The organism is Eisenbergiella massiliensis, assembly GCF_003435485.1.
The window spans coordinates 212-57,882 of the sequence record NZ_QVLV01000024.1 but is presented as its reverse complement, the minus strand read 5'-3'; the positions used below and the strand labels follow the sequence as shown (position 1 = coordinate 57,882).

The following is a 57,671-nucleotide window of genomic DNA, read 5'->3' as shown; positions in this document are numbered from 1 at the left end:
TGATGTTAGGGCTTGTATACGCTATATAAAAGCTCATAACAAAGAGTTGCATCTAAACAGCCGGCGTTTTGGCGTAATCGGCGGCTCCATGGGAGGATATCTGACGGCAATGCTCGCCGCATGTAATGGTAGTCCGGATATGGAAGGCGTTGTGGGAGGCTGCCTTGAGGAAAATTGCCGAATTAATGCGGCAGTTGTATATTTTGGGTTTACAGATTATTTTCATTTTGCAGAAGACTCCGCTGAAATATGGCCGAACCAGCCCGAAAAAATTCTTCAGTCAGACGGTCCTTTTGCACCTTTGGGATGTATGATTGGACACTCTGGAGAAGGAAAAGGACTCGGAGATGTAAAACTTCATTGGAATGATTCTTCTTACCGCGAACTAGTAAAACGGACAAATGATGCCAGCCCGATTTCCAAGGTAACCAGAAACAGTGCTCCAACATGTTTTGTTCATGGAATATATGAGTGCGGCATTCAGGTTCCTATGGGACAGAGCGTTCGTATGTTTAAGGCAATGAGTGAACAGGGTGTGAAATCATTTTTGCTTTGCAATAATAATAGTATGTATGGCGAAGATGATGAAATAAAAAAGGCGGTAATAGATTTTGTCTGCAGGAGAATATAATTGTTCGTCATGGATTTCAGGTAAATATCTGGAGAATACTTTTAATAAGTGTTTTTAGCAGGTACTGTAATAACTGATTTCACAACTTCCTTTAATTGGATTTGTTTTAAAATCAGCTCCTAATAGATACAAAAAAGTTTTTTATAATATTTGAAATAAGATAAGGGGCTGTCAGGAATTGATAGCCCCTTATAAATGCATAAAACAGATGTTTATTCTATACACCCATAAACAACATCCCGGACCTTCACATGAAACAGCTCATTATGTTCTCCCTGCGTATTGTGCATATAAACAATAGAAAGATGATCTTCAGGAGAGGCCTCCGCCCAGGAGCCGTAACCGCCGGACCAGCCGAAGGCGCCAAGCGAGCCGTTGGATGCGCCGGGGGCTTTGTCCATCAGAGTCCGTACTCCCATTCCATAGCCATAACCGAGAATATCCACGCCGTTATAATGCCAGAAATCCCTGAGCTGATCCGGCCCAAGCTGATTCGTTCTCATCAGGTCAATGGTCTTCCTTCCCAGAAGACTTTCACCCTTGTAGCGGCCGCCGTTTGCCAGCATGCTCATAAATACGGCAAAATCCCTGCAGCTGCAGTTTAAGTTGGCTCTGGAGTATTCCGGAGCACCGCCGATCTTTATGATATCGTCCAGTTCCCGGGGCATAGGCTCTTTCTTTTTATCAGGAGTGATTTGGTAACAGGTGACCAGGCGGCCCATCATTTCCTCATCCAGGAAAGTGGCGGTATCCTTCAGGCCAAGGGGATCAATCAGCCTTTCTTTCATGTTCTGACGCACAGATTTTCCTGTGATTACTTCCACAATAGCTCCCACAATTTCACTTCCCAGCCCGTAAAGCCAATGGGTGCCGGGTTCAAACATAATCGGAACGGAGCCCATGGCGCGGACCTCGTCGCGCAGCGTGGGGATTTTCCCATCTTTGCAATAGGGCCTGACCGCTTCGGACATGGCATTGACGGTAGGATTATCGGTCACATGATCAAGCGGTCTCATACAGTAGGGAAGGCCGCAGGACATGGTAAAGGCATCCTTTACAGTAATGGGATGCTCCACAGGAACCACCTGGGCTGCGCGCCCCGGAATCTGCACATATTTGGTAGTATTTTTCCATTCCGGCAGGAAATCATATATCGGATCCGTGAAACGGAACGCCCCTTCCTCAAACAGCATCATGCCGATGGCATAAGTAAACAGTTTTGTTGTGGACGCCTGGCGGAAAATGGAACGTTCGTTGATTTTTGTCCCCTTTTCGATATCGGCGAAGCCGGAATAGCTTTCGTAGAGAATATCATGATTCTGCATGACGACACAGGCACAGCCGGGAATCGAACCCTGTGTAAACGAATCAAGCAGCCTGTCAAGATTTTTAAAAGTACCCATAGAATCCTCCTTTTGATATGTAGAAAATAATTCTGATATAAAAATATCATAAATGAACAAAAGGATTATAGCTAAAATTCTGTTCATTATATGAGATTTTCTGAGTAATAAGAAAATTGCTGTTGATTATAGCTATAGAGACGAATTAGGTATATTAAAATTATTTTAGCACAAATTTATTAATTTAGCAAAATAATATATTGATTATAGAATAAATATTGAAGGAATAAATAAATCATATAATCCAATCAATTAAAACGAAAACGACAGGGTTATTTATATTTTAAAATTTAGTAAGGAGAAAATATGATTATTTGTCTGCAACGGGCTCATACCTATGCTGAATGGAAAGGAGAAAAAGAAAACTATACCCTTGGTTATAATATGGATTTCCCAACTTTTTTTCATAATTTAAGATTGTGTGAAAGCAATTTTTCTATAAAAATAAGCAAAAATAAGAATGAAAACAGGATAAGTTAATGCTATATTATCTATATAAATCATTGCTAAGATTTAGCAAAAATTAGTGAAAAAAATAAAGGGGGACACAGTTTATGAAAAAAAGGTTATCGTGTTTACTTGTTGCTGTACTTGCACTTTCACTGCTGGCAGCATGTGGAGGAACGAGTAAACAAACAGGAGGGGCAACAGGAGGAGCACAGGAAAGTACAGAAGCAGTAGATGCAGCAGAACCTGCGGCTGATGTATTAGCGGAACTTCCGGCTTCATTGACAGACGGAGTGGTTAAAGCAACACCGGAAATGTATACAAATGTTGACTTAAGCAAGCCCTATACTGTTTATTTATATTTAATTGGTGATACGCCTCAGGACTGGGATAAGGTTATGGCAGCTGTTAACGAATACCTGGAGCCTTTTAATACCAAGCTTGAAACAGTGATTATGAGTTGGGCTGATTACGGTACAAAATATTCACTGGTTCTGGCAGGCGGTGAAGAGGTAGATGCAATTTATACGGCTCCATGGTGTTATATGTATACTGAAGCGGCAAAAGGCTCTTTTTATACGTTTGACAGGGATTTTGTAGCAAAGAATATGCCTTTGACCAATAAGTATCAGGCTGAGACAAGTTATGCAGAATCCACAATTGATGGTAAAATTGTAGCGCTTCCCTGTAATGCTGAAAAAGCTGACACTAAAATTGTGGCGATTCGTCAGGATTTAGCTGAAAAATACGGCATAGAGAAGTTGGACAACTGGTCAGACTATATGAATTTTATGCTTACAATTGCTGAAAAAGAAACGCCGGAATCAGGTATTCTTGCACAGGCTTCTTCAGGGAATAATGCGGAACTTTGGGAAGTGTATCGTCAGCAATATAATGTCTTCTATATTCTTAAGGATAATTATTTGCATTATCAATATGAATATAAAGAAGGAGAACTGCCTTCTGCCGATGATATTGAACTTTGCTGGAATTCAGAATCATTTGTTAAATTTGCTAAGGATATGAAAACTTTGGCTGACGCAGGCTGCTGGTCCCGCGGTGCACTTTCCAACACAATTTCAGATGATGATGCATTTGGTGCACTGCAGGGAGCTTCTATAGCCTGGAACGGCACGGTATTTAATTATATGAGGATGGCCGAAAAGAATGAGGGTGTTAAGTGTGCGGCCTATGATTTGACGAAAGATAATATTGTGGCCTGCGAGGAGTACAATAATTCGGATATTGCTATTGCAGCAGCTTCAAAAAATCCTGAACGTACGGCTATGGTACTCGATATTCTGAAAATGGATACATATGTAAACAGACTTATTACTCTGGGCTTTGAAAATGAACATTATACAATTGATGGCTTTAATTATGCTAAGGCTGCGAATGTGGAAGCATATCCGCCTAACAGTGTTTCTTTATCTTGGGGGATAAATAATGGAATTTATAAGGAAACCGGAGTAGAACCGCGTGAACAGGAAATGGTTGATTCCTGGGAGCCGAGGATAACTTCCAATCCAACGATAACTTTCGTATTTAATGATACAGAAGTGTCTGATTATGCATCTGCATGTAAAGCAATCCTTGGTGATTATATTCCGTCGCTTCAGTTAGGCCTGGTAGATGATGTAGATGCATACCTTGCAGAAATGAATGCCAAACTGGACGGAGCTGGAATTAAGATTGTTGAGGAAGAGTTGTTTAAACAATATAATGAATGGCTTGCAGCTCGTTAAATGAGAGTAAGAAAAATGGCGGATACCCCGCCATTTTTCATTAAATATGCATTGACGGAGGAAAAACAATGGATGGGATTAATAAAGTGAAACCAGTGAAAACACCGTTTTTAAAAACAGTGAAAAGACATTGGATACTGCTTCTGATGCTTCTTCCTGCAGTTTTGTATGTGGTGATTTTTTCCTATATTCCTATGACGGGTGTTGTACTGGCATTCAAAAAATATAACTATAATGGCGGAATTTATTTTTCACCCTGGAATGGTCTCAATAACTTTAAGGCACTGATGATTTCCGGTAAACTTGGAATGGTAACAAGAAACACGATTCTATATAATATTATATTCATATCTCTTGGTGTGGTCCTGGAAATGGGAAGTGCAATTTTATTGAATGAACTGCGTTGCAAAATTTTTAAGAAAACGGCACAATCATTTATGTTCCTTCCTTATTTTATCAGCTGGGTAGTTGCAGGAGCAATAGTTTATAATATTTTTAGTTTCGAACGCGGTGTTGCAAATAATATTCTTACAAGTCTTGGAGCAAAACCTTTTGATTTATACAACTCTCCCGGCGCATGGCCGTTTTTGCTGACTTTTTTGAAAATGTGGAAACAGACGGGTTATGGCTCGGTAGTATATCTTGCGGCCATTACGTCTATGGATCAGGAAATGTTTGAAGCAGCTTCGCTGGATGGGGCCAATGCCTGGCAGAAAATCAGATATCTGACCATACCATCTTTGATACCAACGATGATGACCCTGGTACTTTTGGCAATCGGAAATATTTTCAGAGGAGATTTTGGATTGTTTTATCAGACAGTAAAATCAAGTGCTTTACTTGAGTCTGTAACTGATGTTATTGACACCTATGTTTTCAGATTATTGATTTCTTCCGGTGATGTAGGAGTATCGGCAGCTGCAGGCCTGTTTCAGTCAGTACTTTGTTTTGTTACGATTATGTGTGCAAATGGATTAGTAAAGAAAACAAATCCTGATTATGCATTGTATTAAAGGAGGGCAGTATGAAAAATAATCGCAAAGCAAATGCAGCAAAAAATCGTATACACATTGGTGCGGATGTAATTTCCATTAATATAGTTGCTTATTTATTTATCGGCATTTTTGCTATAATCTGCTTACTTCCATTTTATTTAATTATATTGGCATCCTTTACACCGGAAACATCCTTAATAAAAAACGGATATCCAATTATTCCTACAGGGGTATTCAGCCTGGAAAGCTATGGCCTGTGTCTGAAGAATCCGGAACAGATTATTCGTGCGTATGGAACTACTGTATGTGTTACCATAGTAGGAACCTTTTTGGCGGTATTTCTTTCAACTATGACGGGATATGTACTTTCCAGAAAAGATTTTCCATGGAGGAACAAGTTTGCGTTTTTCTTCTTTTTTACAACCCTGTTCAGCGGTGGGCTTGTGCCGACATACATGCTTTGTATGCGATATCTTCATTTTAAAAATAATTATATGGCTTTAATTCTTCCGATGGTTTTTTCAGTATGGAATATGATTATTGCTAAATCATTTATGGCGGGAATACCAGCATCTATAACAGAATCGGCTAAAATTGATGGCGCGAACGACTTTACAATTTATATCAAATTGATTATACCTTTGTCTAAGCCTTTAATTGCTACGTTATGTCTTTTTGCGGCATTAGCATATTGGAATGACTGGTATAACTGTATGCTGTATATAACGGATGAAGATAAATTTATGCTTCAGTATTATTTGCAGAGAATGCTGGGCAGTGCGGAGGCAATGCGTTTAGTCGCAGAAAAATCCGGCATTCCGATTACTACAGTTCCTTTGGAAAGTATGAAAATGGCTATGACGGTGATTGCAACCGGTCCTATTGTACTATTGTATCCTTTTGTCCAGCGTTATTTCGTTAAAGGAATGACAATAGGAGCTGTGAAGGGGTGAAGCAATAGTGAAAAAAAAGGACGCATCTAATCAATGCGTCCTTTTTTTCGATAAGCTGTTGGGGACAGGCCTACACTTTTTTTAAATGCGGCACAAAATATACTGGCAGAGGAAAAGCCGGATTCATAACAGATATCATTGACTGACATGTTGCTCTCCAAAAGTAAAATTTTTGAAATGCGGAGTCTGTAATTGATAATATATTCATGAGGCGTCATATCCGTTTCTTTTTTAAAAACACGTATAAAATGATAGGTGCTCATCAGCGCTTTTTTTGCAAGTTCTTCAACTCTAAGTTCTTCTTGTATATGTTCCTGAATATATATTTTCGCGTTTTCAATTGCAGAGGCACGTTGAACTTCTTTTATTTGGAGAGGTGTGTAAATAATAAGTTCCGTCAGGATATCGTTGAGGTATTTCGAAAGCAATACTTCTCTTACAGGTTCCTTTTTTGTAAAAGGCTGGTAAATTTTTGCCATGCGATTCATAATTGGCAATGGATCATCAAGAGAAAATATATTACTGAGTTTACTTACGATCATATTATACATTTTGCGTGCCGAAAATCCGTCATAATGAATCCATATCGCTTCCCAGCCGGTATCTGAATAGTAACTGTGCTCCTGATAACAGTCAATAAGAATAAAATTGTTTTTTTCAGCTGGCCATTTTTTAGCTTCGAATTCTACAGTAAGTGAACCTTCCAGTACATACATAAGCAAAAAACTGTCAAAATGCATACGATGCTGCCTGTAACCTGGCTGATAAAAAAAATGCCCTAAATGGGTAGGATATAAAAAATATTCAGTTATGGCATCTGTCGGGGAATTAATAAAATAATCCGACTTTTTGTCGATTTTGTCTTCAACCGATTTCATATTTTCCTCTGAACGCAATTTTTGATTATTAACAGGCAAAAAATTATGTAATTTGGATTTAATTGAATTATATTATAAGCAAGAATTCTAAAACTGACAAGTACAAAGACTTCAAAAATTTAATTAAAAATACTAAGAAATGGAGATTAATTTGTAATGGAAAAATTAATATTTCAAATTCCGGCAGTTAAGAATACGCCAGAATTATTAAATATGGGAGGCAGAGATTTGGCCGGTAATTTATATCAGGCGGATCAAAAAAGTCTGCTTGTTAATGGAAAACGTATTATACCGGTTATGGGAGAAATCCATTTTTCACGTTTGAAACAGGAAGAATGGAAAGAGGCTATTTTGAAAATGAGAGCCGGAGGCGTGAATATCGCTGCTACCTATGTTTTTTGGAATCATCATGAAGAACGGCAAGGAGAATGGGATTTTTCAGGATGCAGGGATTTAAGGAAATTCCTGGATGTGTGCAGGGCGCTTGATATGAAGGTATGGCTTAGAATAGGACCCTGGGCGCATGGCGAGTGCCGTCATGGCGGTTTCCCTGATTATGTACAGTATGCAGACGATTTTGAAAAAAGGACAGATGATCCAAAGTATTTGGCGCTTGTAGAAACACTCTATACAAAGATTGGTGAACAATCACGGGGGATGATGTGTAAAGAGGGTGGTCCTGTAATTGGAATTCAGCTGGAAAATGAATATGGACATTGTGGAGGCCCGAACGATAAAGCAGAACAGGCCAGGCATATGAAGACATTGTTGCATCTTGCAAAAAAAGCAGGATTGGATACACCCTATTATACAGCGACTGCCTGGGGCGGAGCGTGTACGATAGATGAGACACTGCAGGTGTTATCCGGATATGTGGATGCTCCCTGGGATAATTCTACAAAAGAATTACCCGCGATGGAAAATTTCCTTTTTATTCCTTATCGTGATGATGCCAATACAGGTTCTGATTTCCATAAGGCTGATGAAAAAAACGGAACGATCCGGAGGGATTATCCATATTTGACCGCCGAACTTGGCGGAGGGCTGCAGGTGACAAGCCACAGGAGACCTGTTTCAAAAGCTATTGATAACGCGGGGCATATTATATGCGTGCTCGGTGCTGGCGCTAATTTAATCGGGTACTATATGTACCATGGGGGCATTAATCCTGATGGTAAATATTCGGATTTGAATGAAGCACAAAGTATTGGAGGAAATACTACAGTTCCGAGAAAGAGTTATGATTTCGATGCCTGTATTAATGAGGCGGGAAAAATAAATGAGAGTTTCGGGGTATTAAAAAAGTATCATCTTTTGCTTTCATCCTTTGAAAGCGAGATTGCAGAGGCTGAAACAGTTCTTCCAGCGTCTGTTCCTGAATCTGCGGAAGATATGAAAACAATACGTGCTGCATTACGTTGGAACTATACCTCCAAAACAGGATTCCTTTTTGTAAATAATCATGTCAGGAACCGCCTTATGGAGGAACATCCGGACGTGAATATATATATCCATTTGCCTGATGGAACACAATTTTCTGTGGAACATTTGCATTTTGCTGCAGACAGATGTTATGTTATTCCAATTGAACTGAAGATGAGCGATACTATAATTAAAAAAACAAATTGCAGCCTTCTGTGCAGGCTCGGCAAAAGAGTTTTTCTGTATTCAGATGAAAAACCGCATATAGAAGCAATGCCTTGTATTGATTGGGTAACAGTACTTACAGAGTCAGAAGCCGACAGAGGCTTCCTGTTCAGTGATGGTTTATATGTAGTGGAAAGAGAAGACAGCTGTATTATTGAGGAAGATGGCACAAAGAAGCTGATTACGCAGGAAAAGCAGGAAATTAAAATTTATCATGAAGATGGAACTGTGAAAAAGTTTATGGCAGGGCCTTCTGAAAGCGCATTGCTGTCGGTGTGCAGGATGCGGGCAGAATTCGAGCTGACAGGAGAAGAAAGGGATAAAAACGGGAATATTAAGTATCGTTCCTATCAGATTAATTTAGAACATTTGTCATCGGAGTTGGTAAACCAAATTTACCTGAATGTACACTTCCTGGGAGATCGCGCTGAGGTATATGATGGAGAAAGGCTAATCGACGATTGGTTTAATACGGGTAAGCCCTGGAATATTCCTCTCCGCCGTTTTCACTACCCTGCAATGTTAGAAATACGAATATATGATAGCGCCCATACAATTCCCTGTTGTTTTGGTCAGGATGTATACTATGACTTATCTGTAGAGGCAGGATGCGAGATTACGGGCGTTGAGCTGATACCTGAATATTCCGTTATTATTGGAAATTAAAGTTTATTCCCGCCCAAAACACTTTTTAGGTTCTTGGGCGGGAATTATTTATGGATGCGGAAGGTATGTTTTTATTTTGTAATGATTTCTAATGTCCGGGGTTTAAAGCCGTTTCCTTCAACTTCTACATATATTGTTCCGGCTTCGTCCCGGTTAGACTGTATTACAGCGAGGAGCAGGCCATAATGTACTTTTCTGGTTTCGCATTTTCCCATGGTATGATCCGTACTGTTTCCATTTTCGAGAACCAAAAGGTGCCCGGAACCGGTTACTTTGACAACGAGTTCGTTTTCCGCGGTCATTACCAAATTCCCATCTTCATCTGTCAGAGATATTTCAAGCTGAGCTATATCACGCCCGTCAGCTTTAATACAGGCAGAATCACATTTCAGATTTATTTCTTTTGCTTCCTTGAAAGTGCGCACCTCATGGCGGGCTATTTCATGACCTTCCCGGTCGTAGCCTATGGCAATTAATTCTCCCTCTTCGAAAGGAACATCCCAGGAAAGGAAAAGATCATCGGTATTGGCATGTGGTTTTGTTAAATCAAAGTTTGGCCATTCGTCAATTCCAACGGCAGGATACAAATAAGCTTTTTCTCCATAACTTTTTCCGTTTAAAAACAACTCTACAGAAGGACAGGAGGTATAACAGATAACAGGAATGATTTTTCCCTTTTCAACATCCATATTCCAATGAGGAAGCAGGTGTACTGTAGGTTCATTGCGCATCCATAAGGAACGGTAAAAATACCAGTTATCCCTTATAAAACCTGCCAGATCCACAGGACTGATTTCACCTGATCTGAATGGATAAGGAGATTCGCCCATATAATCCACACCAGTCCAGTAAAATACACCTGAAATATAATCTCTGGTCTCAATAAAACGCATATGTTTGCTGGCTTCTACCGGCCATGCATAGTACGGTGAACTTCTGAAAGGACCGGTCGGACCGGTTCTTCTTTGAGGTAGAGGATAATTTCCCCGGCTTCCCGGAATGCCGCCTGTTTCTGTTATGACCATAGGGGCGGCGGGATGACGGATTTTATCCGGTTCATAGAATAGTTCCGCCCTGTCATTCCAGATATTAACCCAGTTAAATCCTCGGACATCCTGATATTCCATAAATTTTTCGTAGGTATATTTGCTGTTATGAGCCAACATATTAGTACCTTCGGTAACTGGTCTGGTGGGATCCATTCTGTGACAGATATCACGTAACTCCTTCATTTCCTCCCAACCGTCTACCGTGTTAACCTCTTCACATTCATTGCCGACACTCCATAAAATAACACAAGGATGATTCCTGTCCCTCCTGATTATTGTCTCGGAATCTTTTATATGCAGCCTGTCGAAATGTTCTGCATAACCGCGGGGAGGGACTTCTTTAGTGCCTCTGGACTTACTCCATTTACAAATGGTCCACTCATCAAAAAATTCATCCATGCATAGAAGTCCCATAGTATCCATTAAATCTAATATTAAAGGATCGGCCGGGTTATGCGCTGTCCGTATTGCATTACAGCCCATGCCTTTCAGTTTTTCAAAACGCCTTTTCCATACTTTAATGGGAACTGCGGCGCCTAATTGTCCTGCTTCGTTATGGATGGCCATACCATGTATTTTTATATGTTCTTTATTGATTAACAAACCTTTGTCGGCATCAAAATAAAGGGTTCTGATTCCAAAAGGGGTAACGTACTGGTCTTCTATGATACCGTCTACTATAATCTCTGTTATCATCTGGTGCATATAGGGGTGCTCCGGACTCCAGAGAAGGGCATTTCTTATTGACAGATTCTGTTTGATAAGTGCATTGTTGAGACCTGCTCCGATTGTCATTTTTTCGGACATGGATGCAATTAGAAGACCATCGGGGCTGTAAATTTTATTCTTTATTTCAATCTCAGAATCAACGGCCGCGCTGTTGCTGATTTCTGTTGTAATTGATAAAGATGCAATATTATTCTCCAGTGAGTCCGTTACGATATAAGTACCATTAGAAGCCACGTGTATAGGGGGGAGTGATGAAATCCAGACATCTCTTGTGATTCCGCTTCCTGAATACCATCTTGTATTGGGTTGTGCGGAATTATCCACCCTGACAAGCAATGTATTTACTTCACCTATATTTACTTTATTAGTAATATCAAATTCAAAAGGAATATAGCCATAGTAATTATTTCCAAGCTTTTCCCCATTTAAATACACGGTGGCATCCTGGTATACACCATCAAACAACAGGCTGATAATACGATTTTTGTTTGATTTATCAATAATGAATTCTTTACGATATATTCCCACCCCATATTTCCAGTTCATAGAACCGCTTTTTTCATCCGGCCCGTTTGCTTCATAATCCATAAGCCAGTCATGCGGAAGAGTAACCGGTGAAAAATCTTTTTCTCCCTGTTCTGCTTCGTGAATATCCAGATCTCCATAATGGAAAGTCCAGCCAAATCCGAAAAATTCATGACGTTCCTGCTTAACTAAATGCAATTCCAAAATAATCCCCCTTTCTGTGTATCTGTTCCAATTCTATAAAGCAGAATTGAATGACACAAGAACAATTAGTAAAATGCTGCCAAAAGACGATTCTAAATATCATCCTTTTATTAAATTATAATTATCAGCTGTTTTTTTAGCAAGGACAACTATTCCAAAAAAAGAGCAATAAATCTATATAATTATTCAAAAAAAAGTGAAGGCACAATCACTTTATGAAACATGAAAAGGTGAATGAAAACGGCAGATACAAGTATGTAATTTGCATTTATTCCTAATAAGATAATGAAAAAGCAACTTTAATAGATTTGTAAGCAATTTTTCATAATTATTTATGAACTGAGAATGGTAAAATAGAAGAAAAAGCGTAAGGGGAATTATGATATGAAGAGGCTTACCAATACAGCGCTGTTGTCACATCCTTTGGCCTATTCACCAATCGCCAAACAGGCGGCAGGCGGAGAAAAAGGGATTGATTTTTTACACTACATCGATCGAATTCAGGCGGTGAATGTATTTGACAATGGCGATGTTGAATTTAATTTTTATGCGCCCTCAGCGGAGTGCGTGGAAGTGGCAGGAGTTACAGGTTCGTTTAAAAGCGATAAAATACCTTTATTCAAAAAAGAAAACGGGTATTTTACCAGAATACTCAGCGGCATTCCTGCAGGATTCCATTATTGTGACTGGTTTGTAGACGGAGTAAGAGTTTCAAATCCGGATGGACGTTTTTATGGCGGCTTTCGAATGATGAATTTTTTCGATATTCCGGAGACACAGGATGATTTCTATTTCAGAAGAGAAGTGCCGCATGGGACGGTACGCATTGAACTTTATCATTCATCCGTGAATGGAAGGACAAAATATGCCTATATTTATACACCGCCTTTGTATGAAGAAAATGTCGATAAATTGTACCCCGTTCTTTATTTGCAGCATGGTGTATGTGAAGACGAGACCAGTTGGCTCTGGAGTGGAAAGGCCAATTATATTTTAGATAATTTAATTGCAGAAAAAAAGTGTCAGGAAATGATCATAGTAATGAACAGCGGTTATTCTTTTAAGGAAGGAGAAAAGGCCATATTTTATCCCGGTGATTTTGACAGTGAGCTGGTATATGACTGCATTCCTTACATAGAGTCCAATTTCAGAGTGAAAAAAGGAAGAAGCTTCAGAGCAGTAGCCGGTTTGTCTCTGGGATCTGCACAGGCTTCGCTATCTGCGGCAAATCATCCGGATTTGTTTGGATATTTGGGCGTTTTCAGCGGCCCCTCCTCTGAAGGGATTGAGAAAATTATAAAGGAAAAGCTTTCTTTTGGGGGGATTTTTTTAAGTGCGGGGATTTACGAAAACGCATTGAATAAATTGAATGCATTCAAAAAGGAACTGGATGATATCGGGAATCAGACAATAGTAAGAAGTTATGACGGTTATCATGAATGGAGCCCATGGCGTCATAGTTTGTTTGATTTTGTACAGAGTATTTTTGGTGATATAACGATGCCTGAATATCCGGCGACATTGCTGAATGAAAGGATAGTCTGCAGGGAATATCATGGCCCTAACCAGGCATTGTTTATGAATCCTCTTTTTAATGACCCATTTTATAAGGATGTAGTATTTCATGTGGATGCCAAAGGAAGACCGGCGGGAAGTTATGTGGATATTCGTACTGGCATTACTGTATTAGGCCCAGGGAGGGTTGAATTTTCCATCGAAGCGGGTGATGCAGTGAAGGTAATGGTGCGCTTTAGGGGAGAAGAAGTAAACCTTCAAAGAGAGCCTGATGGGAATATGTGGTCAGCTGTATGCGAAAATGTGGAACCGGGATTCTATTATGTATATTTTTATATAGACGATGTTCATGTTGTACATCCCTTTACGCAGTGTTGTTACGGGGGTTTTTGTGCGGCCAATTATTTTGAAATGGAAGATCCGGAGTTTCAGGATTATCTTTTAAAAGATGTACCACATGGAAGTATCAGGCTAATGTCCTACAGGTCTTCCATCGATGGACGTGACAAGCCGCTTTACATCTATACTCCTTCGGGATATGATACTTCTGCCGATAAGTACCCTGTATTATATCTGCAGCATGGAGGAGGGGAAAATGAGACTGCATGGGTATGGCACGGGAAAATCCAGAATATGATGGACAACTTAATTGCAGAAAAGAAGTGCAGAAAAATGCTGGTGGTAATGGCAGAAGGGTATAGCTTCAAACCGGATGGCTCCAGCAATCCATCCCTGGGATCTTTCGATGAAGAGATGATATCGGATATAGTACCTTTTATTGACAAAAATTTTAAGTCCGTCCCGGACAAAAAGGCAAGAGCTATGGCAGGGCTTTCGATGGGGGCAATGCAGTCGTACAAAATTGTTTTTAACCATCCTGAAGTGTTTGCAAATGGTGGATTTTTTTCCGGCATATTCTATACCAGGGATGAGGTTGCCAATAATAATTCGGTACTCTTTAACAGGCAAAAGTTTAAAGATTTATATCAGTTAATTTTTGTGGGTTGCGGAGAGCAGGATGAACGTTTATATTCCGGAAATGCAGAAGCTATGAAGCTGCTTAAGGAGGAATATGAGCTTCCAATCACTTTTTTCCATATACCCGGAGAACATAACTGGACATTTTGGAGGAAGGCATTGAGAGCATTCCTGAATTTAGTATTTAAATAATTAAATGGGCCTATGGGTCAGAAAGGGTAGTTTATATGCGAAAAACAACGAATTTTAACAAGGACTGGTATTTTATCCTGGAAGACAATCCCACGTTTTCAGGACAGGAGGCTGATGAAAATTCCTTCAGAAAATTAAACCTCCCCCATGACTGGAGCGTGGATTATGCCCCGCAGGAAAATGAAAAGACAGGCGGCGGAGGCGGGTATGCAAAATCCGGCATCGGCTGGTACAGAAAGCATTTTACGATGGAACGTCCGGCGGAAAAGGAAAAGATATACCTGTATTTTGAGGGCATCTATATGGATTCCACAGTCTATGTAAACGGAAAGGAAGCAGGCGGCTACGGCTACGGCTACACCTCCTTTTATGTGGATGTAACGAAGCTGGTGCGGGAGGGTGAAAACCTGGTGGCCGTGCGCGTGAAAAACGATCTGGTTCCCAACTCCCGCTGGTACAGCGGCTCCGGGATTTACAGGGACGTTTACCTGGTGCGTACAAATGAAATCCACTTTGACCATTTCGGTGTCCGCTGCGCCACAAACGGCATTTATCCGAAACAGGATACGGCGCTGCTGCAGATCCGCGCTCAGGTTGTCAATGACGGCAGCACGGCGGAAAATGTGGGGGTTCTCCATAAAATATATGATCGTGACGGGAAGCTTGTTTCCACCTCAGGGATTGCACTGTATCTTGAGCCGGGTGAAAGCAGCGACTGCATGGTACGTCCGACTGTGGAAGCACCTCATTTATGGACGGATGAGGATCCTTATCTGTATACCCTGGTGAGCACCGTTGTTGCGGACGGCCGGGAGCTGGATTCCTTTACCTGCAAAACAGGCATCCGGACAGCTGTATTTGACGCGGATAGGGGCTTTTTATTAAACGGCGGGACTGTGAAAATAAAGGGTATGTGCGTCCATCATGACTGCGGCCTGACAGGCGCTGTAGGTTATCGGGAAAGCTGGGAGAGAAGGCTGAAGGAGCTTAAAGATATGGGCTGTAACGGAATCCGTTGTTCCCATAATCCGCCGGCTCCCGTGCTGCTGGATCTCTGTGATGAGCTGGGCTTTCTTGTTATGGACGAGGCTTTTGATGAATGGCTCCTGGCGAAGAACAAAACGGATAATTATTATTCGGAAAGCCTGGCATACGGTTCAAGCATGTTCTTTACAAATCATGCGAAAGAGGATTTAACCGCTATGCTCAGACGCGACTATAACCATCCTTCGGTGGTTATCTGGAGTATCGGCAATGAAATTCCCGAGCAGTCATCTGTGGATGGTGTGAAAATACTGAAATTTTTACAGGACATCTGCCATCAGGAGGATTCCAGCCGTATGGTGACCTCCGCCTGCGATAATATTGCTGCAGTGGAGCCGATCCGTACTCTGCGTGAGTTTGAAAATGCCCTGGATGTGGTGGGCTATAATTATGTGGGACGGTGGAGAGAACGGGCGGAAACCTTCTATGAGGAGGATCGGAAAGAGTATCCGGAACGCCGCATGATCGGCACGGAAAATCCTTCCGCGGGAGGCATACGCGGAGACTATTCCCAGGAGGGATGGTTCGGGAATTACGCAACTGCCACACTGCATCATGAAGCATTATGGCGTTACACGGCCAGCCATGATTTTGTTTCCGGCGATTATCTGTGGACCGGCATTGATTATCTGGGAGAAACCAGATGGCCGAGACGCGGCGCGCCGTGCGGACCGCTTGACACGGCAGGCTTCAGGAAGGATACCTTCTACTATTTCCGATCTATATGGAATACGAAGGAAATTACGCTTCATCTTGCGCCCCAGTGGAATTTTGAGGGGCAGGAGGGCGTTTACAAACAGGTGATCTGCTATACTAACTGTGAAGAAGTTAAGTTATACATAAACGGACGCTATGTGGGCAGCAGAGGATATCAGTGTCCCAGATACGGGGCAGTGCGTGCCTGGAATGAAGGCTTCCATAAATGTTCCACAACAAATGATCTTCATCTTTCCTGGGATGTGGCCTATGAACCGGGAGTGCTGCGTGCGGAAGGCTTCCGGAACGGGGAGCTTGTAGCGGTGGATGAGGTGTGTACCACAGGAAAAATGGCTGGGCTGTCAGCAGACGTGGTAAACACGGAAATATCGGAGGGAAGCCTGGTGCAGATAGAACTGTCCGCCAGGGATGAGGAAGGCCGGTTTGTACCGGATGCCTGCCCGATGATTTCCTGCCAGGTGGAAGGCCCGGCAAGGCTGGTGGGGATGGACGCGGGAGATCTGCTTGATCTTTCCCTGTATTCCAGCCCGGGCAGAAGGATGTTCAACGGCCTTTTGCTGGCAGCGGTAATGGTTGAGGGAAAAGGAGAGGTGCGTGTTACCTTCGCCTCAGAAGACGGAGCTGCGGAAACAGTGACCTTCCGGGCAGAATAGATGGTGGGAGTGAATCATTATGTATATACGAAAATTAACCAGCCAGGTCATTCTGGATTACGGCCGGGCCGAGGTACATACACAGGCGGGGACGCTGCGCGGTGTTATTTCTGACGGGACCTGCATATTCCGCGGCGTGCGTTATGCACAGGCGCAGAGGTTCCATCTGCCGGAGCCGGTAACGCCCTGGGAAGGCGTAAAAGAGGCAATTACCTATGGGAATGCCTGCCCGGAAATTTTCACCTGCGTGCCTCATGATCAGTATACGGTGCCGCATTATTTTACCGTACAGAGCGAGGACTGCCAGTTTTTGAATATCTGGACGCAGAGTATTGAAAAAGGGGTAAAAAAGCCTGTTATGGTGTGGTTCCACGGAGGCGGGATGATGACCGGATCCGGTGTGGAGCATTATGCCTATGACGGGGAGGAGCTTTCCCGGTTCGGGGACGTAGTGGTGGTCACGCTGAATCACCGTTTGAATGTGCTGGGCTTTCTGGATCTTTCCGCCTATGGGGAGGAGTACAGATATTCGGGCAATGCCGGCCTGGCGGATCTGGTGGCTGCTCTTCAGTGGATTCATGAGAATATTGCAGCCTTTGGCGGGGATCCGGATAATGTGATGCTGTTCGGGCAATCCGGCGGAGGAAGCAAAGTAGTCAGCATGCTGCAGTCGCCCAGGGCGGCAGGGCTTTTCCACCGGGCCTGCCTGCAGAGCGGGGGCATGCGCCCGGGAACTGAAATGACGAGATCTCTTTCCCGCCGGCTTGCCTCTTACATCCTGGAATATCTGAAAATTTTCCCGGAGCATGTGAAAGAGCTGGAGAGCATTCATTATGACGAGCTGGCCTGTGCGGCGGATTATGCCGCCGGGCGGCTCTCCCGGGAAGAGGGGAGGCCTGTGATGTACGGTCCTTTTTCGGATCAGGATTTTTATTCCGGACATCCCCTGGAACACGGATTTATTGAGGATACCAGGGATGTTCCCGTACTGTGCGGTTCTGTGTTCGGGGAATTTTTAAATAATTATGCCTCTCCTGTAGGTACAGGAAGCAAAAATTCCTGGATGGAGGAATATAAGTACGAATTGCTTTGCACAGAATATGGGGAGGAAACGGAGAAAATAATAGAAGCCTTCCGGAAGGCGTATCCGGATAAAAATACCGCTGACATTCTGTTCATGGATACGGATATGAGGCAGAATGCCCTGGCTTTTGCCAGGCAGCGGGCGGAATTTTCGCAGGCAGGTGTTTATAACTTCCTGTTTACCCTGGAATCCCCCTTTAACGGAGGCACGGTTCCCTGGCATAATGCGGAAATCCCCTATGTATTCCATAATGCGGAATACCTGGAGCCCTCTTTCATTCCGGGGATTACGCCTGCGGTGCAGGATATTGTCAGCGGGGCCTGGGTGAATTTTGCAAAGACAGGCAGTCCGAACGGCAGCGGTGTCCCGCAGTGGGATGCCTTTGGAGGAGAAGAAAACCGGACCATGGTTTTTGACCGGGAATGCAGGCTGGAGACAGATCACGATAAGGAGCTGCTGGAACTGTGTCCTGCACGGAAGGTTGATTTTTCAAAGCTGATGGGATCCAAGAAATAAGAAATGAGGCTATTATGTTTATAAAGAAATTGACAAAACAGGTCATATGTAATCCGGAGGAACCGGTGGTTTGTACGCCGAACGGGAAGCTGCGCGGATTAATTGTGGACGGCACCTATGTTTTCAGGGGGATAAAATATTGCGAGGCCAGAAGGTTTCACCTGCCGGAGCCGGCAAAGTCCTGGGAAGGTGTGAAAGAGGCCATTATTTATGGGCCGGTATGCCCTGAGATCCAGACGGTGCAGCCAAGTGATAATTATACGGTACCGCATGTTTTTTATCCCCAGGATGAGGACTGCCAGTATCTGAACATCTGGACGCAGTCGCCGGATGCGGGGAGGAAGAGGCCGGTTCTTGTATGGCTCCACGGCGGCGGCTTCGCAACGGGGTCAGGGATTGAACATTTCGCATATGACGGAGAAAATATGAGCCGTTTCGGGGATGTGGTGGTGGTCACATTGAACCACCGGCTGAACGTATTGGGATTTCTGGACCTTTCTGCATATGGAGAGGAATACAGGTATTCCGCAAACGCAGGCATGGCGGACATCGTAGAAGCGCTGCGCTGGGTGCAGAAAAATATCGAAGCCTTTGGCGGAGATCCGGGGAACGTTACTATTTTCGGGCAGTCAGGAGGCGGCGGGAAGGTCGCGGCTCTTCTGCAGATGCCGTCGGCAGCCGGACTGTTCCACCGGGCTGTAATACAAAGCGGGATAATCCGGGCGCATTCCGGCAAGGCGGAAGGCCCGGATATGGCGCGGCTGCTGTTGGATAAACTGGGAATTACACCGGAACGGATCCGGGAAATTGAAGAGGTGCCCTATTACCGTTTCCAGCAGATCATTTCCGGCCTGGGGCCTCAGGCCTTTATGGATTTTGGACCCAAAAGGGATGATGACCTTTATATGGGGAGTATCTTTGAGGCGGGGATATGTGAGCATGCGAAAAAGGTGCCGGTGATTGTAGGGAATGTACTGGGCGAGTTCTGCCAGAATTTTGCCGCAACCTGTGATGACGGCCGCAAAAACAGCTGGACGGAAGAAAAAGCGGAAGCGCTGATCCGGGAAAAACTGGGGGAAGCTGCAGAGGAAGCCATGAAGTTATTCAGAAAGGCATATCCAGGGAACCGGATACAGGATCTGCTTTTTACGGACCGGATATTCCGGCCGGGTACCTTTGACTATCTGAAAATACGCGCCGGGGCCGGTCTGGAAAATACCTATGGTTATATGTTTCAGCTGGAGCAGCCGGTATACGGGGGAACCCTTCCCTGGCATAACGCGGAAATCCCCTATGTATTCTATAACGCGGATTATATAGAGCCTTCCTACATTCCGGGAATTACGGAGCTGGTGCAGACAATCGTGTGCGGCTGCTGGTGCAGTTTTGCCAGGACCGGCAGACCGGAAGCGGCTGGGGCGCCTGAATGGCTGCCCTATACGCAGAAGCAGCATGCAATGATGTATTTTGATAAGGAATGTGAGGTAAAATCTGCGGATGCGGAAGAGGAACTGGCGGAATTTTTGGCGAATCATCCGTTTATGATGACACAGCAGGATCGCAGCGTGGAGGCGAAGCTATTTGGCGGAGGACCGCGGGTATAGCTGAAAGAAATGCGCCGGGCTGGGAAAACGACAGAAAATGTTTTAACTAACCTTTCAGGCAGGTCTGCGTGTTGGCTGCGCAGGCTTGCTTGTCTGCATGTCGCCGGATTTTTGTCATGCTAAAAAATATAAATTTAGCAAAAAAATGCATCTGACCGATTGCCATCGTATCTGAAAAAGTATATGATAAAAGAGAGCAGTTAAAAAAGACAGGAATTTGCCGGTAAAAACGCGGCAGCATAAAATGCAGAAGAACAATACCGCAGGGCAACCTGCATAAAGCCGGGGGAGATTGCATGGACAAATTAAAAGAACGTGTAAAAATCAAAAACATATGGACGAAGAACAGAATTGCCGTTCCTCCAATGGTCTGTTTTCACTGGTCGGATGACAGCGGCTGTGTAACGGATAAAAACCTGCAGCATTACCGGGATATGGCAGCAGGGGGAGCCGGTCTGATTATCGCCGAGGCCACGGCGGTAACAAAGCGGGGCAGGCTTCATGAAACACAGCTTGGGCTGTGGGAAGATAAACAGACAGAAGGATGGAAGCGGCTGGCGGATGCCGTGCATCAGTATGATGTGCCCTTTTTTGTGCAGTTACATCACGCAGGAGTGTCGGGAATCGAGAAAAATGCCGACTGCCCCAGCGATTACAGTTTCAGGGACAGCAATGGGGAGCTGCGGGCAAGAGGCTGCGAGATGTCTCCGGAGCGTGTGCGGGAAGTGATTGATGATTTTGTGCAGGCAGCGCGGCGGGCCAAACAGGCGGGCCTGGATGGAATTGAGCTGCACGGCTGCCACAGCTATCTTATCTGCCAGTTTTTTAACCGTAATATCAATCACAGGGAAGATATCTACGGACAACGCCGGGAAAAATTCGCGCTGGATATACTGGAAGGAATCAGGGAAAGCTGCGGGGAAGGCTTCGTGGCAGGAATACGGCTTGGGGCCTTTGAACCAGCTTTGGAGGATGGGATAGAACATGCGCTTTCCCTGGCGGGAAAAGCTGATTTCCTGGATATATCATATGGTTTCGGCGGGGAAAGCATTTCCCTGCGACCGGAAGGGTATCCTTTTTCAGAAGCCATCTATGGAGCCCAGGAAATCAAGAAACGTCTGCCGGATATGCCGGTTTTCGGCGTAGATGGCATTACGGATGGGGAAATGGCTGAAAAAGCCATTCTGCAGGCGGGAGTGGATATGATCGATGTGGGAAGGGGCTTTTTAGTAAATCCCAATTTCGGAAATGATGTCCTGGAAGGAAGAAGCTGCGGAAAATGTCTGCATTGCCGGCCGGCCTGTAAGTGGAGCCCATTTCTGAATGACGGGACGGTGGTGTGCCCGGGAAGAAATTTGTTTTTACGGAATCAAAAGCAGTAGCCTGGACAGCCGGCGGTTGGTATATTATGGACATGTTGTAAAAATAAAGGGTAACTGTGAGGGGTACTGAACAGTTACAATAAAGAAATGTAAATGGAGCTGAAGCAAATGCCGAAAAATACAAGAGGTGTGCAGGTAAAACAAATAGCGGAGCACCTGGGGCTGTCCTCAGGAACGGTGTCCATTGTCCTGAACGGACGGGGAGATGAACTGAGAATATCCAGGGAAACCCAGAAAATTGTTATGGATACTGCCAGGGAGATGAATTATCAGCCAGGCAAAACCCAGAAAAAGAATCAGAAGACAGTTCGCAAAAGCGATGGCTTCCGTATTGGTGTGTTCTGGAACCTGCATTACATGGGGGGCCTTTTAGGCCAGTTCTATTCCGGATTTCAGGAGACGGTAAAGCAGTATCAGATAAAAGTGGAAATCGTTCTTCAGCCCTTTGAATATGATCATCTGAATGCTTTTGAGGATGCATTTTCCGGAAGGCAGTACGATGGAATTATCATAGGCGGCCTGTCGGAAAAGGACAGCGATTATCTGAGAGAGAACCTGTTTGAGATGCCGATTGTATTGATTAACCAGACATTGGAAAATTACAGCAGCGTTTATGTTGATGACTATCAGACCGGAAGACAGTGTGCGGAACTTTTTTACAAAAACGGGCATGAGCGCGCGGGAATTGTGTTCTCTGAAAACCGCAGCGCAGCCAGTGTTCTGCGGTATAATGGTTTTGCGGAGGAGTGCAGGAAATGCGGCATACAGCTAAAGGATGAATGGAAAGTATCGGGACCTGGAAACGGGATTGGCGGCTATGAAGCGGTAAAACAAATGCTGCAGTGCGCAGAATTGCCAACTGCCCTTTTTGTACAGACAAGCAGGATGAACAGCGGCATTCTTGCAGCGCTCCGTGATGGAAATATTGCGGTTCCGGGGCAGATGGAAATAATCGCCTATGGGGACGGAGATTTCAGCCAGTATCTTTACCCCACCGTAACAGTGCTCCATGTGTCGGTTTCGGAGATGGCGGCGAATGCCATGCATCTGCTGCTGACAATTCTGCAGAATGATCTTCATATTACCCTTTCCAAGCTGCATGTGACGAAATTGATTTATGGAGAAAGTTTTCAGAAAAAAACAGAAAGGCAGGATCCGTAAACTGCTGTATCGTAAGGTGTGAATGAAGCCGAAGGGGCGGAGCGCCCCTGAAAATGTTCCCGTATTAAGCGGCGGACTATCTGAAGATAGCGTCGCTTTTTATATAAACCGATGCTAAACTTTAGCAAAATTATTTGTAGAAACATCAATTATATTGGCCGTCAAAGTCAGGAGGGAAATACCACTGCCTGCCAGAGGATAAATTTCTAAAGAAATTGTATTTTTCTCCGCAAAACAAGGAGAAAAATTTCTCTGCTCGTTATAGGACAAATTTCTAAAGAAATGGCATTTTGCTTCGCAAAACAAGGAGAAATAGGACATGGAAGACAAAAACAGTAACAATATGTTGAAAAAAACAATAGCGGAAGAAAGGCTGAAAGCGGTTCCCTTTTTTGAAGATGCACCCTGCTATCCGGTGGAAGAGCTGGTCCGGATGTGGCGTTTGGGACGGCAGCTTGAAGCGGAAACAGACAATAAAACCTGTATGGCACAGCTTCAGGAATTTTGCATGCTCAGGGATTCTCTTCAGAAAAAAGAAAATGCACCGCAAAGGATTTATCTGTGGCCGGACGGCAGGATGCCGGTTATGACGGAATACGAGGATAATTCAGACTGCAGATATAACCATAATCCGGACTTCAGGCCGTATCTCTATGAAATGCTGCTGCCGGAGGGCAAGGAGCCAAAGGGCGCTGTTGTAGTTTGTGCCGGCGGGGATCATGGAGATTGTGTCCTGAGTGAAGGATACCAGACCTGCCTGGATTTCAATGAGATGGGGTATCACAGTTTTCTTCTGCTGAACCGTACTAACAGGCGTCCCTGGACAGGGCAGGAATGTGGTGCGGATGTTGCAAGGGCAATCCGCATGATCAGGGCATCTGCCGGGCGCTATGGAATCAGGGAAAACCAGGTGGCCTTTGCGGGCTTTTCCAACGGCGGCCTGACCGGGGAAGCCTGTATCCGGTATTATTCCGGAACACAGAGAACGATGGATCATTTTCCGGATTACATGGAAGATGAACTGGACAGATACTATGGGGCGCCGGACGCTTTTCTGTGTATTTATGGTCCGCGTTATAAGGGGGCTGCATTTGATTATACAAATGTGGTGTATCCTCCCGTCTTTTTTGCTGTGGGAAGGGAAGATTCGGCGCTGGATAACCTGAACGCGGTTCTTCCGGATCTGCTGGCCCATGGCGTGGAAACGGAGGTACATACTTTTGCCGGCGTACCCCACGGGCAGGGCGGAATCACTATAGTGGGAGAGAAAACGTATCCTAATTTCCAGCTGTGGCTGCAGCTGGCGGATGTGTTTCTGCAGGATGTATTTCAAAGGCAGAGGCAAAAGTAAAACGAAGTAAAAGGACAGAGAAAGGATAGAAGGAATGCAATTAAACAGCAAGCTGAAATTATATTTGGGAACATCGGAATTTTATAAAAGGGTGGGAATCATAGCTGTTCCCATTGCCCTGCAGAGCCTGATCTCCATAGGGGTCAATATGATGGATACCGTAATGCTGGGGGCGTTGGGGGAGGTGGCGTTGTCGGCCTCGTCCCTGGCCAACCAGTTCATTAACATCTACCACGTATGCTGTATGGGAATCGGCATGGGGGCTTCGGTTATGGTGGCCAGGTTCTGGGGGATGCGGGATTCCCAATCGCTGAAACAGTCCATTACCATCATGCTCCGATTGTGCATTGTATTCGGCCTGCTGTTTATGGCGGCTACGATTCTGGCGCCAGGGGCATTAATGCGGATTTACACACCGGATCCGGACATTATCAGGGAAGGAATCCGCTATTTTAACTGGTCCGTGCCCACCTATCTTTTGCTGGGGCTGTCGCTTACCTGTACGATTGTGCTAAGAAGCGTGGGTCAGGCAAAAATACCGCTCATCTGCTCCAGCGTCAGTTTTATGGCGAACCTGTTTTTTAACTGGGTTTTCATTTTCGGCAACCTGGGGGCACCGCGCATGGAGGTAGCCGGGGCGGCGCTGGGAACACTCCTGGCAAGGATAATCGAGTTTACCGCAATCGCCGTGTATTTTTTCCTGCGGGATAAAAATATTGGCTATCGGGTAAAGGATCTGTTGATGGACTGCCATGGGCTGGTGCCGGAATATCTGAAAATCTGCATACCGGTATTGATAAGCGATTCCCTTCTGGCGCTGGGAAACAGCGCGATTGCCATGATAATGGGAAGAATCGGCGCGGCCTTTGTGTCGGCCAATTCCATCACTGCCGTCACCCAGCAGATGACTACGGTGCTGACGCAGGGGATCAGCCAGGCGGGCTGTATCATCACGGGGCATACCCTGGGAGAAGGAAAAAGAGAGCAGGCGCAGCGGGAAGGCTACACCTTCCTGATTTTCGGCGCGTTGCTGGGAGCGGCGGCCTGCCTGGTAATCCTGGCCATCAGCGGGCCTGTCATCGGCATGTATCATATCCAGGAGGAAACCCGTCAGATTGCGCAGCAGCTTATGGATTCAGTGGCTATTATCCTGATTTTCACCTCCGCCAACTCCATACTCACAAAAGGAGTGCTCCGCGGCGGCGGGGATACCAGATTCCTGATGTTTGCCGATATCCTGTTCCTCTGGCTGGCAAGCGTGCCCCTGGGGATTCTGGCGGGCCTGGTATGGAAGCTGCCTGCGTTCTGGATTTATTTTTTCATGAAAATTGATCAGATTATAAAATGTGTCTGGTGCGTTTATAGACTGCGCAGCGGGAAGTGGATCAAAGCGATAAAGAAAGTGGAGGAAAAATGAAATGAAAAAGAGAGAGCTGACAATTGCACATCATGGAAGAGACGTACATGGATATTTTTATGAGCCAGATACGAAGGAATATCCTCTTATTATTATGAGCCATGGATATAATGGGCATAAATCCGACTTTGATATTTCGGCGGAGTATTTTGCCAATAATGGTATCGGCGCGGTTTGCTATACCTTTTGCGGCGGGAGCGTGAGGGATGAAAGCGGCTTCCATACAACGGAAATGACATTATTTACAGAGGAAGAGGATCTGTGCGCGGTTTTGGACGAGGTTCTTACATGGGATCAGGTTAAAAAAGAAGAGATATTTTTGTTTGGAGGTAGCCAGGGAGGATTGATAAGCGCTATGGCTGCCGCGGACAGAAAAGATGATGTCAAAGGCCTGATTTTATTATTTCCTGCATTTTGTATTGCGGATAACTGGAATAGTCGTTTTAAAAGGGAAGATGATATTCCTTCCAAATTGGAGCTTTGGGGAATGGAACTGGGGAATAAGTTTTTCCGCACTTTGAGGGGATTTGACCTTCATACATACATCAGCCGGTTTGAGCGGCCAGTTTTGATTATGCATGGGGATCGGGACGAGGTTGTACCACTTTCCTATAGTGAATCGGCGGCGGAGGAATATGAGGAGGCAAAATTGGAGGTGTTTGCCGGGGAGATACATGGATTTACCGATAATGGGAACCGGCGGATGGAGGCCATGACGATGTATTTTATTCATGATCTTATCGGAAGAGAGTGAAGTATAATGATATATGGTGGTAAAATTAATGGGTTATGTAATTTATAGATGTATGTGATGAGAGTAGTTTCAGTATGAATATATGTGCGATAAAACTATATTTTACAAGTGATAGATGGGGAAGGATAGCTCCATAGATCAAAAGACTTACCTTGTTATAACATGGACGGAGGAAACGCGGGTTATCATTAGCCATTATTCTTTTAAAGATAAATTAACAAGGAGGGTATGACCGTTATCGCTCATTCCCTCCTTGTTGAGGCTGTCATTTTCCGACAGCTTCCTATATTTTCCTGTTTTTTACTCGGTTTTTAATATTCTGTCAAGGAATTCATAAATTTTGTGATAATAATCAGTCCCTTCAAAAAAACCGTGACCCTGCCCCGGAACCGTCACCAGTTCCACATCATTTCCAGCCTCTTTCATAGCTTCGTACAGTCTTTTGCTGTTATCGAAGGAGACCAGTCGATCTATATCTCCATGCATCAACAGAGTAGGAGGATTATTGCGGGTCGCATATACAATAGGGCTTGCCATTTCCCTGATCTTTCTGCGTTCCGCTTCATCTTCGTAAGCAAACAACTTGTCAAAGATTCTCTTTTCCTCCCCTTCTTTTTCTCTGAGATCCGTAGGGGCATACCACGGAATTACTGCCTGGATACAACTGGAAATACCGATATAATTGGAATCAGTAAATTCTTCGTCAGTGGTAAATGCCATCAGCTCAACCAAATGGCCTCCTGCAGATTCTCCCCAAGCCGCAATTCTAACCGGATCTACATGGAAAATTTTCGTATGTGCCCGAAGAAAACGTACTGCGGTCTTGCAGTCCTCAATTTGTGCAGGGAAACGCGCTTCCTGACTTAAACGATAGTCAATACTGGCAACTACATACCCCTTCTTCACCAGTTCTGCAATTTCGATAGAAGGTAGATATTTTCTGGTCAGATTTTCATCTGACCAACCGCCTCCGTGCACCCAAATCACTGTGGGCAGTAGATTAACTGTTCCGGCAGGATACATAATGTCCATCCGATATGCTTTTTGTCCGTGATGTACATACTCCACACCTTCCACGAATGTTATTTTTTCCTTCTCATAATCGATATTCGGAGGAATCACTACCTTTGCAAGGGGGACTTCATTAAGATTCATCGGTAATTCACCTTCCTTTATTCTTTGTTATTTTTTATTTTATCATACTCTGACTTTTTCTCCACGTATTTTTGATTTGCCCATTCAGTGAGCTGATCTGCACCCATATCCCTGGCTGTCTGCAGCATGTTCTGGTATCTTTTGCTGCACTCTTCTTCGCTGGGCGCTGTTATAATATTTGTGGATTCGTTCATATATAAATCTTTAAGATTATCCATGATAACCTGTTCATTGCTATCTGCGCCCATTCGCAGCATACCCAGTACCGGATTCACTTCGCATATTTCTTTCAGTGCAACGCGAGCTTTATAGGTATCCCCTTCATTCCCGACTCCAGGTAATACATTATTCTTACCATCATGGTACATCCATCCCCAGTACTTCATACCTGCTGCAGAATCAGGGCTTTCAAAATTATAATTCATAATAGGGTAGCTTTTATCCTCGGACCACTCCCAGTCTTTACCCTCTTCGCCCCAAAGCAGAAGACGTTGTCCCTCTTCGGACCATATCCATTTTACAAAGGCAAGAACCCTTTCAGGATCAGAACAGCTTTTTGGAATAAATAATCCTCTCCAACCTACATTCGTGCTAATCCAATGTGCTCCGGGTTGTGTTGTGGTCATATCTATAATCGTCTTACACCGGAAATCCAATCCAGCCTGTTCCAATTTTGCATTATCCATATCAGCCGTATTAGCATTACAGCTGTGTGCAAATAATTTTCCGCTTAGCATAAGCTCTTCGTCTTCAGTTCCGGTCCATGCGAAATTTTCATCTGTCATAAATCCTTTCCGGTACCAATCATTCATAATTTTATAATAATCCGCAAGATTAGGGTCCATAATGAAGGGAACAGCCTTTCCGTCAACATCCACAAAACCGTCTTCATTAACCGTAGCACCGGTCATAATCTTTATATAATCATTCGTAAAACTATAATTATAAGCAAATGGCACTATATCCGGATAATTATCCTTTACCTGCTGCAAAAGGTTTGTAAAATCATCCAAATTTTTCAGTTCGGGCGAACCAAGTTCTTCATATATATCCGTCCTGATTGCGACGCCTGCCTGCTCATATACCGATTTTTCCCATTCCTCCATAACTGAATCGGGAGAATAACCGGCCATAAGCGTATAAAGCTTTCCGTCATCAGCGGTATTTACAAAACGCATAACCGAATGAATATCAAGAGACGTTTGATATTTCTCTGCCAACTCGTCCAGTGTATAGCATATATTATTATCACATAATCTAGTAAATTTGCCGGAACACACCAGATCTCCCAAATCTCCGGATGCAATCATCATATTCAATTGGTTAACATCCGTAGGGACCGTAACTTCGAATTTAATACCGAATTTTTCGGTAACAATATCCGGAATTCTTCCGCTCCAATCTGTATATGGCCACCAGACTTCATCGCAAAATAGCTTCAGCGTTATAATTTCATCCTCTGAATAGCCGCCAGTACTATCAGAAGCTGCTGTGTCCGTTGTGTCGGATTCCGCCTTCTCCGCAGTACCGGTCTGCCCTGTCCCAGAACCGCAGCCTGCCATAACCAGCATGGATGCTGCAAGAATTGCTGCCAAGACCTTTTTCATACTTTTTCTTTTCATACCGTTCCTCCTTAAAATTGAATTTATATCATAAGCGTTTTGGGGCCGCCTATTCCTTCACTGCACCAATCATAATTCCCTGCACAAAATACTTCTGTAAAAAAGGGTATATCAATATTATCGGAAGCATGGATGCCACCATTGCAGATGCCTGCGTAGTCAGGGCTGTGGATGTATTTACAATAGAGCCTCCTGTAACTACCGTTCCCTGTGTCTGGTTGATTTCAGACAGCATCCGATAGGCAATGGTCCTTAGACCCTCTTGATTTACATAATAGGCGGAATCCAGCCAGGCGTTCCACTGATTGACCGCTGAAAACAAGGCTAAAGTAGCAATAAATGGTGTGGATACAGGCCTGATAATTCTAAAAAATACAGTAAATTCTGATGCTCCATCTAGTCGAGCTGATTCAATCAGGGATACCGGAATGGATTCAAAAAAATTGATTCCTATCAGAATAAAAAACAGATTCAGCATTGATGGTATGATATAAACCCATACTGTATTCAGTAAATGTAAATTCTTTAAATTAACATAATATGGTATCAGCCCGCCAGAAACGTACATAGCAAAAATGACCATAAATTTATAAATGTTTCCAAGTATTAATTCTTTTCTCGACAGCGCATAGGAAAGCAGGCATGTTGCCGATACTGTTATAAGTGTACCCAAAATAGTACGAAGAAAGGAGATTTCAAAGGCATTGATCCATTTTTCCTGTGCCAACAGATTCACGTAGTTCTGCAGCGTAAATTTTCTTGGAAATAGATAAATGCCACCTTTCATAAAATCATATCCGTCATTAAACGAAGCAATCATAATATAATAAAACGGATAAGCTATTATCAGGAGAATTACTATTAGCATCAGCCATATCACAGCATCAAAAATAACATTTTCCTTTGTGTATCTGTATTTACGTCCTATAACTTCTTTCTTTTTAGCAGTCATCAGAAAATCCCCTCCCCTGTAATCTTTTTCGCTCCCCAGTTACTTAGCAGGATTAGTAAAACAGAAATAAAAGATTGTAGAAGATCAACAGCTGTTGCATAGGCAAAACGCCCGTTGGATAAACCGGTATTAAATGCATATGTCTGTAAAATCTCCGAAGTGGAATTATTAAAGGTATTTCCAAATATATAGGCCTGCTCAAAATTAGAACCACCCATTCCTCCTCCAAGCAGACTTCCAATTGAGAGAATTAGTACAGTGACGGCCGCTGATTTGATTCCAGGTAGTGTAATATACCAGATTTTAGATAACCTTCCGGCTCCATCAATATCTGCTGCCTCATATAGTTGCGGATCGATCGAAGTAATAGATGCCAGAAATATGATTGCCCAATATCCAGAATTCTTCCAGACGGCCATAAAAACCGCGACACCTCTGAAACAGCCAGGCGCTGTGAGAAAAGGAATCGGTTCTTTTACAAGTCCAAGGCTTACAAGTGCCTGATTCAATATTCCCGTATTTGTGTTTAAAAATGCATTTGCTATTGTATAAAGCAATACCCATGAAATAAAATTTGGCAGGTAACTGACTGTTTGCACGATACTTTTAAACTTTTTATTTCTAACTTCATTTAATAGAATCGCTAAAAGAATCGGTGCCGGGAAGGTGAAAAGAAGCTTTAGCAGACTTAGTGCAAGTGTATTCCAGACAATATCCTTAAATCGATAGTAGGTAAACAACTCTTTAAACCATTTGAAGCCAACCCATTCGCTGGTGAATATACCAGATAACCCCATATTGATGGAATAATTTTTAAAAGCCATAATAATTCCGATTAACGGCATATAAGAAAAAAGAAATAGTACCAACATTCCTGCCACTGCTATTACCTGCAGTTGCCATTGCTTCTTTATTTTTGTGAAAAAAAATCCGATTTGTTGCCTCACTTTTTTCTCCCTCCTGAACCTTTTTTGCTTGGCGTTTATTTCTTGCGGATACATTTTAATTATAAAGAAGGAATATGAGGTGTAAAAGAGGAAAAAAAGAAGTATAACAAGGAAAAAAAGAAACTGTTTCTCTGGTATTCTTGCACACTTTATTTGTAGTAGGTATAATAAATCATAATAAAAATATAAGGTGAAAGCGGGAATAGGGGAATGATAACTGCGCTTTTAATTGATGATGAAGCATCCATACGTAATGGTCTGATAAAGCATATCCATTGGAAACAGCTAGGGATAGATAATATCACCGCACTTGATTCAGCGGAAAAGGCAATTGCCTTTCTGGAGGAAAATCACCCTGATTTAATTATTTCAGATATACGCCTGCCTCGAATGGACGGTATTCAACTGGCGTGGCTGATTCGTGAAAAAAATAAGAATAGCCACATTATTTTTATCAGCGCCTATTCCGACTTGGAGTATTACCGAAATGCAATAAAACTAAAAGTTGAGGACTATATTGAAAAACCGATTAATTTAGAAAAAATGGAGGAAACCATTCTCAAAGTTACTAAAAAAATTTTGTCAGAAGATAAAAAGAAAAAAGAAGAAGCACTGGTACAGGATCTTATGGGACTGCACCATATACACATTAATACTCGTGTTATTTCAAACCTGATAAAAGGTGTCTGGGACGAAGCTGTCATGGAAAAGTTGAACCGGGAAAAGTCATGGATATTTCCGGATGACAGTTTTATCTGTATGCTTCTTAAACCGCCTTCAGAAGCGAATGAAGTGCGGCAACTTGATATTGTTCGCAAAACAGAAAAATTTTTTCGAGAGCTCCGTTATCTGTATACGAAAAGAAGCAACCAGACCTATATATACCTGTTTGCTTTTACCAAAGAAGAGTTTCTCACTAAAGTATATTCTGCATTCCGCCGCTTTCGGTCAGAATTTACTGAAGGCAGAATTAACGGATATGATGTCTTCATTTCGGTTAGCCCTAAAGCGGACAACTTTCGGGAAATTCCTTCTGTGTATATGCAGGCCGTATGCCAGCTACAGCAGTTTTTTTTCCTGGGATATCACCATTTTGTTACAGTTACTTCTTTGGAACCCAAAGTACTTAATATGGATAGGATACGAATCAATGATTTTCGACAGTCAATTATAATAAAAGATCAAGAACAGACCATAGCTATTTCTGAAGAATTGTTTTGCTATATGAAAATGCAGATAGATACACTTCCAGATATTATTAAAAATATTTATTTTGAGTTGAATGTATTCCTTCTTCAGAAAATGGAAAATAATTTTTCCATGCAGGAAATTGGAAATCCATCAAATTATTCCTGGATAAAATTTAACAGTTTTGAAACAATCAATGACTGCCATTCCTATTTATTGGAGAACATATATGCATATTATAATCGGGAAGAAGAGGCTTTTCATGACAATCAGAATGTCAGCAAAGTCGTAAAGTTCATCCGATCAAATCTCACTAACAGTATGCTTTCCATTAAGGATATTGCGGATGCTGCCGGGCTGACGCCTCAATATATGACAATTATTTTCAAAAAAAGAACAGGAATTACCGTAGGTCAATACCTGAAAAACTGCAGACTTTCTTATTCAGAGGAGTTGCTAAGAAATACAGATCTTTCTCTGAACGAAATAGCTGCACGCTCCGGATACACGGATGAAAATTACTGGTCAAAGGTTTTTCGTAAACATTATGATACAACTCCTTCCGAATACAGAAAGCGACTGCAATCATGAAAACAGATTATTATCACAAAAGTATTATACGAACTAAGCTTCTCAGGAAATTTCTTGCGGCCTGTGTAATTTGTTTGCTCCTCAGTGGAATACTCATTTGTTTTTTTGTAGGAAAAATTGTTTATACTGTGATACAGGATATGGCAACCTCTGAGTTTACACAGATACAGACTTCTGTAGAAAATTATGTTTCCGAGTGCTACTATGCTTCTTACATGATACAGAATTCAAAAAATGTCATTGAATCCATGCAGACAAAAGCCGATTATGCACCGGAGCAATATTATGCCAAAAGAGGGGTGGAAGCGCAGATTAACGTAATGTCCCAGCTTCTCTCTCTTTATCCTATAACCATCTATCTTGATGAAAAAACATTATATCGTGATAACATATTATTCCGTTCATTGGATGAACTTGAAAAATATGACAGCTTCCAGAATTTCAGAAACGATGATTCCTCCTACATATGGCTTCCGCCGGAACAGCAGCGTTCTCCATATCTGAATCATGTCACCACTGTTGTCCCCTTTTTACGAAAAATCGGTGATAACAGAACCCCGGTTGCGTACCAGAAGGTTAGTATCAGCATGGATGAAATCGGAGACTTGATGTCCGTTCTTCCTAATGGAAACAGACAGTTGATTTTATATTCTGTGCTCCATGATACAGTACTTGTTACAAAATCCTCCGATGAAACTATTCCGCTGATGAAAATAAATAAGGACACTTTGTCACAGATAGGTAATCTATTGGAGCAGGAAAACTGGGGAAAGCTTTCATCAAAAAACGGTTTGTACCTCTCCTTTGCCCGACCCGTTAAGGGTACCGATTGGATTATGATAATGGCAATTTCGTCTTCCTACCTCTGGTCTATATTGCTCAGTATTCTATTTATATGGTTACTTATGTTTCTGATTCTGGTTTTGAGCTATCGTTATTTTGAGAAGCAATATACAAATCAGATGCTTCGCAAAATCTACTTGTTGGAGGAGAATATGAATAATCTGCTCCATGAAGAATTTACCCAAATCGAATATACGGATAAAGAACACGATGAACTGGATTATTTAATCTGTTATTACAACAGTATACTACAAAAATTTCAAACGCTTTTTTATAACAAAATTCGTGATGAACAGGAGAAAAGAAGACTTGAATTGAGCCTGATACAGGAACAGATTAATCCTCATTTTTTATATAACACTTTGGATTTAATTAAATGGAAAGCCATTGATGCGGATGCTCCTGTGATCAGTGATATTATATTTAAGCTCTCCGATTTTTATAAGCTCAGCCTGAACAATGGACGGGAATTCGTAACAATATCGGAAGAAATAAGGCATGTTACCGATTATGTGCAGTTGCAGAATTATCGCTTTGAAACAGATATTCAGTTGATTGTAGAAATGCCGGACGAACTTCTGGAATATAAAATTCCCAAAATCACACTGCAGCCTCTTGTAGAAAATTCTATTCAGCATGGTTTTATTGTGAAAGAAGATAAAAATGACTGTTTCATAGAATTGTATGGTTGGCGGGAGGGAGAGGATATTACACTTTTGATAAAGGATAATGGTGCAGGCATTCCCCAGGAGCAGTTGGAACATATTCTTTCTTCGAATGAAAGCTCATATACGCATGGCTATGGAATTCGAAATATCCATGAACGGATACAGCTATACTGTGGAGAGGACTATGGCCTTTCCTACGAAAGCAGGCTTCTGGAAGGCACTAGTGTAACCGTCCGTCTGCATGCTTTTCAAAACGGGGATATGTAGGATTATGTAGAATGGTAACTACTACATTTTCGGGTTTAGGCAATTATGGAAAAGACGAAAAAGCATTCATACCGATGGCGAGGCTGCTATGAATGTGCTGTCGCCAGTCTGAGAGGAAAGGGTGAAAGACAGGACAAGGCAGGCAGATGCCCGGTACCCTGCATCACACCACAAAAACCAAATAATTAATACATGACATCATGTAGCAAGATGCCCGGATTCAAAGACAGGGGCATCTGCCCTCTCAGGAATCCGGCCGCGGTGTGCCTGACGTACCTTCGCCCTGTATTCGGCGAGCAAAGCCGGGAGCTCACCCCATTCTTCCAAATGGGCATTGGAGGTAAGCTTTTCTTCCTGCAGATGGGCCTGGATTACAAGATTATAGTATAACTGGGTATCCACATGCTCAGAATGGCATACTTTTGTCAGCAATTCTGTTATGCCCTTATACTTTTTCATCAGCTGCCTGGTTGCCATGGCACGCGTATAAGGAAAGAGCAGGCAGTTGATTACATATGCAGCGGCAATCCCCGCCACTATATATCCGATACGGATAAGAAAAATATTTCCAACCGCCTGAAAATCAAAAGCGCTCATAAACACCGCGCCGCCCAGCGCGCCGATAGTAGAGCAAGCAAAGGTTTCCGTATAATCCGTAAAATAAAAAGAAAGATAACCGGATAACATCATAACTGCAGTGCGTCCTGCGGAGGAAGGGATAAATGTGTAAATAACGACTGATAGCAGTCCTCCAATCACTGTAGCAAGGAATCTTTTTTTCATTTTCACGGGAACATCATCCGCGTAGGGAAGTGATACGGATGCCAGAGTAAACAAAAGCCATTTTCCATGCGGAAGTGCAAGAAGCTGCACCAATAATGTGGCGCAGGATAAAAGCAGTGCGATCCGCAGCGCATAGACTGCCCTCACCGGGCTTAAATCCAGCGCTGCCTGGAGCCGTACTTTAAGTGAAAGGGCTGTTTTTCTGTAGTGTGTCCGGCTCTGGGGCTCAGTCATATGAAGAAGGCGGTCCCGGATATAAACAAAGCTGTTATAAAGAAGCCGGGCAGTCTTATCATCTTTTAATTCATAAAACAAAGAAGTCTCCAGAGAAGGGAGAACATGGCCTTCCTGCTGAAGAAAAATACGCATCTGGTTCAGCAGCCTGACAATTTCTGAAAGAAATATTTTATCCTGTCCGGATAATGTTTCAGGAAACTCCTGTATCAGGATCATCAGATGCTCTAATCCGCGTCCTGCGTCTATCATGGAAAAACCGGCATCGGAAACACATAAGGTTTTTTTCCTCCGCTCATAGACTGTCCGGCTTAAACGGCATAATTTGTGCCGCATGGCGGAAAGATCCGCCTTCTGCGGATTTCCGGCTGTCCGCTGTGATATATACTGACAAATATCATCAATCATTTCTGTTAAGACATCCCTGGCAGTTTCCTGCACACGTTTTCTTCCCATAACCCATTGATAGAGCATAATTGATACGGCGCCAGCGAGCATTCCGAGTATTCTCATGGGAAGCTGCCCGGCGTGTACAGGCGAAATAAAGATGAGGAACAGGTATGACAGAATATAAGGAAAATATATGTGATTGGAATATTCATAAGTAAAAGCATATAGAATCAACAGCAGCGTAAAAAAATTAATAAGAAAGGAAAATAAGGCGGGGAGGGTGGTGACCAGAAAGGCAGCGATACCCATCCATACCAATACTGCTGACTGGAGGAACAGATGCTTTACCGGAGTGGCCGTAAGGTCACGTACCATTGATGCGGACATCATAATAGTGAAAATGACAGCTACTATAGAGTTTTCAGGCCCGAATATCAGGGGGAAAATATTTACATAGGCAATAATAAAAATGAAACTCAAAGTACTGTGGCGGAAATTGCTTCGAATTCTTTCTGAGATTCCTGACAGTTTCATAATTACAGCATCTCCTTTATAATGGGTTTATTTATGGAAGTGTGATTGACTTTTCGTCTTTTTAAAAGTAGAATAGAGAAAAATTGTAACATTTCTAAAAAAGTCATATTTTGTTTACTAATTTCTTAGAATATCACTACGGAATTCTTTTGTCAACATGGAGCGAAGAGAATGGAAACGGAGTAGAGGGAATGGAAACAGAAAAAACTGCGGAAAAATTTGTACAGAATCTGCTTTTGGTCATGCCGGTTTGGAATTCCAAACTGGTCCGGCCGTTTAAAGACAGCCTGAATGGAGAAATGAGCCTGGAAACCTATTATTGCCTGGAAACCTTAAAGTCTCTGGGAGTGGTTACGATGACAGAACTGGCGCAGCATTTGAAGGTTCCGAAGCAGCAGGTGACGAAACTGGTTGATAATCTGTATCAATACCAGTTTGTAGAACGGGCACATGTGGAAGATGACCGGAGAAGGATATCGATTCGCCTGACTGCGAAAGCGGTTGACTATCTTGATGAGTATTACCTTAAGAATACGGCATTTATCCGGATGCTGGAAGAAAAGCTTACGGAGGAAGAGCTTCTAAGCCTTAACGATGCTATATTGACGCTGAAACAAATATTGCCCGAGCTGAAGTAGAAAGGGTACGGGAAGGTGAAAGAAACAGTGAAAAAAATTGCGCTGGTAAAAACCAATTTGTTTGTATGTACCGTAATTATTCTGGGTTTTGCAGTCACCTCGCTGATTAGCTATCACTCCAATCAGGGGTTATTTAAGCAGGAAACGGAAAATGTATCCAATTTGACTGCCGAGGGAATTTATCATAAGATTGAATCCATTTTTACAAAGCCTGTCAGTATTTCGCTTACCATGGCAAATGACAGCCTTCTGAAACAGTTTTTGTCGGAAGAAGCTGAGCGGAAGGACGAGAAGGAGTATATTGCAATCCTGCAGAACTATCTTCGCACATATAAAGATAAATATGGTTATGACTCTGCCTTTCTGGTATCAGCCGAAACAAACCGGTATTATAATTTTAATGGTGTTGACAGGGTCCTTTTCCCGGACAATCCGGAAAATGAATGGTATTTCAGCCGGCTGGATTCAAATCAGGAGTATTACCTTAATATAGACAATGATGAGGTCGCTACGGCGGATAATGACATCACAGTCTTTATCAACTGTAAAATCAGGGATGAACAGGGAAAAGTTATGGGTGTGGTAGGCGTGGGCTTCCGCGTCAATTACATCCAGTCCATTTTCAGGGACTACGAAGAACGGTATCACATAAAGGCATTTCTTGTGGATGATGACGGGACGATTGAGATTTCCACATCCCAAACAGGATATGAAAAGACAGAATTGTTTTCGGACATCGGCTATGCGCAGCTGAAAGAGCAGGTGCTTGAGGGAAAGGAGGAAATCCATACCTTCTGGTATTCCGGCGGAGGAAAGAAGGGCTATCTGGTGACACAGTATATTCCGGCGCTGAGCTGGCACCTGATTGTGGAGCGGGACACGACTGTGGAACAAAAAGAGATTCAGCAGGAAATCTGTATAGGCGCCTTCATTGTTATCCTGGTAATCATTCTTGTTCTATATACTATTAACAAAATAATACACAGGTACAATAATGAAGTTGTCAGGCTGGCGATAGAGAAGGAGAAGAAGCACAGCGGTGTATTCCAGCTGGAAACAGAGAAAATATATGAAAATATTTATGAAGTGGATCTTACTCATAACCGTGTGGCAAGCGAAGCTACGGAACAATATTTCAAAAGCCTTGGCGTTCCGGAGGATACGCCTTTTGATAAGGCGCTGTATATTATTGCTGAAAAGCAGATTAAGGAGGAATACAGAAAAGGCTATATTAATACCTTCAGCCCGAAAAATATATTAAAAGCATACGAGGAAGGAAAGGAAAGCCTGTGCTATGATTTTATGATATCCAATGATGGAGGCCAGTCTTATTACTGGATGCGCATTACGGCACGGATTTTTTACTGGGATGAGGATAAATCTGTCCGGATGTTTGTCTACAGGCAGAATGTGGATGAGGAGAAAAAGTATGCAAAACAGCTGATGGAAAAAATGGAACTGGATTCTCTTACGGGACTGTATAATAAGGCGGCCACGCAATATCATATACAGCACGCATTAGAGGAAGCGCCTGACAGGATATATGCCTTTTTTATCATAGATATTGATAATTTTAAACAGGTAAATGATAACTGCGGTCATGCATTCGGCGACCTGGTAATTTCAGGATTTGCTAATATTTTAAGAAGGCAGTTCCGCAGCGGGGACATTGTGGGGCGTATTGGCGGAGATGAATTCGTGGCATTTATAACTGTTCCGTCAAGGGAATGGGCGACAGACAAGGCACGGAGCCTTATTCAGGAGCTGCATCATGAATTTTCCGATCAGTCAGCCAGATGGAAGACTTCAGCCAGCATAGGAGTCGCATTTGCGCCGGAAGACGGGAAGATATTCGATGTCCTTTACCAGAACTCTGATAAGGCGCTGTACCATGCGAAGGAAAAAGGGAAAGATGGGTTTGCGCTTTTTGGTGATAAATAAGTGACTGGAGTGGAAAATAGCGATTGACAAAGTTAAGCAGATTAACTAACATAATAGTTAATCTGCTTAATTATTTTTCCCCGTATACCCGTGGAATTGCGCAGCCCCAGGACTGGCGGTGGCAGACTCAATTTTCCATGCGCTTTTGCGCCGGGGATATGCTTATTTGGGCAGACAGAAGGAAGCATGTTTGAATGCCCCTTTCAAAGGAACAAAAAATTGATTCAATACCGCAGGCTGTCCTGCGGTAAGCAGGGGGATAAAAATGGCAGGAACGAAAATAGATGCGGCAGAAACGGTTTCCCTGTTCTGCAGGCTGAACCTGAATGGGAAAAAAGAATTGCCGGTGAGATCCAGCGAGATGGGGCTTCTGATTCTGCTTGTGACAAGCAAAGAGAAGATTACACCGAAAGCGGCAGCCGATTTTTTTGGAGTCAGCAAACCGATGGTTGCTTCTATGGTAAAATCCCTGACGCTTGGTGGATATATCCGCAAAGAGGCAATAGAACAGGACAAAAGGAAATATATATTGATCCCGGAAGCAAAGGCGGTGTCACTTGTAGAAGCAACGCGCAGTGAATATGTACATACGATGACGCTTCTTGAAAATGGTATGGGCAAACAGGAATTTAGTGAGCTGATGCGGCTGCTGGAAAAGGCAAATGCTGTATTGCAGCTTGAGAGAAAGGGGAACAATGAGTAAAATATTAGTTACAGGAGCAACAGGCAATGTAGGAAAATATGTGACGGAATACCTGCTGGAGCAGGATCAGAGCGTAAAAGCGGCCGGTATGCATGAAGAGAAGGCCAGAGCCTTGTTTGGCAGCGGTGCGGAATACTGCAGATTTGATTTTGGAAAGCCGGAGACCTTTGAAAACGCGCTGCAGGATGTGGATCGCGTTTTTATAATGCGTCCTCCGCAGATGGGAAACCCGGAGGATTTCCGCCCGTTTATTGAGGTAATGAAGAAGCAGAATAACATAAAGCTGGTGGTATTCCTGTCATTGATCGGCATTGAGAAAAATCCCGCGCCGCCTCACCATAAAATAGAGAAAATGCTGCGGGAATCAGGAATCCCATGGTGTTTCGTCAGGCCCAGTTTTTTTATGCAGAACCTGAGCGGAATCCATGCCTTTGAAATAAAGCATTTCAACAGGATTGTCATACCTGCAGGAAAAGCGCTTACGAGCTTTGTAGATGCGAAGGACATCGGTGAAATGTCGGCAAGGATATTGGTTGAACCGGCTGGCCATAGGAATAAGGCCTATGATCTCACCGGCCCTGAGGCATTGTCGTACAAAGAAGCTGCGGAAATCATGAGCAGGGAACTGAAAAAAGAAATTGCCTATACAGGTATATCTGTGCGTGCAGCCTTCAGCTATTGGACAAAAGTACGGGGACTGGAAAAAGACTATGCAATGGTTATGTGCATGCTTTATCTGATGACCCGGATGGGGACTGCCAGGACGGTGTCGGAGGATTTTGAAAAGGTGATGGGGAAAAAGCCGGGAAGTTTCCGGGATTTTGTAAGAGCGAACCGGGATGTATGGTAAAATGGTAAACAGACCCGGAGACAGAGAAAAGCTTTAAACATAATAAAAGATATGGGGGATTATTTATGTCTGAAATTACAGTCTCAGAAAGTAAAGATTATTTTATTAAGGACGGAAAGCCCTTCTTTTATCTGGCCGACACGATTTGGATGGCATTCTCCAAACTGAGTGAAAGTGAATGGAGGGATTACCTGCATTACAGGAAGGTACAGGGCTTTAATGTTGTCCAGGTAAGCCTTTTCCCTCTGGATCATGACAACAGTGCGGATGAGAATGAATTGTTGCCGTTTATGAAAAATGAAGATGGAACTCCTGATTATTATGTGCGGAATGATGCTTATTTTAATAAAGTGGAAAAGATGATAGCTGTTGCAGCGGAATATGGGATTACAGTTGCACTTCACCTGGTTTGGGCGCACCATATTCCCGACAGCTGGGCGTCAAAGGGGCATGAGGAGCGGGTGATACCTGAAGCACAGCTTTATCCGATATACAGCTACGCAGTGGAACGGGTGAAAAAATATCATCCTGTTTATGCGATATCGGGAGATGTGCGTTTTGAAAACCAGGCTGTCACCGATTACTGCATGAAGGTGTTAAAAATTGTCAATGAGCTGGATAATGGGGCGCTGACGACTCTGCATATTGCACCCGGGGAGCAGCCGGATGACAGTCTGATTTATAATCCCGCCCTTAAATTTTATTCCTACCAGTCCGGCCACAGCTTTTTAGATCAGGATAATCCGGAAAAATTTTCTGCCCAGTTTTTGAAGCAGCTGGTGAAACGTCCGATAGTCAATACCGAGCCTTCCTATGAAGGGCATAAAGACGGATTTCGGGAAGGGCGATTCAGGGCGGAGGATGTGCGGAGGATGGCGTGGAGCAGCCTGATGACTGGCGCAAAAGCAGGAATTACTTATGGCGCTCATGGGATCTGGTCCTGCCACAGAAGAGAGAATTTTTTCAATAATGCCTCTTTTTCCGGCATTCCCTATGATTTCGGAACGGCGCTCCGATTTCCCGGCGCATGGGATTTTTCCTTTGCAAAGGCTATCTTCGAAGATGCAAAGTTATATGATATACAACCGGCGCAGGAACTGCTGGAAAATCCCATTCCGGGCTGCTATTGCTGTAAGGCGGAGGATAAGCTGGCTGTTTATCTTCCCTATAACAGCGAGGTTATTTTGAAAAAGAATGTCAGTAAGTGGCATGGCAGGATGATTATTTTGGAGGACCATAATGTCGGAGTTCCGGTATATTATGAGAGGGATGGGAAAACAATCATATCCGTACATGATTTTAACAGTGATGTTTTATACGTGTTTAGCAGGAACTGAGCATAAAGCTCAGTTCCGTTTTGATTTTAAGGGACAGGCAGGCCTGGCTGAAGCCGATATGCTCCGTCATGGATTCTGCGGCCGGATGTATATTGATATCTTAATCGGATAAAATCCGACAGGAGGGAATGAATTGATTTATATTCTGTAAAGGCAGTATAAAAACTGTGATTTATGGATTGTACTGATTTTATACTTTTGCCTTCAATCCTGATGTTTTATGATAAGACTGAACGGAAAATGAAGTTAAAAGGAGATTGCTATGAAGGAGTTTATGCTAGGCGTTAATTATTGGGCCTCCCATGCTGGTACTGATATGTGGCGGGATTGGAACGAAGATATCGTGGAAAAGGATCTGAAGCTGCTTGCGGATAATGGGCTGGATGTTTTGCGCGTATTTCCCAACTGGAGGGATTTTCAGCCTGTGAAGCCTGTGCTGGGCGGCGGCCACAGTATGCGGGAGTATCGGATGGAAAATGATCAGTATCCAGGGAATCCCTGTTATCTGGATGAGGTGATGCTGGAACGGTTTGAACGGTTTTGCCGGATTGCTGATAAAAACGGACTGAAGCTGATTGTTGGACTGATTACCGGGTGGATGAGCGGAAGATTGTTTGTTCCGGCGGCTTTATATGAAAAAAATATTTTTACAGATCCCACTGCGCTGTTTTTCCAGCAGCTTTTTATCAAAGGCTTTGTAGGACGGATGAAGGGACAGAAGGCAGTCTGTGCGTGGGATCTTGGAAATGAATGCAACTGTATGGATCAGGCGCATAAGCGTGAGGAGGCATATAGCTGGTCGTCTGTCATCGTAAATGCGATTAAGAGCTGTGATCAGACCAGGCCTGTTATTTCCGGCATGCACTCGCTGGAACTGGAAGGTGTCTGGAATATTCAGGATCAGGGGGAGCTGACGGATATTCTCACCACCCACCCTTATCCGTTTTGGGTGGAGCATTGTCAGCGTACGCCGTTAAACAGCTTCAGAACCTTGATGCATGCAACCGCACAGACGCAATATTATGCTTCTGTCGGCAGGAAGCCCTGTCTGGTGGAAGAACTGGGGAGTATGGGGCCTATGATTTGTGAGGAAGAAACTGCGGCAGATTTCCTGAAGGTGAATTTATGGTCCAACTGGGCCAATGGTTCGCCGGGTGTGCTGTGGTGGTGTGCCTTTGATCAGACGCAGCTGACAGCGCCGCCCTACGACTGGAACATGTGTGAAAGAGAATTGGGTATGGTGGACGTAAACAGGCAGCCCAAGCCATCCCTGCTGTGCATGAGGGAATTTAAAAAGCAGATGGATTCCCTGGAGCTTGAGCTTCCGGAAAAGCAAACGGATGGCGTCTGCATTTTAAGCAGGGGACAGGCTCACTGGGGGATTGCCTATATGAGCTATATCCTGGCAGTACAGGCGGGGCTGACACTGGATTTTGCATACTGTGAGCAGGAGCTGCCGGAGGCCGGGATGTATTTTCTCCCTTCCATCTGTATGGATGTGATGAGTAAAAAAAGCTATTTTGATTTAAAAAAGAAAGTTTATGACGGCGCTTCACTGTACATTTCCATGAAGGACGGTTTTCTCACAGAGTTCAGGGAATTTACCGGATTGAAGGTGATAACCGCTGAAAAGTCCTCCAGACAGGGAACCTTCTGGTGGGAGGAGTCCAGCTTTGCTTACCGGAAACCGTATCATATCAGGCTTGCAGCAGAGCGGGCGGAGGTTTTGGCAGAGGATGACGAGGGCAATCCCATATTCAGCGTGGCTTCTTATGGGGCAGGCAAAGTATATTTTTTGAATTTCCCGATGGAAGAGATGCTTTTAGAAGAGGAAAACGGCCTGGAAGCTCCCTGTTATCATTTTTATGAGAAAGCGGCGGAAGCGGTTCTTGGAAAAAGGAAAATCAGGAAAACAAATCCCTATGTTGGTATGACCCTGCATCAGGGAACGGATAACACCTATGCAGTGTTGGTGAATTATTCGGCAGAAATACAGGATGCGGGAATCCTTTGCCCGGGTTCCGAAAAGACAATAAGCTGCCTTTTCGGAAATGTGGAGCAAATAGAGCCTTTCGGCGCCGCAATCATCCGTTTTTAACGCGGTGCGGGAAGTTTTATCCGGCCGTATTCAGCCTCTGTTATTTCCGCGGGCAACGAGCCAAACGGATGCACTTGTGCATCCACTTGGCGATTGCCGCGAGGGTCAAATACCCCGCAGCTTGTGCGGGGTATTTGACTTCTTAACAGAGGCTGAATACAGCTTTGCGGCTGGTGGTACTGTCAGAACCGATGAATACCTCAAACTGGCCTGGTTCACTTACATAGTCCATCGTAATATTATAAAAACGGAGCATATCCTCCGTAATCGGGAAAGCTATGACACGGCTTTCACCCGGCTCCAGAAATACCTTACAAAACCCCTTCAGCTCACGGACAGGACGGGTTACGCTTGCGGACACATCATGAAGATACATCTGGACGGTCTCTGTTCCGGGACGCTCTCCGGTGTTGGTCACGCGTACGGATGCGCAGATGCTGTCACCTTTGTGCAGGATATCCGAATCCAGGCTGATGTCTGAATATTCAAAAGCAGTGTAGGTCAGGCCATACCCAAAAGGATAAAGAGGTTCGTTGGGGATATCCAGATATTTGGAGTTATAGCGGGTGGTGCGGTAATCCCCGGCAAAAGGCCTGCCTGTGCTCATATGGTTATAATGTACGGGAACCTGCCCCACACAATAGGGGAAGGACATGCTGAGCCTTCCGGAGGGTGATGCGTCTCCGTAGAGAATTCCGGCCAGCGCATTGCCGCCTTCGGTCCCGGGCAGCCAGGCTTCCAGGATGGCCTTTGCCTTTTGGTTTATTTCACGGATGTCCAGCGGGCGGCCGTTAAACAGCACCACACAGACATTGGGATTTACTTCGCAGATTTTATGGAACAATTCCAGCTGGCAGGACGGCAGCGTAATATCAGCGCGGCTGGCGCCTTCGCCGGAATAGTCGCGGTGCTCTCCAAGGGTGAGAACGACTTTATCCGCCTTTTTTGCAAGTTCCACCGCTGTGTCCAATGCCTCCTGAAGATCAAATTCTTCTTTCGGGGGCGTTTTCTGGAAGCCGAGAACGTTTGTGCCGGGATCTGCGGTAGGGCAGCCCTGGGCAAAAAAGACATCGGCATCAGGATAGTTTTGGGTCACTCCGGCTTTTACGGTAACACAGTCCTGCTCATCCCCAAAGAAGGACCAGGAGCCGTACAGCAGCTGATTGTCCGTAAAAGGTCCGATGAAGGCAACGGATTCTTTCCCTTTTTTCAGGGGAAGGAAGCTGTCTTCATTTTTTAGCAGAACGAAGGATTTTTCCGCACAGTCCCTTGCGGCCTCCCTGTGGGAAGCACAGAGGAGCAGTTCTTTTTCGTCCGCCTCACTGCCGTCCTTATAAGGATTTTCAAATAGTCCCAGTTTGTTTTTTAAAGTGAGAATGCGCAGGACGGATTCATCAATCTGTTTTTCGTCGATTCGTTTTTGCTCCGCCAATTCTTTCAGGTTTTTCAAATAAACGGGGCTGGCCATGTCAATATCCACACCGGCGTTCAGCGCGAGGACAGCAGCCTCTTTTTCATCCGCGGCGATGCCGTGGGGGATTAGCTCGCTCACCGCGCACCAGTCGGAAATCACCACTCCGTCAAACTGCATTTCCCCGCGCAGAACCTCACGCAGGAGCCGGCGATTTGCTGTGGACGGAATCCGGTTTAAGGTATTGAAGGAGGTCATTACCAGCGCGCAGCCAGCATCGATTGCTTTTTTATAGGCAGGGAGATAATCCTCAGCCAGCGTGCGTTCCGATAATTCCACGGTATTGTAATCCCTGCCGCCGTCGGGTGCGCCATATCCGGCAAAATGCTTTAAGCAGGCGGCGAGGGCTCCTTTTTTTGAAAAATCATTGTTTTCCCCCTGATAACCGCGCACCATGGCGGCAGCCATCAGGCCATTCAGGTATGTATCCTCTCCTGTGGACTCCATAACCCGTCCCCAGCGGGCATCACGGACCAAATCCGCCATAGGGGAAAATGTGACATGCAGACCGGCTGCGGCAGCTTCGCGGGCAGCGATGGAAGCGCATTTTTCCGCCAGCCCGGGATCGAAGGTACAGCCCTGTGCAAGGGGAATCGGGAATATGGTACGGTATCCGTTTATGATGTCCGCCATGAACAGCATGGGGATATGGTGCGGGTGTTTTTCGATATGCTTCTGCTGAATTTCATGAATCCTTTCCGCACCGACGACGGACAGGCAGCTTCCGGAAACACGGAGATCATCCGGGGTGATTCCCAGTTCCCCGGCAGGGCCTGTAACCATGTCGCCGTTAAAAAAGTAAGAGGGAAGCTGAAACAGTTCCCCGATCTTTTCTTCCAGTGACATGTCTGAGAGCAGAGCTTTTATTTCTTGTTGCTGCATGAAGAAACCTCCTGGCTTTTTTTTCTGGTCAGCTGCAGCGTCCCTCTCCCTTCGATGAAAAGACGGAGCAATGATACATTGTAACTGTGAGGGTACAGAGCAGCTACCATTAAGTATAATAAAAAAGTCAGGCCGAAGAAAGTATAAAAACGGCAGCCGATGGAAATCTGCTGATTTTTCAGTCACAGTCAGGACTATAAATTCGAGACAGCGCGGGAAATACGGATATTGAACTGTTTTTCACGATAGCCATTTGATAAGATAGCTGTAAAACCAATGCGTAAACCAGGAGGAAAAAGCATGTTATATCCTATTGAAAACCGAGTCAGGGAAGTGAAAAATTTAAGCGGCATCTGGAACTTTAAAATTGATAAAAACAACTCCGGCATATCTGAAAGATGGTTCGAAGCTCCCTTAAAAGACGCCGTATTAATGGCTGTCCCCTCCAGCTATAATGACCTTGTTACGGATGCGTCAGAGAGGGAGCATGTGGGTTATGTCTGGTATGAAACCGGTTTTATCATTCCGGCAGGCTGGGAGGGAAGGCGAATTGTAATCCGCTTCGGCAGTGCCGCACATCATGCGGTGTGCTGGATAAATGGACAGGAAATCCTCCGGCATAAAGGGGGATTTTTACCTTTTGAAGCGGAGATTACCGAAATTGTGGAAGCATCCGAAGAAAAAGAATTCCGCCTTACAGTTGCCTTGAGCAATGTCCTGGACTGGACCTGCCTTCCCAGCGGAGAAGTCGTGACAAAAGAAGGAAAGGGATATCCGGAAGGGTATCATTACCAGGATACTTTTTTTGATTTTTATAACTATTCGGGTATACACAGGCCAGTAAAGCTGTATACGACCCCCAAGAGGTATATTGAGGATATCGTGATTACGACAGGCCTGAACCAGGAAATGACGCGGGCCGAAGTTGTATGCAGGATTACCGGAACGGATAAAATTAAAAAAATCCAGATCCTTGATGAAGACGGACTGGCGGCTGCGGAAAGCACCGATACGGCGGAGACAGTCACTTTGACTGTTGAAAACCCGAAGCTTTGGAATCCGGGCAAAGCATATCTGTATCGCCTGCGTGTAGAAGGGGAGGAAGACTCTTACACGGAAACCTTCGGTATCAGAAGCGTAAAAGTGACGGATAAGGAATTCCTGATTAACGGGAAGCCCTTTTATTTTAAAGGCTTTGGAAAGCATGAGGACAGTGAGATTCATGGAAGAGGCATGGATTTGGCCTTGAATGTGAAGGATTTTAACCTGCTTAAATGGATGGGGGCAAATTCTTTCCGTACATCCCACTATCCCTATTCTGAGGAGCTGATGATGATGGCGGACAGAGAAGGTTTTGTAATCATTGACGAGGCGCCGGCTGTGGGCATGTGTTTCTGGCAGGAGAAGAAGGTCTTTGACGGAACGAGGGTTAATGAAAAGACCCTGGAGCATCATCTGGACACTCTTAAGGATATGTATTCCCGTGATAAAAACCACCCCTGTGTTGTCATGTGGAGTGTGGCCAACGAAGCTGATACCAGCGAGGACGGGGCCGTGCCCTATTTTAAAAAGGTAATTGATACCATGCGCAGCCTTGATAATACCAGGCCGGTGACGATGGTTCATACCATGTGGCCCTCTGCGGACAAAGTCAGCCAGTGGCTGGATGTGATCTGCCTGAACCGGTATTTCGGATGGTATTCGGATCACGGACATACGGAAGTGATAAAAGAGCAGGTGACAGGTGAAATGAAGGAATGGTATGAAAAATACCACAGGCCCATGATTATGACAGAATATGGGGCGGATACGATACCCGGCCTGCATAAAATGCCTGCGGTGGCCTTTTCGGAGGAATTCCAGTGTGAATTCCTGAAGGAATATCATAAAGCGTTTGATGAGCTTGATTTTATGGTGGGAGAGCAGGTATGGGCATTTGCGGATTTTCAGACCAAGCAGGGATTAAACCGCATTGATGGCAATAAAAAGGGCGTTTTCACCAGGAACAGGCAGCCTAAGATGGCAGCCTGGCTTCTGAGGGAAAGATGGACCAGGGAAAAAGGGTGAAGCCCTGGAAGCCCCAGGATGAAAGGGCGGGGGATTACATCATAACCCGCTTTTCTTTCCGGTATTTATTGGGAGACATATGATATTTATCTTTGAAAAGGTGATAGAAATGGCTCAGATTGTTAAAACCGGCGTCCATGGAAATATCAATAATTGCGGCATCGCTGTGGACCAGCCGGTTGGCACAGTAATTCAGGCGAAGATCATTGATATAGTCAGTGGGGGTGGTCTGCAGTTTTTCTTTAAAAAGCCGGCTGATATAGGGCAGCCCCCTGCCGCTTAATCTTTCAAGGCAGGATATCCCCTCGCAGAAATACCCGGGTTCATTTATGCTCTGTAAAAGCTTGCCAAACCAGGCCGGTTGGACTTTTTTCCCTTCACAAACGTTTTGAAAATATTTAAAAAACAATTCTGCAGTCAGCAAAAGAAAATAGGCTTTCTTTTTATCCTTATCCATTGAGGTATAAAGAGAAAGCTTTTCTATACTCTGCCGGACGGCAATGGTATCGGAAGGATTGAGGCAGGTGGACGGCGGCATGGGAGCCTTATCGAAGCTTTCTATGTCAAATGAATTGTCCAGATACTGAAGCAGGAGCCGCATGGTTTTTTGAGTGAATGCAAGATTGACGTATTCAAATGCTTCCTGATCTGCGCTTTTGAAAAAATGGGAATCCGCAGGACGTATAAAAGTCATTGTATTACAAGGGAGAATTTGAACCGAACCATTGATGTGATGCTCAATATTACCTGAGGTAACCAGGGTGATCTCATAAAAATCATGACTGTGAGGTTGTGAAAATGCTTTCGTATTAACCGAAAATGTAAAGGACATTTCCGTATTGGGGTCAAAAGCTGTGGCTGCCAGTAATTTTGAGGTCCGCATAAGTTATCTCCTGCTGATGATTTACTGATAATATCATTATAGTACAAAAATCAGACATTGTTAAACAAGAAGACGCCGTCATGACTGTATTATACTTATTTTGAAATCAAAAAGAAAGGAATATATTCATGAAAAAATCAGGAATTGTTTTTGATATCCAAAGGTTTTCGCTGCATGACGGGCCGGGTATCCGGACAACCGTTTTTTTGAAAGGATGTCCGCTCCGCTGTATGTGGTGCCACAATCCGGAATCCTGGAGCAGGGAGCCGCAGCTGATGTTCTATAAAGAAAAATGTGTACAATGCCTGGAATGTATCCGGAGCTGCTCCAAATCCGTACATCTGCTAAAGCAGGGGAAGCATGTCCTGGATTATCAAAAATGTGATGCCTGCGGAGAATGTATAGCTCATTGTGCCTATGGCGCGCTTAAGCTGTCCGGCGGAGAAATGGATGTGGATACCATTTTAAAAGAAGTTATTGCGGACAAAAGCTATTATGAAAATTCAGGCGGCGGGTTAACGGTATCCGGCGGGGAGCCGATGCTGCAGTTTCCATTTTTGGAAGCTCTTCTGGGTGAGGCAAAAACGCTGGGCCTGTATATTTGCCTGGAAACCAGCGGTTTTGCCAGGAAGGAACTATTTGCCCGGATTGCCGGTAATGTTGACCTGTTTCTATATGATATTAAGCATATAAATGATGAGAAGCATAAAAAATATACCGGCGTTTCCAACCAGATAATTCTTGATAATCTGGATTATTTATATCGTATGGGAGCAAAAATAAGGCTCCGGTGTCCGCTCATTCCCGGTGTAAATGATACAGCTGAACATATCGGGGGGATTGCGGCGCTTGCGCGGAAGTATCCGAAGCTCACAGGTGTGGAGTTATTGCCTTATCATGATATGGGCAAAGGAAAATGGAACCAGATCGGGAAGGAATATGGACTTTGTGATTTGAAAAATACGGATCAGGAGCAAAAGGACATTCTTCGCAGACATTTTTTGGAGGCGGGCTGTGAAGTTATGATGAACTGACACTTTCAGGACAGCAGGAGGTAAGAGAGGATGCAGCAGTATGATTTTTTGGTAGAAAAAAACTTTACGGAAAGCTATCTGCGCTACAGGGACGCCCCGATTGCAATAAGGGAAGCGAAATGTCTGGAACAAATGTATCCGGATATTTTTGAGGACATCAAAGCCGGGGATAAGTTTGCAGGACGCATTAAAATGAGTTTGATAGGATTCAGCCCGGAACCGGGCGGGCTGGGCTATTATTGCAATACCCCGGCGATAAGGAGGCTTTTGGAGGAAAACGAATATACGGACGCCTTCCGGGCGGAAATGGAAGACATGATTGCGTTCTGGGAGAAGGAAAAGACCCAGGTAAAAGTACGGAATGCCTTTCCACCGGAAATTGCAAAAGCGCTGCCAAGTGACAACTGGGGCAAAGAACCGTTAGCGGCAGCACCTTTGTACCGTATGGCCGGAAGCTATCTGGATTATGGGAAGCTTCTGGATAACGGAATAGAGGGGCTTGAAAAAACAGTTGCAAAGAGAAAAGAGGCGGCTAAGGCACAGGGGGAAGAAACAGAACTCTTTGAGGCGATGGAAATGGCGCTGCAGCTCCTTTCCAGGTGCTGTATGTATTATTACAGACAGGCGCTTGGGATAGCGGAAGCGCAGGAGGATGCGGAAAAGAAAGCGGAATGGGAGGAGATTTCAGGAGCCCTTAAGAATGTTGCGTCACAAAAGCCGCGGACACTGCGGGAGGCCATGCAGCTGATGTGGTTATACGCCCTGATCAGCGGCACGATCAACTATGGGCGGATGGATGTTCTGTTCGGGGACTATCTGGCGAAGGATTTGGAAGAACAGAGGCTCACCATGGAACAGGGACAGGAATTGTTCAACGGATTATGGCAGCTGATCGCAGACCGCAGGACTACCTGGAACGGAAGAGTGATACTGGGCGGCAGAGGCAGGAAAAATGAAAAGAATGCGGACAGGGCGGCCCTTCTTGCCATAGAAGCTTCAAGAGTGATCAAGGAGGCGGAGCCTCAGCTTACGCTGCGCTTTTACGAAGGAATGGACAGCAGGCTGATGGAAAAAGCGCTGGAGACGATTGGCGAGGGACGTACCTATCCCATGCTGTATAATGATGATGTCAATATTCCGGCAGTGAGCAATGCTTTTCGTATCAGCACAGAGGAAGCGGAGGATTATGTGCCCTTTGGCTGCGGGGAATATGTGATTAACCATAAGAGCTTTGGCAGCCCCAATGGTGTAATCAATCTGCTGAAGGTGCTGGAAATCACGCTGCATAACGGAATGGACAGTATGACGGGAAAAGAGGCGGGAATACGGACCGGATATTTTTCGGAGTTCAAGTCTTTTGATGAGCTATGGGAAGCCTATACGAAGCAGGTACAGTATTTCATAGATGCGCTGGCGGTGCAGGAAGAGCTGGAATATCGTGTTATGGGTGAAACTGCGCCCTGTTTATATTTGAGCATGCTGTACGATGATTGTATAGAGCGGGGGAAAGCTATTTTCGCAGGCGGTATCAAATACCTTGGGGGTACGGTTGAAACCTATGGAAATGTGAATACTGCAGACAGCCTTACCGCAATCAAAGAGACGGTATATGATAAGAAGCTGTTGACACCGGCGCAGCTGCTCGCGGCCCTGGATGCTGATTTTGAAGGCTATGAAAAAGAAAAACACCTGCTGGAAAGCGTGCCGAAATATGGAAACGATGACTCTAAAGCTGACGATATGGCTGTGAAGGTTCATGAACATATATGCAATACGGTTAGGGCACAGATTGAAAAAGTAAAACTTCATTCGTATCTTGTCGTAATCATTAATAACAGCGCCAACACCACAATGGGACAATTGACGGCAGCCTCAGCGGATGGAAGGAAAAAAGGCCTGCATATGGCAAACGCCAATAATCCATGGAGTGGAAATGATAAAAAGGGTCTGACGGCATTGTTGAATTCCCTGGTAAAGCTCCGTCCTGATTTTCATGCCGGAGCGGTACAGAATATGAAATTTTCGCCGGAACTGTTCCGTGACGGAGGCGCTGTTGTAAAAAGTGTGCTGAAGACCTATTTTGATAACGGCGGCACTCAGGCCATGATATCTGTAGTCAATAGAAATGATCTGGAGCAGGCTATGATCCATCCGGAAAAATACAGTAATTTATTTGTCCGTGTGGGCGGCTTCAGCGCCAGGTTCGTAGAACTGGAAAAAGCTGTGCAGAGGGAGATTGTAAGCCGGACATTGTATTAAAAACATAATGCTTTATGCGGTATTTCCCGAAATAATACAAAAGTTATAAAGAATTGATTTAACAGTCATGTTTATATTTTAAACTATGCTTTCCGTCCAGTTTGCCGTATGATTATTTAATAACGACTTCAGCTTCAATTGGAGTATAGAATAACCAGTCTCTGGTTTGGAACAGAGGATATACTGCAATTCTTGCAGACGGTAAACGGCGGAGGAAAGCAAATGAATGATTCAGGGAAAAAATATTTTGTCAGGGTTATGATTCCATTCTCTCTCGTGATGGTTCTGATTACTGTGTTTTTCCAGGGGGCCATGTACGGTTATTTTGTGAGAACCTATTCAGGGGCATTATGTGATGTGGAAACCGATATGCTTGAACAAAAGAGCAATAACCTGATATATCTTACGGAGAATATTAAGAGCCTGAATAACTCCATACGCCTGAATTATACCGTTATGGAGATGTGTTATAAGGAAGAGATGGATATTTATAATCTGATTGAAGCACAAATGCAGCTTGATACTATCAGAGTCTCTTCTGATCTGATTCACTCCATTTATCTTGTAAATAAAAAAACAAAGGAAATTCACGTATCCTCAGATCGTATTAACAGCCTGGCTACCTATTCCAATTTTTTTGACCAGGATATATTCAGATATATTGAAGATGTAAATTCCTTTGGGACTTATACGCCTACGGCAAGAAAAATCACAATGGAAAATGGAAAAGAGATCCCGGTACTTACCTTTTTCCTGTATGATTACTTTATTCAGACGAAATCAATAGATGGTATTATTATTATCAATGTCCCAATAGAGTGGCTGGAAAAGAAGATTGCCACGAAGGGTTCACTTCAGGAGGCTGGAAAAAACAGCATCCTGTTAATCGATGGGGAGGGAAAGGTAATTCTGGATTCCGGTGTAAGTCCGTTTGGTGAAGATATTCAGAGCCGGGACTATGTCGGCGAGATACTGAATGCGCCTGAGATGCAAAGCAGTATGGTAAGAAGGATTGACGGGGAGAACTGCCTGATTTCATATTACAGATATGGCAATCCGGACTGGATTTTTATTGGGATTAAGTCCTACTCTTATATTAAGGAACAGCTTCGGCCCGTCCTGTATTTTACGCTGTTGATCAGCTCCTTAATATTTCTGGCAGGGATGTTGATTATCTGGATTCTGTCAAAGCGGCTAGCGGATAATTACAGCAGGATTTCACAGAATATGTGTAACCTGGAAGCGGAAAACAGGGAACATATGCTGGCAAGGCGGACAGAATTTATCAGGGGGCTTCTGAAGGGAAACGGCATCCTGGAGGATGCGGCGGCAAAATTTCACGGATATGATATGACAACACAGCCTGAGTCCGGATATTATGTTGTTCTGTTTGAAATAGATCGTTTCCGGGCTTTCTGTAAGGCATATAATATGGATGAAAGAAATCGGATTCTCGGTAAGATTACGGAAATTATTGAAGAGGTATTTGCGGAAAGCATATGCTGTGATGTGGGGGCGATTACGGAAAATCAGATTGCCGTATTGTGCAATGTTTCGGAGAAAACGGATATTATGAGGTTTTCGGGGAACCTGAACGCCGTATATGACAGAATCATTAAGAAACTGCATGATGAGGGACTGCCGGGGCTGAGCGCGGCTGTAAGCTCCATCGGATATGGGTATGAGGATATTTCTGGGCTGTATGATGAAGCAGCAGAGATGATTCAGTACCGGTATATCATGGGACTTCGGACACTGTTGTTTCCTGAAATGATTCCGGAGAAAAAGGAAGAGAAGAATTCTCTGGTCAGAAAGCAGCTTGCAGGTGATATTATCCTTGCATTGGGTAAGGGAAACGGAGAAGAAGCCTGCAGCGGGCTGCAGCAGTATCTGAACCAGCTTGGCATGGAATCTCCTTATGAGATAAAACTGCTGACAGTGAATCTTCTTCTGCAGGTAAATAATACAGTAATGGATGGTTCTATGCTGGCTGCGGTGGAAGATTTCAGTATGGATGATATTATCCAGGAACTTATGATTTCGGAGACAATGGATGAGACTTACATGATTGCATCAGCTTTTTTAGGCAGGCTGGCATGTGTACAGGAAGAGAAAAACAGATGTAAATATGAACTTCTTATTCAGGAAATCAAAGATTATATCCGGGAAAACTACAAAGAGGAAAATCTGTCAATCAATCTGGTGGCAGAAAGGGTTGGGCTTTCGGTTGGTTATCTGGGAAGGCTGTTCAAGAAAATGGAAGGGAAATCCGTTTCCGAATATATCATGTCGGTTAGACTGGAAAAAGCGGAAGAACTGCTTAAGAACAGTCAGATTTCCATCAATACCATAGCCACACAGGTAGGATTTGTAAATAACTCTTATTTTTATTCCGTGTTTAAAAAGGCTCATGGCGTTACGCCGAATCAGTGGCGTGCGGCAGATGAAACAAAGCAGTAAATGCAGGGGACTGTATCTTGGCAGTCCCCCTTTTCATGGTCAAAAATATGAATCTTGTATAAAGAACGTCATATTTAGTGGTTTAAAAGCTGGATAATCCGGCAAAGTCCCGTATCCGAACTATATTTTTCAGCTTTAACTATGCTATGGTTATGGCACAAAGAGGTGACGCAGCCGGATAATAAGGCAGCAGCTTCAGAAATAAATAGTTGAGGAGGTATTACTTAATGGCAGGAAAAAAGATTCCTGTACACAGGGAATTAAGGAAGCATAAGACCATGTATCTGATGGCATTGCCCACATTAATTTATTTTGTGGTTTTCAGCTATATTCCCATGCTGGGTGTGGTGCTGGCATTTAAAAGATACAATTATAATGATGGTATTTTCCACAGTCCCTGGGTAGGGTTCTCAAATTTCAAATTCCTATTTCAGTCCGGAACATTGATGCATATTACGGCAAATACGATTTTGTATAACCTGGCCTTTCTTGTTTTGGGAGTGATAACGCAGGTGGGAACAGCGCTCCTTTTGAATGAGATTCATTCTAAACTATATAGGAAGATTACGCAGTCGTTCATGTTTCTGCCCTATTTTATTTCCTATGTGGTACTGGGAGTCCTGGTTTATAACATCTTCAGTTATGATACCGGCCTTCTGAATAATATAAGAGGGCTGCTGGGGATGGAGAAATTTTCCGCCTATACGGACACCGGCATATGGAAGTATGTACTTGTATTTCTGGAACAGTGGAAGGGGCTTGGATATGGTGTAGTGGTTTATATGGCGGCAATTACGGGGATCAGCGCTGAATATTATGAATCGGCCAGGATTGACGGCGCAAGCCATTGGCAGGAAATCAGATACATTTCTCTGCCGCTGCTGAAACCTACGATAATAATTATTACGTTATTTGCAGTAGGAAAAATCATGAAAGGGCAGTTTGAACTGTTCTATCAGGTGATTGGCAGTAACGGTGTTTTGTTTAATGCAACGGATATTATTGATACGTATGTATTCAGAAGCCTTACCCAGACCTTTGACGTGGGGCTGGGAAGTGCGGCGGGATTCTATCAGTCCCTGTTTGGCCTGCTATTTATTATGGCAGTAAACGGGATTGTAAAGCGGATGAATCCGGAATACGCATTATTTTAAGGAGGCATCTGTAGTGAAAAATAAGGATAAATCTAAAATCATTATCAAAACAGCGGCAATTTTAATTGTTACATTGGAAGCTCTCATATGTATTGTTCCGTTTTACCTCATTGTTGCAGCCTCCTTTATGACAGAGTCGGAGATCATTACCCGGGGCTTCAGCTTTTGGCCGAAGGAATTAAGTATGGGTGCATATGAACTGGTCTTCCGGGTGCCGAAAACAATAATACAGGCTTATGGCGTCAGTACCTTTGTGACGGCGGCAGGTACAGCGCTGGGCTTATTTTTTACAACCATGATGGCGTATGTACTTTCCAGAACAACCTGCCGTTACCGTGATAAGATGTCATTTTTTATCTATTTCACGACCCTGTTCAGCGGCGGTATGATTCCCGGGTATATCTGGACTACGGAATATCTGCATCTGAAGGATAACATTTGGGTGCTGATTCTGCCCCTGATGCTGAGCTCCTGGAATATTCTGCTGATGCGGAATTTCATGAAAGGCATCCCGGAAGAAATTGCGGAGGCGGCAACGATTGACGGGGCCGGGGAATTTCAGGTTTTCTATAAGTTTTACCTGCCGCTGTCCAAGGCCGGGCTGGCAACCATAGATCTGTTTATCGCACTGATGTACTGGAATAACTGGTATCAGGCCATGCTTTACATAAACAATGAGAAGCTCTATCCTCTGCAGTATCTGCTTTATAATATGCAGACGAGCATGGATGGAATCAAAAAGGCGGCGGCCATAGCCAATGTGCCATCCTATGAGATGCCTACGGAAAGCTTTAAAATGGCCATGGCAGTGGTGGCCACAGGACCCATTGTCCTTTTGTATCCCTTTGTACAGAAATACTTTGTTAAGGGCCTGACGGTGGGTGCGGTGAAGGGTTGAGTGCGTCCAGAAAAGGGCGGATGGTTTAGCGGGTGGAACACCCGCACGGTAAAGCGCAGCGAGCCGCCGTTAGTGAGTCTTTGGTGTTGTCTGGTAACAGACAGGGCCAATCATGCTTTACAATGACCCTCCAGTCAAATGAAGTGGGAAGCGCGCAGGGAAACATCATCAGTCCGGTACTGGCCAATATCTATATGCACCATGTACTGGTATTATGGTACAAAAAGTACTTTGAGAAACAAGGAACAGGAGAGAGCTTTCTGGTGGTGTACGCGGATGACTGCCTGGCAGGATTTGAAGAGAAGTCAGAAACGGAGCGGTACTATGAAGAAATGCAAAAGTGATTGGAGAAATATGGGCTGGAAATAGAGACGAGCAAGAGCCGTCTGTTAGAGTTTGGGAGGTACGCAAAGGAGAGAAATAAGAAGAAGGGAAACTGCCGCCCGGGCGGCAGAAAGGAAAGGGTATGGAAAAATTAAAGGATTTCAGATATCAGGGAGTGGAATTAAAGAACAGCTTGTGGGAGAGTCAGAGAAGGGAAACCATAGAAACCTACCTGGCGATTCCCAATGATTCCCTGCT

41 protein-coding genes (1 of these 41 cut by a window edge) are annotated in these 57,671 nt (G+C 44.1%); 31 read left to right on the top strand and 10 right to left on the bottom strand.

Translation table 11 applies throughout. The annotated features are described in order from the left end of the window. Positions 1-631 carry the end of a CocE/NonD family hydrolase gene (locus tag DXC51_RS23865; protein WP_117545550.1) on the top strand. Its footprint begins 2,219 nt before the window's first position, so 631 of the gene's 2,850 nt are visible here — the last part of the coding sequence; the start codon falls outside the window, past its left edge; its stop codon occupies positions 629-631. Positions 632-843: 212 nt separating this feature from the next. Here DXC51_RS23865 and DXC51_RS23860 read toward each other — a convergent pair whose 3' ends face one another. Beyond that, positions 844-2,034: a serine hydrolase domain-containing protein gene (locus DXC51_RS23860; RefSeq protein ID WP_181970183.1), complete on the bottom strand. Its 1,191-nt coding sequence runs from the start codon at positions 2,032-2,034 to the stop codon at positions 844-846. A gap of 306 nt (positions 2,035-2,340) precedes the next feature. On the opposite strand from DXC51_RS23860, the gene DXC51_RS29680 reads away from it, so the two are divergent. From DXC51_RS29680 to DXC51_RS23845, 4 genes are all read left to right on the top strand, one after another. Beyond that, on the top strand, positions 2,341-2,514 hold the full coding sequence (locus DXC51_RS29680; protein WP_181970182.1) for a hypothetical protein: 174 nt from the start codon (positions 2,341-2,343) through the stop codon (positions 2,512-2,514). A gap of 74 nt (positions 2,515-2,588) precedes the next feature. Beyond that, complete coding sequence (locus DXC51_RS23855) at positions 2,589-4,226, top strand: ABC transporter substrate-binding protein (protein WP_102289464.1); 1,638 nt, start codon at positions 2,589-2,591, stop codon at positions 4,224-4,226. A 68-nt stretch (positions 4,227-4,294) separates the two neighbouring features. Next, positions 4,295-5,239 carry an ABC transporter permease gene (locus DXC51_RS23850; protein ID WP_102289463.1) on the top strand — a complete coding sequence of 315 codons (945 nt, stop codon included), beginning with the start codon at positions 4,295-4,297 and terminating at the stop codon, positions 5,237-5,239. Between the two features lie 11 nt (positions 5,240-5,250). Further along, entirely contained in the window at positions 5,251-6,174 is a 924-nt protein-coding gene (locus DXC51_RS23845) for a carbohydrate ABC transporter permease (protein WP_117545548.1), read from the top strand. 26 nt (positions 6,175-6,200) lie between these two features. Here DXC51_RS23845 and DXC51_RS23840 read toward each other — a convergent pair whose 3' ends face one another. Then, positions 6,201-7,052, bottom strand: coding sequence for an AraC family transcriptional regulator (locus DXC51_RS23840; protein WP_102289461.1), 852 nt, complete (start codon positions 7,050-7,052; stop codon positions 6,201-6,203). Positions 7,053-7,280: 228 nt separating this feature from the next. Between DXC51_RS23840 and DXC51_RS23835 the strand changes: the two genes are divergently transcribed. Further along, positions 7,281-9,365: a beta-galactosidase gene (locus tag DXC51_RS23835; protein WP_181970181.1), complete on the top strand. Its 2,085-nt coding sequence runs from the start codon at positions 7,281-7,283 to the stop codon at positions 9,363-9,365. 71 nt (positions 9,366-9,436) lie between these two features. Here the strand turns inward: DXC51_RS23835 and DXC51_RS23830 are convergent, their stop codons facing one another. Continuing rightward, positions 9,437-11,866: a glycoside hydrolase family 2 protein gene (locus DXC51_RS23830; RefSeq protein ID WP_243003262.1), complete on the bottom strand. Its 2,430-nt coding sequence runs from the start codon at positions 11,864-11,866 to the stop codon at positions 9,437-9,439. Positions 11,867-12,256: 390 nt separating this feature from the next. On the opposite strand from DXC51_RS23830, the gene DXC51_RS23825 reads away from it, so the two are divergent. The 9 genes from DXC51_RS23825 to DXC51_RS23780 all read left to right on the top strand — a co-directional run bounded on the left by DXC51_RS23825 (position 12,257) and on the right by DXC51_RS23780 (position 26,240). Then, entirely contained in the window at positions 12,257-14,557 is a 2,301-nt protein-coding gene (locus DXC51_RS23825; protein ID WP_117545545.1) for an alpha/beta hydrolase-fold protein, read from the top strand. A gap of 35 nt (positions 14,558-14,592) precedes the next feature. Beyond that, positions 14,593-16,971: a glycoside hydrolase family 2 TIM barrel-domain containing protein gene (locus tag DXC51_RS23820; protein WP_117545544.1), complete on the top strand. Its 2,379-nt coding sequence runs from the start codon at positions 14,593-14,595 to the stop codon at positions 16,969-16,971. Between the two features lie 19 nt (positions 16,972-16,990). After that, positions 16,991-18,571 (top strand): carboxylesterase/lipase family protein, encoded by a 1,581-nt coding sequence (locus tag DXC51_RS23815; RefSeq protein WP_117545543.1) that lies wholly within the window; start codon positions 16,991-16,993, stop codon positions 18,569-18,571. 14 nt (positions 18,572-18,585) lie between these two features. Then, the gene (locus tag DXC51_RS23810) at positions 18,586-20,175 is read left to right on the top strand and encodes a carboxylesterase/lipase family protein (protein ID WP_044914940.1); all 1,590 of its coding nucleotides are present in this window, start codon (positions 18,586-18,588) and stop codon (positions 20,173-20,175) included. A gap of 296 nt (positions 20,176-20,471) precedes the next feature. Beyond that, positions 20,472-21,557 carry an NADH:flavin oxidoreductase gene (locus DXC51_RS23800; RefSeq protein WP_021637961.1) on the top strand — a complete coding sequence of 362 codons (1,086 nt, stop codon included), beginning with the start codon at positions 20,472-20,474 and terminating at the stop codon, positions 21,555-21,557. A gap of 108 nt (positions 21,558-21,665) precedes the next feature. Next, positions 21,666-22,718, top strand: a complete 1,053-nt coding sequence (locus DXC51_RS23795) for a LacI family DNA-binding transcriptional regulator (RefSeq protein WP_181970180.1) — start codon at positions 21,666-21,668, stop codon at positions 22,716-22,718. Between the two features lie 319 nt (positions 22,719-23,037). Next, positions 23,038-24,069 carry an alpha/beta hydrolase gene (locus DXC51_RS23790; RefSeq protein WP_117545540.1) on the top strand — a complete coding sequence of 344 codons (1,032 nt, stop codon included), beginning with the start codon at positions 23,038-23,040 and terminating at the stop codon, positions 24,067-24,069. A 34-nt stretch (positions 24,070-24,103) separates the two neighbouring features. Beyond that, positions 24,104-25,486, top strand: coding sequence for an MATE family efflux transporter (locus DXC51_RS23785; protein ID WP_117545539.1), 1,383 nt, complete (start codon positions 24,104-24,106; stop codon positions 25,484-25,486). Between the two features lies 1 nt (position 25,487). Beyond that, positions 25,488-26,240: an alpha/beta hydrolase family protein gene (locus DXC51_RS23780; RefSeq protein WP_117545538.1), complete on the top strand. Its 753-nt coding sequence runs from the start codon at positions 25,488-25,490 to the stop codon at positions 26,238-26,240. Positions 26,241-26,540: 300 nt separating this feature from the next. Here the strand turns inward: DXC51_RS23780 and DXC51_RS23775 are convergent, their stop codons facing one another. Genes DXC51_RS23775 through DXC51_RS23760 form a run of 4 tightly spaced genes read right to left on the bottom strand, consistent with a single transcriptional unit; the run spans position 26,541 to position 30,916 of the window. Beyond that, entirely contained in the window at positions 26,541-27,395 is an 855-nt protein-coding gene (locus DXC51_RS23775; RefSeq protein WP_117545537.1) for an alpha/beta hydrolase, read from the bottom strand. Positions 27,396-27,412: 17 nt separating this feature from the next. Next, complete coding sequence (locus tag DXC51_RS23770; protein ID WP_117545536.1) at positions 27,413-29,017, bottom strand: type 2 periplasmic-binding domain-containing protein; 1,605 nt, start codon at positions 29,015-29,017, stop codon at positions 27,413-27,415. Positions 29,018-29,066: 49 nt separating this feature from the next. Then, positions 29,067-29,969 (bottom strand): carbohydrate ABC transporter permease, encoded by a 903-nt coding sequence (locus DXC51_RS23765; RefSeq protein WP_117545535.1) that lies wholly within the window; start codon positions 29,967-29,969, stop codon positions 29,067-29,069. Beyond that, complete coding sequence (locus tag DXC51_RS23760; protein WP_243003261.1) at positions 29,969-30,916, bottom strand: ABC transporter permease; 948 nt, start codon at positions 30,914-30,916, stop codon at positions 29,969-29,971. Before DXC51_RS23760 ends, DXC51_RS23765 begins: the two co-directional genes overlap by 1 nt. Before the next feature lie 210 nt (positions 30,917-31,126). Between DXC51_RS23760 and DXC51_RS23755 the strand changes: the two genes are divergently transcribed. After that, positions 31,127-32,695 carry a response regulator transcription factor gene (locus tag DXC51_RS23755; RefSeq protein WP_117545533.1) on the top strand — a complete coding sequence of 523 codons (1,569 nt, stop codon included), beginning with the start codon at positions 31,127-31,129 and terminating at the stop codon, positions 32,693-32,695. Between the two features lie 128 nt (positions 32,696-32,823). Beyond that, positions 32,824-34,473 carry a sensor histidine kinase gene (locus DXC51_RS23750; protein WP_181970179.1) on the top strand — a complete coding sequence of 550 codons (1,650 nt, stop codon included), beginning with the start codon at positions 32,824-32,826 and terminating at the stop codon, positions 34,471-34,473. Between the two features lie 198 nt (positions 34,474-34,671). Here the strand turns inward: DXC51_RS23750 and DXC51_RS23745 are convergent, their stop codons facing one another. Further along, positions 34,672-36,003, bottom strand: a complete 1,332-nt coding sequence (locus DXC51_RS23745; protein ID WP_330413873.1) for an FUSC family protein — start codon at positions 36,001-36,003, stop codon at positions 34,672-34,674. 157 nt (positions 36,004-36,160) lie between these two features. Here DXC51_RS23745 and DXC51_RS30855 point away from each other — a divergent pair, with 157 nt between their 5' ends. From DXC51_RS30855 to DXC51_RS23715, 7 genes are all read left to right on the top strand, one after another. After that, positions 36,161-36,337, top strand: coding sequence for a hypothetical protein (locus DXC51_RS30855; protein WP_320912530.1), 177 nt, complete (start codon positions 36,161-36,163; stop codon positions 36,335-36,337). A gap of 268 nt (positions 36,338-36,605) precedes the next feature. After that, on the top strand, positions 36,606-37,052 hold the full coding sequence (locus DXC51_RS23740; protein WP_025489155.1) for a MarR family winged helix-turn-helix transcriptional regulator: 447 nt from the start codon (positions 36,606-36,608) through the stop codon (positions 37,050-37,052). Positions 37,053-37,079: 27 nt separating this feature from the next. After that, the gene (locus DXC51_RS23735) at positions 37,080-38,993 is read left to right on the top strand and encodes a sensor domain-containing diguanylate cyclase (RefSeq protein WP_117545530.1); all 1,914 of its coding nucleotides are present in this window, start codon (positions 37,080-37,082) and stop codon (positions 38,991-38,993) included. A gap of 265 nt (positions 38,994-39,258) precedes the next feature. After that, positions 39,259-39,696, top strand: coding sequence for a MarR family winged helix-turn-helix transcriptional regulator (locus DXC51_RS23730; protein ID WP_102289441.1), 438 nt, complete (start codon positions 39,259-39,261; stop codon positions 39,694-39,696). Further along, positions 39,689-40,546, top strand: coding sequence for an SDR family oxidoreductase (locus DXC51_RS23725; protein WP_117545529.1), 858 nt, complete (start codon positions 39,689-39,691; stop codon positions 40,544-40,546). The genes DXC51_RS23730 and DXC51_RS23725 overlap by 8 nt, the downstream gene beginning before the upstream one ends. Before the next feature lie 65 nt (positions 40,547-40,611). Beyond that, on the top strand, positions 40,612-41,883 hold the full coding sequence (locus DXC51_RS23720; protein ID WP_117545528.1) for a glycoside hydrolase family 140 protein: 1,272 nt from the start codon (positions 40,612-40,614) through the stop codon (positions 41,881-41,883). A gap of 262 nt (positions 41,884-42,145) precedes the next feature. After that, positions 42,146-43,981 carry a glycoside hydrolase 5 family protein gene (locus DXC51_RS23715; RefSeq protein ID WP_117545527.1) on the top strand — a complete coding sequence of 612 codons (1,836 nt, stop codon included), beginning with the start codon at positions 42,146-42,148 and terminating at the stop codon, positions 43,979-43,981. Positions 43,982-44,123: 142 nt separating this feature from the next. On the opposite strand, the gene bglX is transcribed toward DXC51_RS23715, so the two are convergent. Next, on the bottom strand, positions 44,124-46,334 hold the full coding sequence (gene bglX, locus DXC51_RS23710; protein ID WP_117545526.1) for a beta-glucosidase BglX: 2,211 nt from the start codon (positions 46,332-46,334) through the stop codon (positions 44,124-44,126). A gap of 300 nt (positions 46,335-46,634) precedes the next feature. Between bglX and uidA the strand changes: the two genes are divergently transcribed. Beyond that, the gene (uidA, locus tag DXC51_RS23705) at positions 46,635-48,401 is read left to right on the top strand and encodes a beta-glucuronidase (protein WP_117545525.1); all 1,767 of its coding nucleotides are present in this window, start codon (positions 46,635-46,637) and stop codon (positions 48,399-48,401) included. Between the two features lie 34 nt (positions 48,402-48,435). Here uidA and DXC51_RS23700 read toward each other — a convergent pair whose 3' ends face one another. Continuing rightward, positions 48,436-49,284: an AraC family transcriptional regulator gene (locus tag DXC51_RS23700; protein ID WP_117545524.1), complete on the bottom strand. Its 849-nt coding sequence runs from the start codon at positions 49,282-49,284 to the stop codon at positions 48,436-48,438. Positions 49,285-49,412: 128 nt separating this feature from the next. Between DXC51_RS23700 and DXC51_RS23695 the strand changes: the two genes are divergently transcribed. From DXC51_RS23695 to DXC51_RS23670, 6 genes are all read left to right on the top strand, one after another. Continuing rightward, the gene (locus tag DXC51_RS23695; protein WP_117545523.1) at positions 49,413-50,318 is read left to right on the top strand and encodes a glycyl-radical enzyme activating protein; all 906 of its coding nucleotides are present in this window, start codon (positions 49,413-49,415) and stop codon (positions 50,316-50,318) included. Between the two features lie 30 nt (positions 50,319-50,348). Continuing rightward, a complete protein-coding gene (locus tag DXC51_RS23690) occupies positions 50,349-52,577 on the top strand; it encodes a pyruvate formate lyase family protein (RefSeq protein WP_117545522.1) in 2,229 nt (742 codons plus the stop codon). Between the two features lie 222 nt (positions 52,578-52,799). Beyond that, positions 52,800-55,037 carry a helix-turn-helix domain-containing protein gene (locus DXC51_RS23685; protein WP_117545521.1) on the top strand — a complete coding sequence of 746 codons (2,238 nt, stop codon included), beginning with the start codon at positions 52,800-52,802 and terminating at the stop codon, positions 55,035-55,037. A gap of 227 nt (positions 55,038-55,264) precedes the next feature. Continuing rightward, positions 55,265-56,191 (top strand): ABC transporter permease, encoded by a 927-nt coding sequence (locus DXC51_RS23680; RefSeq protein ID WP_117545520.1) that lies wholly within the window; start codon positions 55,265-55,267, stop codon positions 56,189-56,191. A 13-nt stretch (positions 56,192-56,204) separates the two neighbouring features. Continuing rightward, entirely contained in the window at positions 56,205-57,089 is an 885-nt protein-coding gene (locus DXC51_RS23675; RefSeq protein ID WP_117545519.1) for a carbohydrate ABC transporter permease, read from the top strand. 86 nt (positions 57,090-57,175) lie between these two features. Next, positions 57,176-57,433: a reverse transcriptase domain-containing protein gene (locus DXC51_RS23670; protein WP_243003260.1), complete on the top strand. Its 258-nt coding sequence runs from the start codon at positions 57,176-57,178 to the stop codon at positions 57,431-57,433. The last annotated feature ends 238 nt before the right edge of the window (positions 57,434-57,671 follow it).

What these genes read in the sequence shown, in the direction of transcription:
- DXC51_RS23825 (WP_117545545.1), top strand. Translation starts at nt 12,257, where the DNA reads ATGAAGAGGCTTACCAATACAGCGCTGTTGTCACATCCTTTGGCCTAT.
- bglX (WP_117545526.1), bottom strand. Translation starts at nt 46,334, where the DNA reads ATGCAGCAACAAGAAATAAAAGCTCTGCTCTCAGACATGTCACTGGAA.
- DXC51_RS23720 (WP_117545528.1), top strand. Translation starts at nt 40,612, where the DNA reads ATGTCTGAAATTACAGTCTCAGAAAGTAAAGATTATTTTATTAAGGAC.
- DXC51_RS23695 (WP_117545523.1), top strand. Translation starts at nt 49,413, where the DNA reads ATGAAAAAATCAGGAATTGTTTTTGATATCCAAAGGTTTTCGCTGCAT.
- DXC51_RS23795 (WP_181970180.1), top strand. Translation starts at nt 21,666, where the DNA reads ATGCCGAAAAATACAAGAGGTGTGCAGGTAAAACAAATAGCGGAGCAC.
- uidA (WP_117545525.1), top strand. Translation starts at nt 46,635, where the DNA reads ATGTTATATCCTATTGAAAACCGAGTCAGGGAAGTGAAAAATTTAAGC.
- DXC51_RS23780 (WP_117545538.1), top strand. Translation starts at nt 25,488, where the DNA reads ATGAAAAAGAGAGAGCTGACAATTGCACATCATGGAAGAGACGTACAT.
- DXC51_RS23680 (WP_117545520.1), top strand. Translation starts at nt 55,265, where the DNA reads ATGGCAGGAAAAAAGATTCCTGTACACAGGGAATTAAGGAAGCATAAG.
- DXC51_RS29680 (WP_181970182.1), top strand. Translation starts at nt 2,341, where the DNA reads ATGATTATTTGTCTGCAACGGGCTCATACCTATGCTGAATGGAAAGGA.
- DXC51_RS23745 (WP_330413873.1), bottom strand. Translation starts at nt 36,003, where the DNA reads ATGAGAATACTCGGAATGCTCGCTGGCGCCGTATCAATTATGCTCTAT.
- DXC51_RS23850 (WP_102289463.1), top strand. Translation starts at nt 4,295, where the DNA reads ATGGATGGGATTAATAAAGTGAAACCAGTGAAAACACCGTTTTTAAAA.
- DXC51_RS23715 (WP_117545527.1), top strand. Translation starts at nt 42,146, where the DNA reads ATGAAGGAGTTTATGCTAGGCGTTAATTATTGGGCCTCCCATGCTGGT.
- DXC51_RS23700 (WP_117545524.1), bottom strand. Translation starts at nt 49,284, where the DNA reads ATGCGGACCTCAAAATTACTGGCAGCCACAGCTTTTGACCCCAATACG.
- DXC51_RS23725 (WP_117545529.1), top strand. Translation starts at nt 39,689, where the DNA reads ATGAGTAAAATATTAGTTACAGGAGCAACAGGCAATGTAGGAAAATAT.
- DXC51_RS23855 (WP_102289464.1), top strand. Translation starts at nt 2,589, where the DNA reads ATGAAAAAAAGGTTATCGTGTTTACTTGTTGCTGTACTTGCACTTTCA.
- DXC51_RS23765 (WP_117545535.1), bottom strand. Translation starts at nt 29,969, where the DNA reads ATGACTGCTAAAAAGAAAGAAGTTATAGGACGTAAATACAGATACACA.
- DXC51_RS23685 (WP_117545521.1), top strand. Translation starts at nt 52,800, where the DNA reads ATGAATGATTCAGGGAAAAAATATTTTGTCAGGGTTATGATTCCATTC.
- DXC51_RS23815 (WP_117545543.1), top strand. Translation starts at nt 16,991, where the DNA reads ATGTATATACGAAAATTAACCAGCCAGGTCATTCTGGATTACGGCCGG.
- DXC51_RS23800 (WP_021637961.1), top strand. Translation starts at nt 20,472, where the DNA reads ATGGACAAATTAAAAGAACGTGTAAAAATCAAAAACATATGGACGAAG.
- DXC51_RS23755 (WP_117545533.1), top strand. Translation starts at nt 31,127, where the DNA reads ATGATAACTGCGCTTTTAATTGATGATGAAGCATCCATACGTAATGGT.
- DXC51_RS23860 (WP_181970183.1), bottom strand. Translation starts at nt 2,034, where the DNA reads ATGGGTACTTTTAAAAATCTTGACAGGCTGCTTGATTCGTTTACACAG.
- DXC51_RS23740 (WP_025489155.1), top strand. Translation starts at nt 36,606, where the DNA reads ATGGAAACAGAAAAAACTGCGGAAAAATTTGTACAGAATCTGCTTTTG.
- DXC51_RS23790 (WP_117545540.1), top strand. Translation starts at nt 23,038, where the DNA reads ATGGAAGACAAAAACAGTAACAATATGTTGAAAAAAACAATAGCGGAA.
- DXC51_RS23845 (WP_117545548.1), top strand. Translation starts at nt 5,251, where the DNA reads ATGAAAAATAATCGCAAAGCAAATGCAGCAAAAAATCGTATACACATT.
- DXC51_RS23775 (WP_117545537.1), bottom strand. Translation starts at nt 27,395, where the DNA reads ATGAATCTTAATGAAGTCCCCCTTGCAAAGGTAGTGATTCCTCCGAAT.
- DXC51_RS23820 (WP_117545544.1), top strand. Translation starts at nt 14,593, where the DNA reads ATGCGAAAAACAACGAATTTTAACAAGGACTGGTATTTTATCCTGGAA.
- DXC51_RS23730 (WP_102289441.1), top strand. Translation starts at nt 39,259, where the DNA reads ATGGCAGGAACGAAAATAGATGCGGCAGAAACGGTTTCCCTGTTCTGC.
- DXC51_RS23785 (WP_117545539.1), top strand. Translation starts at nt 24,104, where the DNA reads ATGCAATTAAACAGCAAGCTGAAATTATATTTGGGAACATCGGAATTT.
- DXC51_RS23770 (WP_117545536.1), bottom strand. Translation starts at nt 29,017, where the DNA reads ATGAAAAGAAAAAGTATGAAAAAGGTCTTGGCAGCAATTCTTGCAGCA.
- DXC51_RS23690 (WP_117545522.1), top strand. Translation starts at nt 50,349, where the DNA reads ATGCAGCAGTATGATTTTTTGGTAGAAAAAAACTTTACGGAAAGCTAT.
- DXC51_RS23810 (WP_044914940.1), top strand. Translation starts at nt 18,586, where the DNA reads ATGTTTATAAAGAAATTGACAAAACAGGTCATATGTAATCCGGAGGAA.
- DXC51_RS23840 (WP_102289461.1), bottom strand. Translation starts at nt 7,052, where the DNA reads ATGAAATCGGTTGAAGACAAAATCGACAAAAAGTCGGATTATTTTATT.